Below are 57,671 nucleotides of genomic sequence, written 5' to 3' on the forward strand. Positions count from 1 at the left end.
CGGGTTTCCTATCCCGGCCTGGCCCAACTGCTCGGCGTCGTATTGGCGGATCCACCGTCGTACGGCCGTCTCACCGAGGTTCTGGTCCTGGCAAACCTGCGGAACGGTCAGCCCCTGATCCCTGACCATCTTTACAACTTCCAATTTGTAGCTGTCGTCAAACCTGTTGCGTTTTCTGGTCATGTAGAACTCCTCGATAAATGTATTTTCCACTTATCGAGGTGTCCGGGGAAATTAGACCACTGCAGTGTGGCAACTGACGCCTTCCCGGCTAAAGCCGGTCCTACGAAATGTCCGCGGTGCTGTTGTAGGACCGGCTTCAGCCGGGAAGGGGCTCGATCTGCAGTCATCGATTTCGGGTTTAACCCCGGCCGATCCCCAACAAAGTCCAATAGTTCGCCTTAAATGCCCTTCATCCGCAATCGCTGCTTACCGGCAGGCGAGTGCTCTGCTAAAATCCGCCGCCTTATCAGTCTGTAGGCTGCGACGTGTCATTTACTCCGGTTGACTGGGCGATCATTGCAATTGTCGCCATCTCCGCTTTGATCAGTCTCAAGCGCGGCTTCGTCAAAGAAGCATTGTCCTTGCTGACGTGGATCATCGCAGGTGCCGTCGCCTGGATGTTTGGCGGATCGCTGGCCCAGTATCTGGTCAACTACATCGAAGCACCTTCGGCGCGCGTGATTGCGGGCTGCACCATTCTTTTCGTCGCCACACTGCTGGTCGGCGCCATGGTCAACTTTCTGATTGGAGAACTGATTCGCGTCACCGGGCTGTCCGGGACCGATCGTTTTCTGGGCATGGTCTTCGGCGCGGCGCGCGGAGCCTTGCTGGTTGTCGTTGCGGTCGGGCTGTTGAGCCTGGGCCCGGTGCAACAGGATCAATGGTGGCAGCAGTCGAGGCTGCTCCCGCAATTTGTCATGGTCGCTGACTGGTCGAAAAACCTGATTCTCGGGATGTCCAGCAAGTGGCTAGCCAGCGGAGTCAGCGTACCTGTTGACATCCCGTTCAAGGATCACCTCCTGCCGCCTACAACGCCGCCGGAAGTGCTCGGTAAATCCAGTTCCACTAAGTAGGGGTTGTGTCGCATGTGTGGCATCGTCGGTATCGTCGGCAAGTCGAACGTCAATCAGGCGCTTTATGACGCGCTCACCGTCCTCCAGCACCGCGGCCAGGACGCTGCCGGTATCGTGACCAGCCATGACGGCCGGTTGTTTCTACGCAAGGACAACGGTCTGGTTCGTGACGTGTTCCACCAGCGCCATATGCAGCGCCTGGTCGGGCACATGGGCATTGGTCACGTACGTTACCCAACGGCGGGCAGCTCGACGTCGGCCGAAGCCCAGCCGTTCTACGTCAACTCGCCTTACGGCATCACCCTGGCGCATAACGGCAACCTGACCAACGTCGAGCAACTGGCCAAGGAGATTTACGAATCCGACCTGCGCCACGTCAACACCAATTCCGATTCCGAAGTGCTGCTCAACGTGTTCGCCCACGAGCTGGCCGTGCGCGGCAAGTTGCAGCCGACCGAAGAAGACATCTTCGCGGCCGTCACTGACGTGCATAAGCGTTGCCGTGGCGGTTACGCGGTCGTGGCGATGATCACCGGTTACGGCATTGTCGGCTTCCGCGACCCGGATGCCATCCGCCCGATCGTCTTCGGTCAGCGTCACACCGACGAAGGCGTCGAGTACATGATCGCGTCCGAAAGCGTTTCCCTGGACGTGCTCGGTTTCACCCTGATTCGTGACCTCGCCCCGGGCGAAGCGGTGTACATCACCGAAGACGGCAAGCTGCACACCCGCCAGTGCGCCACCAACCCGAAATACGCCCCGTGCATTTTCGAGCACGTCTACCTGGCGCGTCCTGATTCAATCATCGACGGCATCTCGGTCTACAAGGCGCGTCTGCGCATGGGCGAGAAGCTGGCCGACAAGATCCTGCGCGAGCGTCCTGATCACGACATCGATGTGGTCATCCCGATTCCGGACACCAGCCGTACGGCGGCGCTGGAACTGGCGAACCACCTGGGCGTGAAATTCCGCGAAGGCTTCGTCAAGAACCGCTACATCGGCCGCACGTTCATCATGCCGGGCCAGGCCGCGCGGAAGAAATCCGTGCGCCAGAAGCTCAACGCGATCGAGCTGGAATTCCGTGGCAAGAACGTGATGCTGGTGGATGACTCCATCGTTCGCGGCACCACGTGCAAGCAGATCATCCAGATGGCCCGCGAAGCCGGCGCCAAGAACGTGTATTTCTGTTCCGCGGCCCCGGCTGTGCGCTTCCCCAACGTCTACGGCATCGACATGCCGAGTGCCCACGAGCTGATCGCTCACAACCGTTCCACCCAGGACGTGGCCGACCTCATCGGTGCCGACTGGCTGGTCTATCAGGACCTGAATGACCTGATCGAGGCGGTGAGTGGCAGCAAAAAGATCAAGATCGACAACTTCGACTGTTCGGTCTTCGACGGCAAGTACGTGACCGGTGACATCGACGAGCACTACCTGAACAAGATCGAGCAGGCGCGCAACGACGCCTCCAAGGTCAAGACTCAGGCGGTGAGCGCGATCATCGATCTGTACAATAATTAATCCAGACAAGGAGCAGGCGGCATGACTCAGGAATGGGATGCCGGTCGACTGGACAGCGATCTCGAGGGCGTCGGTTTCGACACCCTCGCGGTACGTGCCGGTCAGCACCGCACGCCGGAACGCGAGCACAGCGATCCACTGTTTTTCACATCCAGCTACGTGTTCCGCACGGCAGCCGAGGCGGCCGCGACCTTCGCCGGTGAGATCCCCGGCAACGTCTATTCGCGCTACACCAACCCGACCGTGGCCTCGTTCGAAGAGCGCATGGCCGCGCTGGAAGGCGGCGAGCAGGCGGTGGCGACCTCCACGGGGATGTCCGCCATCCTCGCCACGGTGATGAGCTTCTGCAGCGCCGGCGACCACGTGCTGGTGTCGAAGAGCGTGTTCGGTTCGACCATCAGCCTGTTTGAAAAGTATTTCAAACGCTTCGGGGTGGAGGTCGATTACGTCCCCCTCGCCGAATTGTCCGGCTGGGACGCGGCGATCAAGCCGAACACCAAAATGCTGTTTGTCGAATCGCCTTCCAACCCGTTGGCGGAGCTGGTCGACATCAACGGGCTGGCGGAAATCGCCCACGCCAAGGGCACGCTGCTGGTGGTCGATAACTGCTTCTGCACTCCGGCCCTGCAGCAACCGCTGCGCATGGGGGCGGACGTGGTCGTGCACTCGGCGACCAAGTTCATCGACGGACAAGGCCGCGCCATGGGTGGCGTGGTGGTCGGTCGTAGCGAGCTGATGAAAGAAGTCGTCGGCTTCCTGCGCACTGCTGGCCCCAGCCTGAGCCCGTTCAACGCCTGGCTGTTCCTCAAGGGGCTCGAAACCCTGAAAATCCGCATGCGTGCCCATTGCCAGAGCGCTCTGGAACTGGCGCAGTGGCTCGAACAGCAGGAGGGCATCGAGAAGGTGCATTACTCCGGTCTCGAGAGTCACCCGCAACATGCATTGGCCAAGCGTCAACAGACGGCGTTCGGCGCGGTGGTGAGTTTTGAGGTGAAGGGTGGCAAGGACGGCGCATGGCGTTTCATTGATGCCACGCGATTGATCTCGATCACCGCGAACCTGGGCGATACCAAGACCACTATTACTCATCCGAGCACCACCTCCCACGGTCGGCTGTCTCCGCAAGAGCGTGAGGCGGCCGGCATTCGTGACAGTCTGATCCGCGTCGCGGTAGGGCTGGAGGACGTCGCAGACCTGCAAGCGGATCTCGCACGGGGTCTGGCTGCCTTGTAAGCAGGGTGTCCGAACACGAAAGCGAGCCCTGGGGCTCGCTTTTTTGTTTGCGATGTGCAGCTTCGTGCTTGCTGCGAAAAATGGCTCTTTTTAAAAAAACTTCAAGCAGGCTATTGACTTAGGTTCATCACCTGCGTAAATTTCGCGGCCTCAGCGAAGCAAGGGTGATTAGCTCAGCCGGGAGAGCATCTGCCTTACAAGCAGAGGGTCGGCGGTTCGATCCCGTCATCACCCACCATCGTTGAGTGTTTCACAGCAACACCAGACGCTGAAGGATACTGAGATTCAGCAGGACGTAAGTCCACGCAATGCGCAGCGGTAGTTCAGTCGGTTAGAATACCGGCCTGTCACGCCGGGGGTCGCGGGTTCGAGTCCCGTCCGCTGCGCCATATTTTCCGAATCGGGTCTTCCCGGTTCGAGATTGAAAGCCTAGGTTTTCATTCAGTGTTTTACGAAGCAGGCCCAAGGGTCGGTTTCAACAGCGTTAAGCAGATGAAAGTCTGTGCGACAAGCAGCGGTAGTTCAGTCGGTTAGAATACCGGCCTGTCACGCCGGGGGTCGCGGGTTCGAGTCCCGTCCGCTGCGCCATACATCGCTTCGAGGCCCTTGAACGCCTTGAAGCAACAGAAAAAGCGATCCCAGGATCGCTTTTTTTGTGCCTGCGATTTGGCGAACGCTTCGCCTGTCGCGCTGGATGCTGCAGAGCTCGGCGATAAATGCCATGATCGCCGGCTGTTAACGCGGCGCTGTGCGGTGCCTGATTTCGAATTTGGAGAGCTGGACCATGGGCATGAACCAAACCATCACTGTCATCCCGCCGGGCGTACCGCTGACGGGCCATGTGTCGCCGCCCGGCTCGAAGTCCATCACCAACCGCGCGCTGCTCCTGGCTGCACTCGCCAAGGGCACCAGCCACCTGCGTGGCGCGCTGAAAAGCGACGACACCCGCCATATGTCCAACGCCCTGCGGCAAATGGGCCTGACCATCGAAGAGCCGGACGACACCAGCTTCGTCGTCACCAGCAGTGGGCAACTTGAAGTCCCCCAGGACGCGCTGTTCCTCGGCAATGCCGGCACGGCGGTGCGGTTCCTGACAGCGGCGGTCGGCACGGTAAATGGCAGCGTCACGCTGGACGGCGATCACTACATGCAGAAGCGCCCGATCGGCCCGTTGCTGGAGGCGCTACGCAAAGGCGGCCTGATCGCGGAAAGCGCCACCGGTTGCCCTCCGGTCGTGGTGCGCGGGACGGGTTCGATTACCGCCACTCGCTTCGAAATCGACGGCGGCCTGTCCAGTCAGTACGTCTCCGCGCTGTTGATGGTGGCGGCCTGTGGCGATGCACCGATTGAAGTGGCGCTGACCGGCAAGGAAATCGGCGCGCGCGGTTACATCGACTTGACCATCGCCTGCATGCGCGCGTTCGGTGCCGAGGTCGAGGTGCTGGATGACGCGTTGTGGCGCGTTGCACCGACGGGTTACACCGCCTGCGATTATCAGATCGAGCCCGACGCCTCGGCCGCAACCTATTTGTGGGCTGCCGAGGCGCTGACCGGCGGCAAGATCGACCTGGGCGTGGCGGGGGAGGCGTTCACTCAGCCAGACGCCAAGGCCATGGAAGTGATCGCGCAGTTTCCGAAGATGCCTGCGGTCATAAACGGCTCACAGATGCAGGACGCGATTCCTACGCTGGCGGTGCTGGCGGCCTTCAACGAGACGCCTGTGCGCTTCGTTGACCTGGCCAACCTGCGGGTCAAGGAATGCGATCGCGTACAGGCGCTGCACGATGGTCTGAATCAGGTTCGGGCCGGGCTGGCCTCGGTAGAAGGCGACGATCTGTTGGTTGCCGCTGATCCGAGTCTGGCGGGCACCAGCAGTCACGCGCTGATCAATACCCATTCCGACCACCGCATTGCCATGTGTTTCGCGCTGGCCGGTTTGAAAGTGGCGGGCGTGCGAATTCAGGACCCGGAGTGCGTAGGCAAAACCTATCCTGGCTACTGGCGCGCGCTGGAATTCCTCGGCGTCAAACTGGTGCACGGCGAGGTCTGAGGCGCAGGGCATGCCGGGCCTGCAGCCGTCGGCTGATGGACGCCAGGCCCGGTGGGGCGACTTTTCCGACCCCGTTTCAGTCTGATCAGCGCAACCTGCGCTGCCCTGACAGGCCCACGCGTACAGGCCCCGTTCACGGTTGCCGTTTCGATGTATCCACACGGTTGCAAACTCTGCGTTGATCCCATGGCAGGCTTGTTGCAGACTTACCGGCGTTTTCTCCGGTCCACTTTCAGTCGACCAATTGCCCCAGGATGTTTGATGCCTAAATTACTGAGCTTTCGTACCGCATGCTGGGTCATCACCCTGCTGGCTGCCGCAGGCTGCTCGTCGAAGAAACCGACGGTCTATGAGCATGAGAATTTCGACGATGCCGGGACATTCTCCCGCAGCTACCCGGTCTCGGATACCGCCACCTGCGAAGCGGCCCGAAGGGCGCTGTTGAGTCAGGGCTACATCATTACCAGCAGCGATCCCAAAGTGATCAGCGGCCATAAGAGCTTTCAGCAAACCGGCGAAACCCACATGGAGATCAGCTTCAACGTGGTGTGTGCGCCGGACGGCAGTGCTGATAAACGGACCACGATGTTCGCCAATGCGCTGCAGGATCGCTATGCGTTGAAGAAGGTCAATAACTCCGCCAGCCTGGGGGTCGGCGTGCTGGGCTCGGTCTCGATGCCGATTGGTTCGACCGACGACTCGATGGTCAAGGTCGCCAGTGAAACCGTGGCGTCGCCCAAGTTCTATGATCGCTTCTTCGCGCTGGTGGAAAATTTCCTGCCGCCTGAACTGAAGAAGGCTGCACACATTGAAGAGAAGCCTAAAACCGATCTGGGCATGCCTGAGCCGGTGCCAGGCAAGCCGGCGGCGTTGACGGAGCAAAAGCCGGCCGCTGCACCTGCTGCAGCGGCGCCTGCCACGCCTGCACCCACTACGCCCGTCGCACCAGCGCCACTGGCGACCCCTGCGACCCCACCTGCGGCCGCTGCCGAGCAGAGCAGCGAGCCGATGCCTGCGCCTGCCGAGGCGGAACCGTTGAAAACCGAAACAGCGGCGCCTGCCGAGGCCGCGCCTGCCACAGCGCCTGCGCCGGCAACGACCACCGAGCCGAGCGCTGCGCCAGCGGTAGAATCAACGCCGGCGCAGTGAGTCATCTGCTAATTCCCAGCAGAGGTCCCGCGTGCTGACACCGCACGTGCAGCAAATGCAAAAGCTGTGGGAGTGACCGGGGTGGCGCTCCACCTTGCTCACGAAGAGGGCATTTCGGCCACTGGAGATTTAATGGCTGTACTGAACTCTTCGCGAGCAAGCTCGCTCCCACAAGGGTGCGCTGGGCCTGCAGATCTTCGGTGTCATCCGTAGCCGCATCACCCCAAAAACAGTTTGTACGCCGGATTCCTGGTTTCGTCCCAGTACGGATAACCAATCTCCCCCAGCGCCTGTGGCACCAGATGCCGTTCATCCTCCGGCACCACTAATCCCGCCACCACTCGGCCATCCGCCGCACCGTGGTTGCGGTAGTGGAACATCGAAATATTCCATTTGCCGCCGAGCTTGTTCAGGAAGTTGAACAGCGCACCCGGCCGCTCCGGGAATTCAAAGCGCAGTACCACTTCATCGCTGACCCGCTCCGAATGCCCGCCGACCATGTGCCGTAAATGCAGCTTGGCCAGTTCGTTGTCGGTCAGGTCCAGCACCGGAAAACCCTGTTCTGTCAGGCTCGCGATCAGCGCTTTGCGAGGGTCCGTGTCGGGGTGGGTCTGCACGCCGACGAAGATGTGCGCCTCGCGGTCGGTGTGGTAGCGGTAGTTGAATTCGGTGATTTGCCGCTTGCCGATGGCTTCGCAGAAGGCCTTGAAGCTGCCCGCCTGTTCCGGGATGGTCACGGCAATAATCGCCTCGCGGCCTTCGCCCAGTTCGGCGCGCTCGGCGACGTGACGCAGGCGGTCGAAGTTGACGTTGGCCCCAGAGTCGATGGCGACAAACGTCTGCCCGGTGACGTCGTACTGTTCGGCGTACTTCTTGATCCCGGCCACGCCCAGCGCGCCGGCGGGCTCGGTGATCGAGCGGGTGTCGTCGTAGATGTCCTTGATCGCCGCACAGATTTCATCGGTGCTGACGGTGATCACCTCGTCGACGTAGTCCTTGCAGATGTCAAAGGTGTACTGCCCGATCTGCGCCACCGCGACGCCATCGGCAAACAGGCCGACCTGTTGCAGCACCACCCGCTCGCCGTAAGCCATGGCCTGTTGCAGGCAGTTGGAATCGTCCGGCTCAACGCCGATCACCTTGATTTCCGGGCGCAGGTATTTGACGTAGGCCGCAATGCCGGCGATCAGCCCGCCGCCGCCGACCGGCACGAAGATCGCGTCCAGTGGCCCCTGATGCTGGCGCAGGATTTCCATCGCCACAGTGCCTTGCCCGGCAATGGTGTCAGGGTCGTCGTAGGGGTGGACGTAGACGTAGCCATGTTCCTCGACCAGCTTCAGCGAATACGCCAGCGCTTCGGGAAACGAGTCGCCGTGCAGTACGACCTTTCCACCCCGGGAGCGCACGCCCTCGACCTTGATCTCGGGGGTCGTCTTCGGCATCACGATGGTCGCCGAAACGCCCAGGGTCTTTGCTGCCAGCGCCAGGCCTTGGGCATGGTTGCCCGCCGACGCCGTCACCACGCCCCGCGCCAGTTCTTCCGGGCTCAGCTGCGCCAGCTTGTTGTAGGCGCCACGAATCTTGAAGGAGTACACCGGCTGGAGGTCCTCGCGCTTTAGGAGGACGTTGTTGCCAAGGCGCTCGGAGAGCTGGCGAGCGGCGTGCAGCGGGGTTTCCACGGCAACGTCGTACACGCGGGAGTTGAGGATCTTTTTGACGTAGTGATTGAGCAGGTCGCCCTGAACAAGCGGGTAGGCCGGTGGCTGACTCATCGTGAGGGCCTCGTCGGAAGGCTTGGGATGATCAGGCGGGCGGCGAAGCAGGCGAGGGAAGGGCGAATGATCATGTCTGGCTCCTGATGTGGTTTTTGGCCCGGGAGACAGAGAGAAAAAACCCGCCTCTAGGGCGGGTTGGGTGCAAACGTCGGCTAACCCGCCATGACTGGAATGGCGGTAATAATTATCGGGCCGAAGAAATGCTGGGATGCGTTCATGGCGTCGAGACTATGGCGAACACGGCGCAGTCGTCAAGTGGGCGACGCCGTCATCGCTCAAAAACTGACAGTCAGGAAAAAACAAATGCCAGACCCAGACAAGGCTAACAATCCCTTGGGCCGTCGCCGTTTATCCGCGCGCGTCTACTGTTCAACGGGCCTTCATTTTTTGTTCATGAGGGCACTTTAGGGTTGGGTTCGTAGTCAGTGAATCTGCAGCTGAATGACTCAGCGACACAAGAACACCACCGATCACAAGAACCCGCCACGAGGGCGCAAAAATGGACGAGTACCAAGAAGAACTGCTGGAATACCAGGCCTACGAGATGGACCCGCTGGAACCCGCAGAAGACGCCACCGAGTTGTAGGAAAACCCACGCCTGCCAGTCAGAGTGACTTGCGCTGGCTGCGACGAAACGCACCGGGCGTCTGTTCGGTCCAGCGTTTGAAGGCCCGCTGAAAGGCTTCTGCTGACGCAAATCCCAATAAGTAGGCGATTTCGCCAAAGGCCAGTTCGGTGTCCCGGATGTAGGTCATGGCGAGGTCGCGCCGGGTGTCATTGAGGATCGCACGGAACTGTGTGCCCTCGTCCGCCAGCTTGCGGCGCAGGGTCCAGGTCGGCAGCTTCAGTCGCGCGGCCACTTCTTCGAGATCCGGCTCCCGCCCCCCATTCAACAACGGCCCCAGCAATTGGGTGATGCGCTCGCGCAGGCTGCGGGTTCGGGTGAGTTGTTCGAGTTCCCGTTCACACACCTGCAGCAGATGCCGCCAGGTACTCGGCACGTGGTCGGGGTTGCGCAGGCCCAGCTGACGCTGGTTGAGGCGCAACTGATTGACGCCCGCCGCGAAACCGACCGGCTGCTCGCAGAGCGCGGCGTATTCAGCGGCGTAGGCGGGGGCGTCGAACTCGATCTCCAGACGTTCGGCTATCAGCGTCGTCCCGCTCAGCGTCGACAGCTGGTGCAGCCAGCCGCTGAGGATCGAATCCACCACGAAGCGGTTGTAGCCGTTGTACGGGCTGATGGAATAGAAGCGCAGCCAGGCGCCGTCGCTGTCTTCGTGCAGGCTCGACTGGCCGCGATAATTCGAGCCGTACAGCGGTTCAAAACGAATCAGCGTGCGCGCCGCTTCGCGCACGGTCGGCGCCTGCGCGGCCGTGATGCCCGCCAGACCGGCGTGGCTCAGACGGCTGGATTGGCCCATCCGCAGGCCCAAGGCAGGCACGCCGGTCAGCTCGATGGCCCCATGGCCCAGGCGCATGTAGCGCGGGATCGACAGCCGGGCGCCGGCCTCACCGAGTCGTGCGGCATCCAGGCCGTATTGCTGCAGCAGCGGTTGCGGGTCCTGGCCTTCGTTGCGAACAGCGTCGGCGAGGCTGTGGACGAACCCCACTGACAGATCGCCCAGACGCACGCGAGGAGAGGTCATCGATTACAACCACAGATTGATCAGGCGGGCGCCATGCCCGGGGCGAACGCCTTTCGGGGCAGCGCTGATGGACTGCTCGGCGACGCTTTGCCCGCCGCGACTGGCGAAACTGTGGCCGGCGCTGCCCTGGTCCCAGAACTGGCCGCGCATGAACACGCTGACGCCGGCCTTCGCCGTGCTGGCCGGTGTCAGGGCCAGTCGGCGCCAGGCTTCACCCTGGGTGATCGGTTTGGCCCCCAGATTCAAATGGGCCGCCAGCGCGTCATGCTTGTCGCTGCGCCAGGGTTGCGTCCAGCCGTACGTGCCGGCGACATAGGCCGGTACTGCAATCAGCTTGACGCCGCTCGCGTTGAGTCGCGCGTAATTGTCGGGGTACCAGCTGTCGCTGCCGATCAATGTCGCCAAACGGCCGGCCGGGGTGTCGATCACGTTGAGCGGCGCGTCCTTGCCAGGACGGATGTAACCCCGCTGGTTCCAGCCCGGGAACAACTGACGCTGGGGCTGTCCCAAGGGCAGGCCGTCGGGGCCGAACACCAGGCTGCTGTTATAGAGCGCGCCGCGGCCGATGTGCAGTTCGCCGTTTTCCACGTGCGGGCTGGGCAGCACGATCGAGCCGGCCACCAGCGTCACGCCGAACTCCTTCGCCAGCCCGCCGAACACGTTCTGATAATCCTGCGCCATGCTGTGCGCCTTCATGCGCAGGCGTGCGTCCTCGAAGCGGCTGCTGCCCCGCGCGTGAATCACTGCGTCGATGAACAGCAACGGATTACTGAACGCCAGCCAGTTCATCGCCTCGTCGAAGGTGGTGGCCTGGTAGAACTGGGCTTTTTCGTCCACCGCCAACAACCAGGTGCCGATGTGCTCGGGCAGCACCACAATGGTTTTATCGTTGAGCAGCCCATGGTCGCGGGCCTGGACCAGGTACGACGCCAGCTTGCGATGCAGGCGTTTGGCACTCGAATAATCGGAAGGGAACAACTCGGGCTGAATGCCCAGCAGGTTGCCGCGTTCGCCGGGTTGCCCGTCGTTGATCACCAGCTGAATGCGCAGGTCCGTCAGGTAATGCCCGACATGACGCTTGCCCGTCCACAGCCCGTAGCTGACGAGAAGAATCACCAGCACCGCAGCGGTAAGTGAGCCGAGAACTTTGCGCATGAAGAAAGGAGAGCTGCCTCTGGGAAGAAAGCGCGGAGGGCGCGATGACGTTGCCGGAAGGCTACGGCAAAACGCTGCTTTGGAGAAGGTTTGCCAACGGCCAGAGCGGCCATTCGGCGAATGGGTTCAAGCGAGGCGGCATCGGCGGCCGCCTGCGCTGTATGGATCAACCGCGATGCCTGCGATTTGCAGGCATCACGGGCGATGCGTTTTACAGGCGGAAGCGGCTGACCAGCGTGTTGAACGAAACGGCCAGGCGGGAAAGATCCTGGGTCGATGCGTTGGTCTGGTGCGCACCGGCCGCCGTCTGGGTAGACAGGTCCTGGATGTTCACCAGATTGCGGTCCACCTCACGCGCGACATTCGCCTGCTCTTCAGAGGCGGTGGCGATGACCATGTTGCGTTCGTTGATCTGGGCGATGCCGTCGGCGATCTGCTCCAGTGCGCGACCCGTTGCCTGGGCCAGCGCCTGGGTGTCGGTCACCAGCGCCTGACTTTTGCCCATCGCCCCCACCGCCTGATCGGCGCTGGCCTGGACGCTGTTGATCATGCCTTCGATTTCACCGGTTGAGGCCTGGGTGCGTGCAGCCAAGGCCCGGACTTCGTCGGCAACCACGGCAAAGCCTCGGCCCTGTTCACCGGCACGGGCGGCTTCGATGGCGGCGTTCAAGGCCAGCAGGTTGGTTTGTTCGGCAATGCCGCGAATCACGTCCAGGACTTTGCCGATGTCCCGCACCTGCACGGCGAGGTCGCGGACCATGTTGGTCGAGGTGGCGATTTCGGTGGTCGCGCTGTTAATGGCTTCGACCGCGCCACGGGCCTGGTCACGGCCGTCGCTGGCCTGTTTGCTGGTGGTTCGGGACGCGTCGGACGTGGAAACGGCGTTGCGGGCCACTTCTTCCACCGCGGAAGTCATTTCCGTCACAGCGGTCGCGGCCTGCTGGATTTCGTCGTTCTGGCGGACCAACCCTCTGCTGCCGTTATCGCTGACGGTGGTCAGCTCTTCTGCGGCGGAGGCCAGTTGATTGGACGCATCGGCAATCTGCTGAATGGTGCTTTTCAGGCTGCCCTGCATTTCGCCCAGCGCCGTCAGCAATTGCCCGGCTTCATCGCGGCCGGTGCTGACGACGGGTTGCGTCAGGTCACCGCCGGCGATGCTCCGCGCGCTAGCGACCGCATAAGCAATAGGACGGCTGATCAGACGACTGATGAACATGCCCAGCAGAATCGCCGCCAGAAAGGCAATGCCGATGCCGATGTACAGCGCGGTCTTGGCGGAGGACTCCATGCGGGCGGCATCCTCGGCGCCTTCGCCAATCTGCCGGTTATTGGAGTTAACTATGAGGGTCAGCTCATCGAGCACCACGTTGTAGGCCGTCTGAAGATCGCCGAACAACAACGCGCGGCCGCTATCAAGGTCGCCGGCCTTCATGAGGCCGAGGTATTTCTGGACCAGCGCCTGGTAGATCGGCCAGTCCTTTTCCATCTGATCGCCCGCCGCGCGCTCATCGTCGGCGAGCGGGGTCTTGCGGTATTCGGCGAACGCTTTTTCGCTCTGCTGCTGATTGGCGTTCATTGAGGCAATCACTTCGTCCCTCACGCCCTGGGGCATGCCGGCGGCAGTGGCCGTGTATAACCGATACAGATCGCGGCTTTGCCCTACGGCGTTGGTTCTGGCCTCGCCGGTTTTTGCGACGGACACCAGGTTATTGCTGAACACCAGTTTCAGGCTTTCCGACAGGTCGGACACGCCACGGCTTCCGAGCACGCCTACTCCCAAGGTGATGAATGCGCACAGCACGAAGCCTGTGATCAACTTGGTTGAAATTTTTGCATCATTGATCCAGCTCATTAGTTGCGTCCTGCCGAGGTGTTGAGAAGAAGGACATTGCTCAGACATCAGGGAAGTACGGCAAGGTCGTCATGGTGCTATCGGCGGCGACGTCCAAGTCTGGAGGGTGGCCCGACGAACGATGTGGTGCACTGCTTGATCATTGATTTGTCACTTCCAGTCATTGAGCATGGCCGGGCTGCTGTTTACTGTTTGCGTCATGTACCGGGTGCTCGTCCAAGGCCCTGACTGATTCGACGGGCGCCACAGAGCGCCCGCACCCCGTGACGATGCTCGATGGAGTTTTTATGGCCGCCCCCCACTACCCGCACTTGCTCGCTCCCCTGGACCTGGGTTTCACCACGCTGCGCAACCGCACACTGATGGGCTCCATGCATACCGGGCTTGAAGAGAAGCCGGGCGGATTCGAGCGCATGGCGGTGTATTTCGCCGAGCGCGCTCGGGGCGGGGTCGGCCTGATGGTCACCGGCGGTATCTCACCGAACGCTGAAGGCGGGGTGTATTCGGGGGCGGCCAAGCTGTCGACGCCGGAGGAGGCGGCCAATCATCAGGTTGTCACCAACGCCGTGCACGAAGCAGGCGGCAAGATCTGCATGCAGATCCTTCACGCCGGGCGTTACGCCTACAGCCCCAAGCAGGTGGCACCGAGCGCGATCCAGGCGCCGATCAACCCGTTCACACCCAAAGCGCTGGACGAAGAGGGCATCGAGAAGCAGATTCAGGATTTCGTCACTTGCGCGAGCCTCGCGCAGACCGCCGGGTACGACGGCGTCGAAATCATGGGCTCTGAAGGTTATTTCATTAACCAGTTTCTCGTCGCCCACACCAACCATCGCACCGACCGTTGGGGCGGCAGCTACGAAAACCGCATGCGCCTGCCGGTGGAGATCGTGCGCCGTGTGCGTGAAGCCGTCGGCCCGAATTTCATCATCATTTATCGCCTGTCGATGCTCGACCTGATCGAGGGTGGCAGCACTTGGGAAGAAGTGGTGCAACTGGCCCAGGCCATCGAGCGTTCGGGCGCCACGCTGATCAACACCGGCATAGGCTGGCACGAAGCGCGCATTCCGACCATCGCCACCAAGGTGCCGCGCGCGGCGTTCGCCAAAGTGACCGCGAAAATGCGCGGCTCGGTGTCGATCCCGCTGATCACCACCAACCGCATCAATACCCCCGAGGTCGCCGAGCAGGTGCTGGCCGAAGGCGACGCCGACATGGTCTCCATGGCGCGCCCGTTTCTCGCCGACCCGGAATTCGTCAACAAGGCCGCGGCCGGTCGCAGCGACGAGATCAACACCTGCATCGGCTGCAACCAGGCGTGCCTCGACCACACCTTCGGCGGCAAGCTCACCAGTTGCCTGGTCAACCCTCGCGCCTGTCATGAAACCGAGCTCAATTACCTGCCGGTCACCCAGGTCCGGAAAATCGCCGTCATCGGTGCCGGTCCTGCGGGCCTCGCTGCCGCGACTGTTGCGGCCCAGCGCGGGCATGAGGTGACGCTGTTCGACTCGGCCAGCGAAATCGGCGGGCAGTTCAACATCGCCAAGCGCATTCCGGGCAAGGAAGAGTTCTTCGAAACCCTGCGCTACTTCGGCCGCAAGCTGCAGACCACCGGCGTCGACCTGCGCCTGAACACCCGCGTCACTGTCGATGACCTGCTTGGCAAGGGCTTTGACGAAGTGATTCTGGCCACCGGGATCGCGCCCCGCACGCCCGCCATCCCCGGTGTCGACAACCCCAAAGTGTTGAGCTACCTCGACGTGATCCTCGGCCGCAAACCGGTTGGCAAGTCCGTCGCCGTGATCGGCGCGGGCGGCATTGGCTTTGACGTGTCGGAATACCTTGTGCACCAGGGCGTCTATACCAGCCTGGATCGCGACGCGTTCTGGGACGAGTGGGGCATCGACACCCAGCTGCAAGCGCGGGGCGGCGTGGCCGGGATCAAGCCTCATCCCCATGCGCCAGCGCGTCAGGTCTTCCTGCTGCAGCGCAAGGCCACCAAGGTCGGCGACGGTCTGGGCAAAACCACCGGCTGGATTCATCGCACGGGGCTCAAGAACAAACAGGTGCAGATGCTCAACAGCGTGGAATATTTGAAGATCGACGACGCCGGTTTGCACATTCGGATCGGCGCGGAAGGCGAGGAGAAACTGCTGCCGGTGGACAACGTGGTGATCTGCGCGGGGCAGGATCCGCTGCGTGAACTGTATGACGGGTTACAGGCAGCGGGGCAGAGTGTGCATTTGATTGGCGGGGCGGATGTGGCGACCGAACTGGATGCCAAACGGGCGATTGATCAGGGATCGCGGTTGGCGGCGGGGTTGTAGGGGATTGGGTTCTGGCGGGTGATGTGGCTGGTGGGCTTGACGGGGTTGGATCGCGTGCCGCCAGGGTCTGAGGGGACTCTGGCGGTTGAGGGGGATTACCAGCTGCCGTAGGGGATTCCGTGCTGGTCGATCCAGGCTTGGGCTGCTGGGTTTGGTGGTCGGTAAAACAGCCCTTTTCCGTCTTGGTTGGGGCCGAGGGGCTCGACTTTAGCTTGGTAGCGGCCGACCTCCTTGAAACCCAGACATGGCCCACCAGCCCAAACTTTCACGATACCTCCCGGAGCCATTCCCAGCGTAATCGCGAAACGGTAGTCGTCCATCCATTCTTTTGAACTGCGGCAATACACGCGCTGTGGCGTCACCATCTCATCGCGTACCCACTGCGGTATCCGGATGCTGATTTTGTAAGCCTGAGGCTCCACTAGTGACTGCCAGCGCAGAAGAAGTTGGTCTGGTAAGTCAACGTTGTTGATGGGTTTTCCGCCAGATGTGCCCTTGTGCCAGCCCTCGGGCTTTCGCGTGTAACCGGCGACTCCGGCATGTACGTTAAAAAAAACGTATCCCCGCTGATCGAGCACATCGACGCTTTCAACCCATACTTCCATGTGTTTGGGCGCGGCGAAGCCGATATACCACGCCGGATATGGCAGCTTGACGGGCGGGGGTACTGACCCTCCCGTTGCACAGGCACTCAAGCTGATCAGGTATCCGACCGCCAAGACCAGACGCCTCATTCGGGAACCCCAGTCTGCAAATGCAAGCCTTGAACAAAGCCGCAAATGTGCTAGCCGTCGCGTGCCGTGATGCCCCTTGTTAGCGCTCATGGCCGAGTTACCAACTGCCATAGGGAATGCCGTGCTGTTCTACGTGAGCTTTGTTCTCCGGTTCGAGCGGGATGTACTTCCCCTTGCTCGCGCCACGGTAGGGGCCGAGCGGCTCGACTTCGGCTTGGTAACGGCCGACTTCTGTGAAGCCTAAACATGGCCCGCCAACCCAGACTTTCACAATGCCTCCCGGAGCCATTCCCAGCGCAATCGAGAAACGGTAGCCATCTATCCATTCTTTTGAGCCGCGGCAGTAGACCCGTTCTGGCCTAACCATTTCAGCGCGTACCCACTGAGGGATGGGAATTCTGGCCTTGTAAGCTTGCGGCTCAATTAGTGACTGCCAGCGCAGAAAGATTTGGGCAGGCAGATCTACGTTATTTATAGGCTTCGACTTGCCCCCTCCTTGATGCCAGCCCTCGACCTTTCCGGTGTAGCTTGCGACCCCGCCATGGACTCGGAAAAATGCAAGGCCACGCTGATCTAAAACATCTACGGTCTCCACCCGCACTTCCATGTGCTCTGGCGCGGCCAACCCTATATACCACGCTGGATACGGCAGTTTAGGAAACGGGGGGAGTCTGGGCCCACTCGCGCACGCGGTAAGGCTCAGCAGCATGCCGGCTAAGCAAATTAGCCGTCTCATTCTGGGTAACCTTCTTGCGGTCGATTGAGGTGCATATTCCTACTATTCAGCGGCGCCGGTTTGCTCAATAGAAAGGGACCCTCAGGGGTCCAGTGAGCGGACATGTGGATGTAACGCGCTCGTAGCAACGCCTCTTGAGCAGGCTCCAGGCGTACGAGTCGGTCTGTCATGACCTGCTGCAAGATTCGCTTGGCGATAGGCATAAGCTCCTCTGGCACTGCGAGTTCAGGCCGCGCTTCCAGACCCTTGAAGGGAACGCCGTGACGTATCCCCAGCTCACGCATGACACGCAGTGCAATCAAGCTCAGTTCGCCATGCACGGGGCGTTCGAGCAGCACGGTTATCCAGTAGTCCTCCATGACCGACGCAGCTTTGCCGCGAGGGTTAGTTGCTGCAGGCCAGGCTTTCACCGCAATGTAGCCATCGCGGGCCACGCCTGATTCGCGCAAGACGTTGGCGTCCGCTTCTGCACGGGCCCAAGCGGCATGGGACTCAACCCTTTGGCCGGTCGGAACGCTGGCCTTGCAGGGCTGCGTCATCCACAACTTTTCTCGTGCTTGTGGGAGATAGCCCCCGCCGACATCAGAGTGAGCGCCGCACTGGATTCTGAGACGTTCATTTGTGCGGTGGCGCGATGGGTGCGAAGCCGCAGCAGCATTACCAACTGCCATACGGAATGCCATGCTGGTCTATCCAGGCTTGCGCCGCTGGATTGGGTGCTCGGTAAAACAACCCTTTTCCGTCTTGGTTGGGGCCCAGCGGCTCGATTTTCGCCTGGTAACGGCCGACTTCTTTAAAGCCCAAGCACGATCCGCCTAACCACACTTTTACAATTCCCCCTGGCGCCATTCCTAAGGTGATGGTGTCGCGAAAGTCTTCTTTCCACTCGCCAGCCCAGAGGCAAAATCCTTTCTCTGGTTTGATCATCTCATCACGGACCCACTGCGGTATCCGAATGCTGATTTTGTAAGCTTGAGGCTCCACTAGTGACTGCCAACGCAGAAGGAGTTGGTCTGGTAAGTCAACGTTGTTGATGGGTTTGCCGCCTGATGTGCCTTTATGCCAACCCTCGGGCTTACGCGTGTAACCGGCGACCCCTGCATGCACATTGAAGAAAACGTATCCTCGCTGATCGAGCACGTCGACGCTTTCCACCCACACCTCCATGTGCCTTGGCGCGGCGAAGCCTACATACCACGCCGGATAAGGCAGCTTGACGGGCGGGGGTACTGACCCTCCCGTTGCACAGGCACTTAAGCTGATCAGGAATCCGACCGCAAAGACCAGGTGCCTCATTCCGGATAACCCTCCTGCGGACGATTGAGATGCACATTCCGACGATTAGCCGGTGCCGGTTTGCTGAGCAAGAAGGGACCCTCAGGGGTCCAGTGCGCGGACATGTGGATGTAACGTGCGCGCAGTAACGCCTCCTGCGCAGGGTCAAGTCTTACGAGCCTATCCGTCATTACCTGCTGCAAAATTCGCTCGGCTATGGGCATGAGTTCACCCGGTAATTTGAAGCGTTTATCCGTATCGGTGATGACGTCGAATGGCACTCCATGGCGCACGCAGAGATCACGCATGACCCGCAATGCAATCAGGCTCAGTTCGCCATGCACGGGGCGTTCGAGCAGCACGGTTATCCAGTAGTGCTCCATGGCCGACGCAGCTTTGCCGCGAGGGTTAGTTGCTGCAGGCCAGGCTTTCACCGCAATGTAGCCATCGCGGGCCACGCCTGATTCGCGCAAGACGTTGGCGTCCGCTTCTGCACGGGCCCAAGCGGCATGGGACTCAACCCTTTGGCCGGTCGGAACGCTGGCCTTGCAGGGCTGCGTCATCCACAACTTTTCTCGTGCTCGTGGCAGGTAGCCGCCACCAACATCGGAGTGGGCTCCCGGCAGGCCTATCTGGAGGTGCGTGTGGTGCACGTTATTAAGAGAGAAGTCGGTTCGATACTCGTCGAGCGCCTTTAGCTGAATGACCTGCCGCGCGCAGTCGGGTGGCAGGTAGAGATTGACTCCACGATTAACATCATCCCCCGGACTGAAGTCCCCATGTAAAGGGTCTGAGATGGCCGCAACGGTATCGAACAGGCCGATAAGGTTAATGCCAACGTCGGCGACAGGATTAAAACTCTTTGATAATCCGGGCCCGCCGCTGTTGAGCAGGCCAGCAAATAATCCTCGTCTCGGCTTGAGCACCTCGTTGACACAATGCCGAGCTGCAGCACCGCCACGGCTGAAACCTAAGACGTCGAACTCGATTTTTCCTATAGACACGCCGGGATTTGCTTTGCGAAAACGATCCAACTGCTTCGCCAACAGGGCTGGCGCCTGCTTGACCCGAGCTACCACCCCAGTCTCGCCTTGCCCGAGAGCCTGCCCAACCAATGTGGCATCCTTGCCGCCGCTGCGGGTGCCGATACCTTCCACGTACGCCTTGATGTACCCGATTTTGGCTTCAACCGAAATACTATCTACCGCGCTATCCGGGTACAGCTGATACAAATACGCCACATTGCTCGGCGCATTCCCGTAACTGTTATTCGGCGCGCTGTTAAACGCACTACCGTCAAACTCTCCGAACCCGTACTGCTTGCACGTCGCCGCAATGCTCTCAAGCTCTTCACGACTGAAACTGTCCAAATCCGATTGTCGGCACTGTGCGGTCACCGCCGCATTGCTCTGGTTATTTCCCGTCCCGTCAAAGAACAGCCCGATGCGCAGGGTGATGCCTTCGGTGGTTTCCTCTTCCTCTTCTTCCTCCTCAAGCTCAGGCGTGGGACGCGGTGTCAGCCATTCTTCAGGCTGAGGAAAGTCGATCGCGATGTTTCCAGGCAAAATCGTGTGGACGGGCATGGTCTTGCCGTCCTTGTCGGTCACGCCGTTGAACACTTCGCCGTTCTGCGTGGTGATCCGGTACCGGACGAAGCGCGCAGCGGCCTGTTGCGCATCGACCAGGGTGTACCCCGCCCCATAGCCATAAGGTATTGGCGTCACCGGAGTCGTAAGCGTGGTGGCACCGGCCTTCAGCACGTAAGCGGCCCGGTGATAGATATTCCCCGGCGCGCCCAGCTCGATCTCGCCATCCTTGATACGGATGAATGCGCCACCGCAATTCAGGAGGAGCTCTTCCGGGGCGCTGATTTCGATCCGGCCGGCCAGGCTTTCGATCTTGATGTCGTTGTTGGCCAGTGCGTGCAGTTCGCCAGTTTGGGCATGCACTTGCAGGTCGCCCTGAACCGCTTTGAGTTGCAGACCCTTGGTGACGGCGCACAGGCTGATCGCACCTTCGGCGGTGCCGGTGATGTTGCGTCCGGCGCTGATATCGGTCGAGCGTGACGAGGTGATGGCGACGCTTTCGCGACCGGACGACAGGCAGATCGCTTCAGGGGTGACGATGCCAATGCCGGCCGGTGCGTGCAGCAGAAGCCCGGGCTCGGAGAGGTGAGTCAGCGCATCGTTCAGTTGCGTATGGCTGCGGGTGTCTGCGGCGATGGCGCCAGCACTTCTCGCGGCCTGGGCCATGGTGCGTGCCACGGACAACGCGCTTTCCAGTTCCTCGATCACGGCATCCATGTCGAGCTGCTGACCGTGCGCTTTGGTCTGTTCATCCGCACTGATCAACAGCCCATTCCCAGCCCGAATCGCGCCCCAGCCATCCGTGCGCAACTCAAACCCTTCGCCGCGCCTATCCTTTTCGTTGTCGACCAGATGCCCAAGGTTTAGCTGGCTCTTGCCGCTGTGCTCGGTGCTGAGTTTGATGTGTTCCTTGCCGCGATTGTCCTCCATGCGCAGCTTGTTATTCGCCGGCGTGCGGAGGACGTTGCGTTTGTAATCGCTGCGCGTGAGGGTGACGTGATCGGGGTGTCGGCTGTCGTGAAGGGCATGGGCGATGTAGGGCCGGTCCGGGTCGCCTTGCTCGAAGGCAATCGCCACTTCGGTGCCGCAGATCAGTGGCAGGTGCAGGCCGTGGGTGTCGCCCGCGTAGGGGCGGGCTAGCCTCAGCCACAGACTTTCCTCGCCCAGCTTCCAGCTGTCGCGATCAAACAGAAAGCTGACCTTGTAGCGGCCTTCGCGGTCGATGTGGCTGTATGGATCGTTGGCCAGCGAGCTGGTGACACGGGCCGGAACAGTGCCGGCTATCTTAGGTTTGGCCAGCAGCGGCGGCCGAAAGCACACGATCTCGGAATACGGAACCGCCTCAAAACTCAGCTCGAAACTGCGGTCCCGCGCAGCATGCAACCGCAATCGAGTGATCACCGCACCCGGTTCAAACGCCTGCGGCGCCCCACCGGAAATCGCCAGCACCTGAGCCAATCCCAACGTAGCACTGCTGCTAATCCCGGTCAGCCGAGTCTGGTTATTGAGATACCGCTCATGCCGCAACCGGGCGTAGAAAAACCCGCTTTCACCCTCTAAATCTTCATCCTGATCCAGCTTTTCGCCGAGCACCTTGTACGGCTCGGCATAGTGATACGCCTCGCCGTAAGTGGTGGAATCCCCGCGCGTCTGATCAACATCCGCATCCAGCCATGCGTTCGCATCCCGATGGTGATAGGCCCGAAAGTGAACGCTCTGCTCCACCACCTCATGACTGACCTGCAGCCCCCAACCCCCATCCTGGCCGCTGCTGCCCAACCCCGACTGCGGCCGAAACGGCAAGCTCACACGCGGCCGAACGTAATGCCGCTGATCATCGTGAAACTCGACGACCTCAATACCCAATCGCTCATTGTTGCTAAAGCGGTACCAGATCCCCACCTCGGCCAGCAGCCGCGAAATAAACGCCAGATCGCTCTCGCCGTACTGCATCACCTGCTCACGCTTCGGATACTCCCGCACCAGCGAAAACAGAAAATCCTGCCCCTCAAAATCATGCCGTGTGCGCAGAATGCTCTCGACAATCTGCGGCACCGACTGATGCTGATAAATCCGGAACTGCTTTCCACGCCCCAGCAATGCCAGTCGCGGTTCCAGCGTCACTTCATAACGCGCCTCATCAGCCGAACCGGAAAGCCGTTTAAAACCCGTCACCACACCATGCAGCGTCCGCAACGCTTCAACCCGAGGCACCCGCACCCCACCAATCGCCACCGGCAACGTATGCGTCGCCGCATGCAGACTGAACTGCGCTTCCCGCCCCAGCATCCGTTCAGCCCCGATGTCCTGTTCAACCGAGGTAAATTCCACCCGGTAACGAAACGGCTGACTCAGCTGTTCCTCGCCCTCGAAGGCAAGAACATCGAGCGCAATGGGCAGACGATGAATAACAAGTTTGTGGCGACTGTGATCGAAGAAAGGCGGTAATACGGTGAGCATGAATGAGCGTCCCTGGCAGGAGAATGCGCCCCCGACCGGTCCATAAAGAACCGATCAACTCATCCATGACAGGGGCTGAAGCGGGCGAAGATGAGGCATTTCAAAGCGTCATTCCATAGGCAAAACACGAACCGGACGCGTCCTAATGGAGATCAGGAAATGCCCTACACGGCCTCCTAAATCGAGACCCCGCCCGACGAGTGCTAGACTCTCGCACCGTCCATTGCCCGATCGATTTCATGTTCCCTCTCTCCTCACCACTGCCTCCCGCACCGCTGCAACCGCTCAATTTTGACTGGCTCCAGGCAGCGGGCGTGGAGGCGGCGATCCTGCGGCTGGACCTCGTCGATCCGCTGATCAGCGGCAATAAATGGTTCAAGCTCAAGCACCATCTGGCGGCGGCTGAGCGAGCCGGTGCACGGGGTGTTATCAGCCTGGGCGGCGCGCATTCCAATCACCTGCATGCGCTGGCGGCGGCGGGCAAGCGCTTTGGTTTTGCCACGGTCGGGTTGTTGCGGGGGCATGCGGTCGAGACGCCAACGGTGCTGGATGTACAGGCGTTCGGCATGGAGTTGCACTGGCTGGGTTACGCCGGGTATCGCGCGCGCCATGACGCGGATTTCTGGGTGCCGTGGCGCGAGCGTTATCCGCATCTGTTTCCGGTGCCCGAGGGCGGAGGCGGGCTAGACGGCGCGTTGGGCTGCGCTGAAATCGTCGAACAGGCGCGCAGCCAGCTCGGCGATTTGGGGTGGGAGGATTACGATTGCTGGTGGCTGGCGTGTGGCACCGGCACAACGCTGGCGGGATTGGCACTGGCGGAGGCGGGGCAGCATGAGGTGATAGGCGCGATGGCGGTGCCCGAAGGTCATGGGGTTGAGGGCAATGTGGAGGGGATTGTTGAAGCTTTCGCGAGCAAGCTCGCTCCCACAGGGACTGTGGCGCCCTCGGGCAGAATGAGTCCGCGACCGACAGGCTCGGACGTGGGGGTAGACCGCAAAAAGCCCCAGGGTTACCGCTTGCTCGACGCCAGTCGTGGCGGCTTTGCGAAGACCGATCCCGCGTTGCTGGATTTCATTGCGCGGCACGAAGCCGAAGCCGGTATCCCCCTCGAACCGCTGTACACCGGCAAGGCATTGCTGGCGCTGCACGAAGAAGTGATCTCGGGCCGGATCGCCAAGGGCACGCGGCTGATTTTCCTGCACACCGGCGGACTGCAGGGCAAGCGAACCTTCGATGCTGCGCACGCACATCCCTGACGCCGGAGCGCGCATCCGGGCACTGGCACGAATCCTGCGGCCCACACCCCCGACAGGTCGGTCCTGAGTACGTCGGCGGCATTTCTGGAGTCGGGCGGGCAGGGCGCTGTGCCGATAATCGGATCTTTCCCACGCGCGCCGAGGTTTCCATGACCACTCCCGTCCTTGAGCAGGTCGATCCTGCCACCCTGAGAAAAGTCATCGTGGCGGCCGCCATCGGCAATTTTGTCGAATGGTTCGACTTCGCGGTGTACGGCTTTCTGGCCACGACCATTGCCCAGCAGTTCTTCCCCAGCGGCGACGCCAGCGCCGCGCTCTTGAAAACCTTCGCGGTGTTCGCCGTGGCTTTCGCGTTTCGTCCCTTGGGCGGGGTGTTCTTCGGCATGCTGGGCGACCGCATCGGCCGCAAGCGCACGCTGGCGTTCACCATTCTGTTGATGGCCGGGGCGACGACCATCATCGGTCTGCTGCCGACCTACGCCGCAATCGGCGTGATGGCACCCGTTTTGCTCACCCTCATCCGTTGCGCTCAGGGCTTCTCCGCCGGGGGAGAATACGCGGGGGCGTGTGCCTACTTGATGGAGCACGCGCCACGCACGCAACGGGCGTGGTACGGCAGTTTCGTGCCGGTGTCGACCTTTTCGGCCTTCGCGGCGGCGGCGATCATTGCCTACGCGCTGGAGGCCTCTTTGAGCACCGAAGCCATGGGCAGTTGGGGCTGGCGGCTGCCGTTTCTGATCGCCGCGCCGTTGGGGCTGGTCGGGCTGTACCTGCGCTGGAAACTGGACGAAACACCGGCCTTTCAGGCGGTCAAGCAGGAACACGCGGTCGCCCATTCGCCGCTCAAGGACACCCTGCGCAATCACGGCGCGGCGATCTGCTGCCTTGGCGCGTTCGTGTCGCTGACGGCGCTGTCGTTCTACATGTTCACCACCTATTTCGCGACGTACTTGCAGGTGGCGGGCGGCCTTAACCGTGCGACCGCGCTGTTGGTGTCGTTGATTGCCTTGCTGTTCGCCGCCGCGATCTGTCCGGTGGCCGGGGCGTTTTCCGACAAGGTCGGGCGACGCAAGACGGTGCTCAGCACCTGCGTCCTGCTGATCGTGGTGGTGTATCCGTCGTTTTTGATGGCCAGTTCCGGTTCTTTTGTGGCCTCGATCGTCGGTGTGATGTTGCTGGCGATCGGCGCTGTCCTGTGCGGTGTGGTGACGGCGGCTTTGTTGTCGGAGACCTTTCCCACGCGTACCCGTTACACCGCTTCGGCGATCACCTACAACATGGCGTACACAATCTTCGGCGGAACGGCGCCGCTGATGGCGACCTGGCTGATCGGCGCGACGGGCAGCAACCTGGCGCCGGCGTTTTACCTGATCGTCATCGCGCTGCTGGCGCTGGCGGGAGGGCTGGCCTTGCCGGAGACGTCCAAAGTGTCGCTGCATGAGGTGGAAGGTTCGTTGACGGCGCGGGGGAGATTGCAGACGGCGATTTGACTGGGGGCTCCACCTTGCTTACTAAGGAGGCGGTGTGCCTGCTGGATGTTGGGCGGATTGCAGGCCGTCTTCGTGAGCAAGCTCACTCCCACAGGATTTGCGTTTGCTTGACAGGAGAGTGGTGTCAAAAAGCTTCAGGTGTCCTGACACCACGCCACCCATCAGACAAATCAGCAACAAAATATGGCAGCGGCGCCCCAAAAAATGGCACATTGGCGGCCCCTTGTGCCGCTGACATGTTCTGTAACGAGTCCCACGGCGCATCAACGTTCGATGGATGAACCCGATGGCCGTTACCAGTCCTGCAACCGTGCCCGCGACCGATACCCAGCCCGTTCCCGCCCCGCAATCTACGCAATCAAGCCCCTTGGTCATGCGCATCATTGGTGCGGTGGCCCTGGCGCACCTGCTCAATGACCTGATCCAGTCGATCCTGCCTTCGATCTACCCGATGCTGAAGGCCTCGTACGGCCTGAGCTTTACCCAGGTCGGCTTGATCACGCTGACGTTTCAGGTCACGGCGTCCCTGCTGCAGCCCTGGGTCGGTTATTACACCGATCGCCATCCCAATCCGTTGGTGCTGCCGGTCGGTTCGTTGTGCATTTTGGGCGGCGTCATGATGCTCGCGACCGTAGGCAGCTTCCCGTTGATCCTGCTCGCCGCAGGGTTGATCGGCATTGGCTCGTCGACCTTTCACCCTGAAGCCTCGCGCATCGCCCGGCTGGCCTCCGGCGGGCGCTTTGGTCTGGCGCAGTCGAGCTTCCAGGTGGGCGGCAACAGCGGGTCGGCCATCGGACCGCTGCTGGCGGCGGCGATCATCATTCCGTTCGGTCAGGGGCATATCGCCTGGTTCGGGGTGGTGGCGCTGTTTTCCGTAGGGCTGCTGTACGCCATCAGCCGCTGGTACAAGGCGCACCTGGCGCTGTTCAAGATCAAGGCCGGGCAAGCAGCGACCCACGGGCTGTCGAAACGTCGGGTGACCAGCGCGCTGGTGGTGCTGGCGCTGCTGGTGTTCTCCAAATATTTCTACATGGCCAGCTTCACCAGCTACTTCACCTTTTACCTCATCGACAAATTCCAGCTGTCCGTGGCCAGCTCCCAGCTGCACTTGTTCATGTTCCTGGCGGCGGTGGCGGCGGGCACATTCTTCGGCGGGCCGATTGGCGATCGCATTGGCCGTAAAGCGGTAATCTGGTTCTCTATTCTGGGCGTGGCGCCGTTCACCATCGCGCTGCCTTACGCTGACTTGTTTTGGACCAGCGTGCTCAGCGTGATCATCGGTTTCATTCTGGCCTCGGCGTTCTCCGCCATCGTCGTCTACGCCCAGGAACTGGTGCCGGGCAACGTCGGCATGATCGCCGGCATCTTCTTCGGCCTGATGTTCGGCTTTGGCGGCATCGGCGCCGCATTATTGGGTCACCTCGCGGACCTTCACGGCATCGTCTATGTCTACACGCTGTGTTCCTACCTGCCGCTGTTAGGCATCCTCGCCATCCTGCTTCCGAGAACTTCAAAAAGGTGTTGATAGCCGTCGCGATTTTTCTGGTCACCATCACCCTGGTGATATGGCAACCCAAGGGCCTTGGTGTCGGCTGGAGTGCAACGTTTGGCGCCGTGCTCGCGCTGCTTTTCGGGGTGGTGCACCTGAGTGACATCCCTCAGGTCTGGCACATTATCTGGAACGCAACCGGGACATTCATTGCGCTGATCATCATCAGCCTGCTGCTCGACGAGGCCGGGTTTTTCAACTGGGCCGCGCTGCACGTGGCGCGTTGGGGCAACGGCAAGGGCCGGCGGCTGTTCGCGTTTATCGTGCTGCTCGGCGCGTTGGTGTCGGCGTTGTTCGCCAATGACGGCGCCGCGCTGATCCTCACCCCGATCGTGATGTCGATGCTGCTGGCCCTGCGTTTTTCGCCGGCGACCACCCTGGCTTTCGTGATGGCGGCTGGGTTCATCGCCGACACCGCGAGCCTGCCGCTGGTGGTCTCCAACCTGGTCAACATCGTCTCTGCCGACTATTTCGGCATCGGCTTCAACCGCTACGCGTCGGTGATGGTGCCGGTGAATCTGGTCAGCGTTGCCGCCACCCTGGCGGTGCTGATGCTGTTCTTTCGCCGCGACATCCCGAAGACCTTCGACGCCTCGCAACTGGACGAGCCGTCTTCGGCGATCAAGGACCGCGCGACCTTCATGACCGGTTGGTGGGTGCTGGGGATCTTGCTGGTGGGCTGCTTCGCCCTGGAGCCGCTGGGAATTCCCATCAGTGCGATCTCCGCTGTGTGCGCCGTGATCCTGTTGGGCATTGCCGCCAAAGGCCACCGCATTTCCACGCGGAAGGTGCTGAAAGACGCGCCGTGGCAGATCGTGATTTTCTCCCTGGGCATGTACTTGGTGGTGTATGGCCTGCGCAATCAGGGCCTGACCGACTACCTCGCGACCTGGCTGGATCGTTTCGCCGAACATGGTTTGTGGGGCGCGGCCATGGGCACGGGCGTGCTGACGGCGCTGCTGTCGTCGGTAATGAACAACCTGCCGACGGTGCTGATCGGCCTGTTGTCCATCGAGGCCAGTCAGGCACATGGCCTGCTGCAGGAAGCGATGATTTACGCCAACGTGATCGGCAGCGACCTGGGCCCGAAAATCACCCCGATCGGCAGCCTCGCGACGTTGTTGTGGCTGCACGTGCTGGCGAAGAAGGGCGTGACCATCGGCTGGGGCTATTACTTCCGCGTCGGCATCGTGCTGACCGTGCCGGTGCTGTTGGTCACCCTCGCGGCGCTGGTGCTGCGACTGAGCCTGTAACGCGGCGAGAGTCCGGCAGGTTCGGCCACAGGTCGGGCACCAGAAATAGCCGCTCGGCCTCTTCCCAGTGGCCGTCGGCATGGCGGGTCAGGCGCACCAGCAGTTGCGCCGGCCCGAGCGGGTCCAGGGCCTCCAGCCAGTCCTTAAACTGGCGAGGGGTCCATGCCTTGTCGCAGCGCGCCGGTGCCAGCCAGGCCGGACGCGGCAGCCATTGCCAGCGACCGTCCAGGCTGTTTTCTGCGTAGCCCGGCCAGTCCTTTTGATGCAGCCACTTTCCCCGCAGATGCTCAGGGTGTGCCCCTTGTGGCGACGCGCCCGCACCGGGCCATGGATAAAACAGATAACCCCCCAGCCAGAGCGAAGCGCTAAAGGTGTCCACGCCCCGCGCAGCAAGAACGGCGCTGCTCTCGGGGCGCGCTGACATGGGCAGTTGATGCTGATTCAGGTGCGCGAGCTTCAAATCCAGCCGGTCGAGGGCGCCGGGGCCGAGCCAGTGGGCCGGGTTTTCGCCGTCCTGATCCTGCTGCCCCAGGTACAGCTTGATCGCCAATTCAATATGGTGAACGCCACCCTTATCCCTCAGCAGCATGTCCAGCTCGCCCAGCGTGCGGCCTTCGCCCTGAATGGGCAGGTTAGCCGCGAGCAGTTCCACGCCGGGCGCGTGCTGGATTGCGAATTGCCAGAGCCGCTCGTAATACAGCCCCAGCCGCCGCGTCGAGCTTCTCGCCAGCCAGTCGTTGAGTGCGCTGTCGTCCTGGTCCAGCTGCGTTAAAAAAGCTTCAAGCGCTTCGGGCTGCTGCACCCAGTCGCTGCCGCTGAGGGGGTGTCGCTGGGGCCACTGGGTTTCCGTCAGCAGGGGCGGCGACAGGATTACCAACGCCAGATCACGTACGGTGTGCGTATGCAGCTGACGGGGCAGGGCGGTCAGGGTCGGGAAAGAGTTATTCATCAAGGCAGGATAGCGGGTGATGGGCGCTCTCGGCCACCGCTTCATCGTCGCCGTCGGATGCGACAGGTCAGCTCAGGCATGCCTGAAAGGCGCTGCTTGAAGGGTGCGCTTAAAGAGCCCATTTGCCGCCCCCGACCCCTTCGCCCATAATCGCGTTCTTTACACGCATCAAGCCTGCGGGAGCCCCATGGAGCAATTTCGAAATATCGGCATCATTGGTCGCCTGGGCAGTACCCAGGTGGTGGAGACCGTTCGCCGACTCAAGAAATTCCTGATATCGCGGCACCTGCATGTGATCCTCGAAGACGCCATCGCCGAGGTCTTGCCGGGGCATGGTTTGCAGACCTCTTCGCGCAAGATGCTCGGTGAAGTCTGCGACATGGTCATCGTCGTCGGCGGCGACGGCAGCCTGCTCGGCGCCGCCCGTGCGCTGGCCAAGCACAACGTGCCGGTGCTGGGCATCAACCGCGGCAGCCTGGGCTTCCTGACCGACATCCGCCCCGACGAGCTGGAAGTCAAAGTCGCGGAAGTGCTCGACGGCCACTATCTGGTGGAAAACCGCTTCCTGTTACAGGCCGAAGTGCGCCGTCACGGCGAAGCGATCGGACAGGGCGACGCCCTCAACGACGTCGTGCTGCACCCCGGCAAATCCACGCGGATGATCGAATTCGAAATCTACATCGACGGCCAGTTCGTCTGCAGCCAGAAGGCCGACGGTCTGATCGTCGCCACGCCCACCGGCTCCACAGCCTACGCGCTGTCGGCGGGCGGGCCGATCATGCACCCCAAACTCGACGCCATCGTCATCGTGCCGATGTACCCGCACACGCTGTCCGGCCGGCCGATTGTCGTCGACGGAAACAGTGAGCTGAAAATCGTTGTCTCAAAGGACATGACGATCTACCCACAGGTTTCCTGCGATGGCCAGAACCACTTCACCTGCGCGCCGGGTGACACCGTGACCGTGAAAAAGAAGCCGCAGAAGCTGCGACTCATTCACCCCCTCGACCACAACTACTACGAAGTCTGCCGGACCAAACTCGGTTGGGGCAGTCGGCTTGGCGGCGGGAGCGACTGATGCTCGATCCCGCGCGTGGCTACGATCTGATCGGTGACGTGCATGGTTGTGCCCAGACCCTTGAGCACTTGCTCGACACCCTTGGTTACCGCTTCCAGGCCGGCGTGTGGCGCCACCCTGAGCGCATCGCCGTGTTCCTCGGCGACATCATCGACCGCGGCCCGCGCATTCGCGAGGCGTTGCACATCGTCCGTGACATGGTCGAAGCCGGCCAGGCGTTCTGCATCATGGGCAACCATGAATTCAACGCGCTGGGCTGGAGCACCCCGGCACCGCCTGAGAGCGGCCATGAATGGGTGCGCGAGCACACGCCGCGCCATGCCCGTCTGCTGGGCGAAACCCTGGCGCAGTTTGAGCAGCATCCCGGTGACTGGAACGACTTCCTCAAATGGTTTTACCAATTGCCGCTGTTCATCGACGCCGAGCGCTTCCGCGTGGTCCACGCTTGCTGGGATGCCAGCCTGATCGAGCCGTTGCGCAGCGTTCACGGCGACGGTCGCATCGACCAGGCCTTCGTGCAGGCGTCGGCGGAGCCCGGTAGTTTTGCCTGCGCCGTGTTTGATCGCCTGCTGCGCGGCACCGACATGCGCCTGCCCCACGGCATGACCCTGACCGGGGGCGACGGCCTGACCCGCGGCTCGTTCCGCACCAAGTTCTGGGAAGACGACCCGCAGACCTACGGCGACGTGGTGTTTCAGCCTGACGCGCTGCCCGAGCCGGTGGCGCGGCGGCCGCTGTCCCCCAGCGAGAAAAACGCGCTGCTGCGGTACGGCGCCGATGAACCGCTGTTGTTCGTCGGCCACTACTGGCGCAGCGGCATTCCCGCCCCGATCCGCCCCAATCTGGCCTGCCTCGACTACAGCGCCGTGCTCTACGGCAAGCTGGTCGCCTACCGGCTGGATCAGGAAACACAGATTGACCCGGACAAGTTCGTCTGGGTCGACGTCACCCGACCGGAGATGGGTCAATGAGTCCGGTTGCTGTATTGCGTTTGCCCCTCCAAACCGACCTGAGTGGTTTCGTCGAGTTGCTGCGACGCCTCAACGTGCCCCATCGGGTCAGCGAGGAGGCCGGTGAGCAAGTGCTGTGGGTGCCCGATGCGCCGCAACTGGCCGATGACGTCCGCCAGTTGTATCAGCAATACCCCGAAGGCGACCCGACCGCGCAGTTGCCGCCGGGACGCGAGGTGGTGGCCGTGAGCCGGCTGAGTCCGCTGGTCCAGGTGCGCAACAGCCCGGTCACCAGCGTGATCTTGCTGCTGTGCCTGATCGTCGCCGGCGTGACCTTGCTCGGCGACAATTTTGAAGCCTTGAGCTGGTTGACCTTCAACGACTTCCGCGTCAACGGCGAGTACATCAGCTTTCTGCCGGTGGAAACATCGCTGGGGGCGGGGCAGTGGTGGCGGGTGGTCACGCCGATGCTGATTCATTTCGGCCTGCTGCACCTGGTGATGAACGCGCTGTGGTTCTGGGAGCTGGGCCGACGCATCGAAATGCGCCAGGGCAGTTGGCAGTTGCTCGGACTGACCCTGGCGTTCAGCGCGTTTTCCAATTACGTCCAGTATTTCTGGAGCGGCCCGAGTCTGTTCGGCGGTCTGTCCGGCGTGCTGTATGGCCTGCTCGGTCACTGCTGGATCTTTCAATTGCTCGCCCCCAACCCCATGTATCGTTTACCACGCGGTGTTCTGGGGATGATGCTGATCTGGCTGGTGGTGTGCCTGTCTGGCGTCGTCGGTGTGCTCGGGTTTGGCGAAATCGCCAACGGCGCCCACGTCGGCGGCCTGATCATCGGTTGTGCTACAGGTCTTGTGGGCGGTGCACTGGCCCGCCGCAAACATTAAAATCGCCCGCTTAATTCTGGGAGAACCCAATGTCCTCTTTTGTCGAAATGATCGAAAACATCACCCCGGACGTCTACGAAAGCCTGAAGCTGGCGGTGGAAATCGGCAAATGGTCCGACGGCCGCAAGCTGACCCAGGAACAACGTGAGCTGTCGCTGCAGGCGTTGATTGCCTGGGAAGTGCGCAACGTGCCCGAGGACCAGCGCATCGGCTACATGGGCCCGCAAGAGTGCGCGTCGAAGTCGGCGCCGGTACCCAATATCCTGTTCAAATCGGACTCCATTCATTGATTGAAATCGGCAGAGGCTCCGTCAACAAAATGTCCGCGCGGCTTGAGGCTTCGCGGGTGGAATATGCGTTCCGGCTGGGTGATTCACAGATCCCGGTCAACCCGCTGATCGGCAAGACCGTGCGCCTGGAGTTTCTGGGTGCGATTCATTGCAGCCATTGCGGCAAGCGCACCAAAACCAGCTACAGCCAGGGTTATTGCTACCCGTGCATGCTCAAGCTGGCGCAGTGCGACCTGTGCATCATGAGCCCGGAGCGCTGCCATCACGAGCATGGCACCTGCCGCGATCCGGCCTGGGGCGAGCAGTTCTGCATGACCGATCACGTGGTCTATCTGGCCAACTCGTCGGGGGTCAAAGTCGGCATCACCCGCGCCACCCAGCTGCCAACGCGCTGGCTGGACCAGGGCGCCAGTCAGGCGTTGCCGATCGTGCGCTGCGCCACCCGGCAGCAGTCCGGCTTTGTGGAAGATCTGTTCCGCAGCCAGGTGGCCGACCGCACCAACTGGCGCGCGCTGCTCAAGGGCGACGCACCGGCGGTTGATCTGGCGGCGATTCGTCAGCAACTGTTCGAGTCCTGCGCCGAAGGCCTGGTCGCGCTGCAAATGCGCTTTGGCTTGCAGGCCATTCAGGTGATGAACGATGTCGAGCCTATCGAGATCCGATACCCGGTAGAGGCCTACCCGACCAAGATCGTCAGCTTCAACCTAGACAAGAATCCGGTCGCCGAAGGCACCCTGTTGGGCGTCAAAGGGCAGTACCTGATCTTCGACACCGGCGTGATCAATATTCGCAAATACACGGCGTATCAACTCGCCGTGCATCAGTAGCCCGTATTAGCAGAAGAAGGGACAACAGCATGCGCACAGACCAGCCGAAAATGATTTACCTGAAGGATTATCAGGCGCCTGAGTACCTCATTGACGAGACCCACCTGACGTTCGAATTGTTCGACGACCACTCGCTGGTCCACGCGCAGTTGGTGATGCGCCGCAACCCGGACCGCGCCGCGCTCGCTCAAGGCGCGGCCTTGCCACCGCTGGAACTCGACGGCCAGCAGCTTGAGCTGCTGTCGGTGAAGCTGGCGGATGTCGACCTGTCCGAGGGCGACCTTGCACAGAACGGCTACCAGCTGACCCCCGACAGCCTCACCGTGCAGCCGACGTCCGAGACCTTCACCCTCGACACCACCGTGAAGATCCACCCGGAAACCAACACCGCGCTGGAAGGCCTGTACAAATCCAGCGGCATGTTCTGCACCCAGTGCGAGGCCGAGGGCTTCCGCAAGATCACCTATTACCTCGACCGCCCGGACGTGATGAGCACGTTCACCACGACCGTCAGCGCCAACAAGCAGGCCTTCCCGATCCTGCTGTCCAACGGCAACCTGATCGCCGCCGGCCCCTCCGATGACACCCAGCGTCACTGGGCAACGTGGGAAGACCCGTTCAAGAAGCCGGCCTACCTGTTCGCGCTGGTGGCCGGTGACTTGTGGTGCATCGAAGACACCTTCATCACCATGAGCCAGCGCAAGGTCACGCTGCGCATCTTCGTCGAGCCGGAAAACGTCGACAAATGCCAGCACGCCATGGACAGCCTGAAGAAGTCCATGCGCTGGGACGAAGAGGTCTACGGCCGCGAATACGATCTGGACATCTTCATGATCGTCGCCGTCAACGACTTCAACATGGGCGCCATGGAGAACAAGGGCCTCAACATCTTCAATTCCAGCGCCGTGCTGGCCCGCGCCGAAACCGCGACCGATGCCGCCCACCAGCGCGTCGAAGCGATCGTCGCCCACGAATACTTCCACAACTGGACCGGCAACCGCGTCACCTGCCGCGACTGGTTCCAGCTGTCGCTGAAGGAAGGCTTCACGGTGTTCCGTGATTCCGGCTTCTCTGCGGACATGAACTCGGCCACGGTCAAGCGCATTCAGGACGTGGCTTACCTGCGCACCCACCAGTTCGCCGAAGACGCCGGCCCCATGGCCCACGCCGTGCGCCCTGACAGCTTCATCGAGATTTCCAACTTCTACACCCTGACCGTGTACGAGAAGGGCGCGGAAGTGGTCGGCATGATCCACACGCTGTTGGGCGTGGAAGGATTCCGCAAGGGCAGCGACCTGTTCTTCGAGCGCCATGACGGCCAGGCCGTGACCTGCGACGACTTCGTCAAGGCCATGGAAGACGCCAACGGTGTCGACTTCACGCAGTTCAAGCGCTGGTACTCCCAGGCCGGCACGCCGCGTCTGGCGGTCAGCGAGTCCTACGACGCTGCCGCGAAAACCTACAGCCTGACCTTCCGTCAGAGCACGCCAACCACGCCGGGCCAGCCGGGCGATCAGAAGCTGCCGTTCGTGATCCCGGTTGCCATGGGTCTGCTGGACGCCCAGGGTCAGGAACTCCCTCTGCGCCTGCACGGCGAGGCACCGGCGGTGAACACCTCCCGCGTGCTCTCGGTGACTGAAGCCGAGCAGACCTTCACCTTCATCGACATCGACGAACAGCCGCTGCCGTCGCTGCTGCGCGGGTTCTCGGCGCCGGTGAAACTGAGCTTCCCGTACAACCGCGATCAGTTGATGTTCCTGATGCAGCACGACAGCGATGGCTTCAACCGCTGGGATGCCGGTCAGCAACTGTCCGTGCAAGTGCTGCAGGACCTGATCGCCCAGCACCAGAAGGGCGAATCGCTGGTCATGGATCAGCGTCTGATCACCGCGCTGCACACGGTGCTCACCGACGAAAGCCTGGATCAGGCCATGGTCGCGGAAATGCTCTCGCTGCCGGGCGAGGCGTATCTGATCGAGATCAGCGAAGTGGCTGACGTCGATGCCATCCACGCCGCGCGGGAGTTTGCCCGCCAGCAATTGGCCGACAGCCTGAGTGACGCGCTGTGGCAGCGTTACCAGACCAATCGCGAGCTGTCGAAGCAGACGCCGTACGTGGCAGCGTCCGAGCACTTCGCTCGCCGTGCGCTGCAGAACATCGCCCTGTCTTACCTGATGCAGACCGGCAAGCCGGAAGTCCTGGCCGCCGCCATCGACCAGTTCGACACCGCCGACAACATGACCGAGCGCCTGACCGCGCTGGCCGTGCTGGTGAACTCGCCGTTCGAGGCCGAGAAGGCCAAGGCGCTGGAAGTGTTTGCCGAGAACTTCAAGGACAACGCGCTGGTCATGGATCAGTGGTTCAGCGTGCAGGCCGGCAGCACCTTGCCGGGCGGGCTGGAGCGTGTGAAAGCGCTGATGCAGCACCCGGCGTTCACCATGAAGAACCCGAACAAGGTGCGTGCCCTGATCGGCGCCTTTGCCGGGCAGAACCTGATCAACTTCCATGCGGCGGACGGTTCGGGCTATCGCTTCCTGGCCGATCTGGTCATCGAGCTGAACGGCTTCAACCCGCAGATCGCCTCCCGCCAGCTGGCGCCGCTGACCCGCTGGCGCAAATACGACAGCGCGCGCCAAGCGCTGATGAAAGCGGAACTGGAGCGCATCCTCGCCTCCGGTCCGCTGTCGCCTGACGTGTATGAAGTGGTGAGCAAAAGCCTGGCGTAAATCGGGCGGATGTTGAAAAGGGCTGTCCGTTTGCGCGGACAGCCCTTTTTTTGTGGATGCTGATTTATGGTTTCAGCGGCTGCGGAGCTGTCTTGTACGCGACACCTTGGTAGGACTGGCTTTAGCCGGGAAGAAGCCGGTTTGTGCGCCATCCATTTTGCGGTGTGACGAATGACGCCTTCCCGGCTGAAGCCGGTCCCACAATGCGAGTTGTCCAATGATTCCGGCGAGCGGGCGATCAGGCGTTGAAACCGATAATCGCCTTGGTCTCCAGATACTCCTCAAACCCCATCACGCCGTATTCCCGGCCATTGCCCGAGCGCTTGTAGCCGCCGAAGGGCGCCATGGGATCCCACGCCGGGTGGTTCAGGTGGACTTGCCCGGCGCGAATGCGCGAGGCCACGGCGCGGCCCAGTTCCAGGTCCTGCGCCTGCACGTGGGCGCCCAGGCCATAGACCGTGTCGTTGGCGATGGCCACGGCTTCGTCGATGGAGTCATAGGCGAGGATGCACAGCACCGGGCCGAAGATTTCCTCCTGGGCGATGCGCATCGCTGAGTCGACTTCGGAGAACACCGTTGGCTTGGTGTAATAACCTTTTTCAAACCCCGGCACACGGCCCGGGCCGCCGCACAGCAATTTCGCGCCTTCGCGGATGCCCGCTTCGATCATGGCTTGAACGCGGCTGAATTGGGCTTCGTTGGCAATGGGGCCGAGCTGGGTGTCGGGGGATTGCGGGTCACCGACGATCAAGGCGTCGGCGGTGGCGGCGGCCAGTGCTTCGACTTCAGCGAGGCGGGCGCGGGGCACGATCATTCGGGTCGGCGCGCTGCACGACTGGCCGACGTTGCGCAAGGCCGACAGCACCCCCAGCGGCACGGCTTTGGCGAAGTCGGCGTCGGGCAGCATGACGTTGGGCGATTTGCCGCCCAGTTCCTGGGTCACGCGTTTCACCGTCACCGCCGCCGCTTGCGCCACAAGCGCGCCGGCCCGATTTGAGCCGGTGATGGAAATCATGTCGATGTCGGGGTGGGCGGCGATGGCGGCGCCGACGTCAGGACCACTGCCGTTGACCAGATTGAACACCCCGGGCGGCAGGCCGGCGTCGTGGACCAGTTGGGCGAACAGCAGGGCGCTTAACGGCGACAGCTCGCTGGGTTTCAACACCACGGTGCAGCCGGCGGCGAGGGCCGGCGCGACTTTGGCAGTGATCTGGTAAAGCGGCCAGTTCCAAGGGGTGATCAGACCGCAGACGCCGATAGCTTCCCGCTCGATGGCGGTGGTGCCTTCGACGGTCTGGAAGCGGTAGGTTGATAGCAGATCCCGGGCAACCCGCACATGTTCGGCGGCCAGCGGCACCTGCATGGCGCGGGAGAAACTGATGGCGGCGCCCATCTCCAGTGAGAGGACTTGGGCGAGGGGCTCTTTGCGCTCAAGGATCAATGCGTGGATTTTGCTCAGGATCGCTGCGCGTTCTTTGACCGGTGTTGCTGACCAGTCAGGGAAGGCGGCACGCGCTGCTGCGACGGCCCGATCAACGTCCTCCGCCGACCCCCGCGCGACCTCGGCGACCACCTCTTCAGTGGCGGGATTGACCACCGGCAGAAGGGCCGGAATCGCGGGGGAGATCCACTCGCCGTTGATATAGAAGTGCCCGGCGTTTTGCAGCTCGATGCCGTGGGTGTTTGAAGGGTGTGAGGTCATCCAACTAGCTCCCTGGAGCGGTGATAAGGGCTGCGAACAGCGAGTCCTGACGTCTCGATACGCTAACAAACCGGCCCAGGCAAAAGATGCCGTAGTTGCGATCTGCAAGGGAGAATCTGCTGAATCCGCCGGGGTCCACGCCATCCGTTTTGCGGTGTGACACCTGACGTCTTCCCGGCTAAAGCCAGTCCTACAGTCGAGGTCATGCCGGATACCCTGAATGCACGCGATATGTTTTTGTAGGACCGGCTTCAGCCGGGAAGACGCCCGCATGAGCACCCACAATTTCGCGGCGTGACGCTTGACGTTTTCCCGGCTGAAGCCGGTCCTACAGGGGATTGCGTGCGCTGCCTGATTGGCGGGATGCATGCGGTCTGTTTTTGTAGGACCGGCTTCAGCCGGGAAGACGCCCGCATGAGCACCCACAATTTCGCGGTGTGGCGCCTGACGCTTTCCCGGCTAAAGCCAGTCCTACAGGGGATTGCGTACGCTGCCTGATTGGCGGGATGCATGCGGTCTGTTTTTGTAGGACTGGCTTTAGCCGGGAAGAGGCCTGTGTGAACGCCATCAAATTTGCGGCGTGACGCCCGACGCTTTCCCGGCTGAAGCCGGTCCTACAGGCCGACCGCGTTCAACTAGTGGGACCGGCTTTAGCCGGGAAGAGGCCTGTCTGAACGCCATCAAATTTGCGGTGTTGCGCCTGACGCTTTCCCGGCTGAAGCCGGTCCTACAGGGGATTGGCGTGCGCTGCTTGATTGGCGGCATGAACGCGGTCTGTTTTTGTAGGACCGGCTTTAGCCGGGACGAGGCCTGTGTGAACGCCATCAATTTTGCGGTGTGACGCCCGACGCTTTCCCGGCTGAAGCCGGTCCTACAGGGGATTGGCGTGCGCTGCTTGATTGGCGGCATGAACGCGGTCTGTTTTTGTAGGACTGGCTTTAGCCGGGAAGAGGCCTGTGTGAACGCCATCAATTTTGCGGTGTGACGCCCGACGTTTTCCCGGCTGAAGCCGGTCCTACACATCGCGGCATGCCTGGCAACGTTCACCCAATCGCCTGGGTCACCATCGCGAACTGGGCAATGCCATCCCGTGAGCGCGGCGGTTCGCCCAGCACCATCCGAGGCGCGCGATCAACGCACGGCAGCCCCAGACGCTCCAGCCAATCCACCAGCCCGCAATCAGCCAGAATATCGAAGCGCACAAACGCGCCGGGGATCAGGCCCAGCAGGTGCGTGATCATCTGCTTTGCCTGCGCCAGATCCTGCGCAACCACCGGCCCAATGAGATGCCCGCGACCAAACCGGCGGAGCAGGGCGCATCCCGTCAATTGTCCGCGCACCTCAACGCCCACCACGCACTCTGCCGTCGGCAGCAAATCGGCGAGCACCGCCGTGCGGTCCAGCCCGCTGCCGACATTGGCCAGTTCAATCACCTGCGGGTATTCGGCCTGCGTCACCTCACGACACAGCGCGTCTCCCGTCGCAGCCAGAACCGGCGGCATGTGCGGCACGCCTTGATGCTGCTGAATCCGAGCGTATTCGACGAAACCCATGCTCACATACAGCGGCGCCCCCGATTCAGTGGCGTTGAGGATCGGCGTGCGTGGCGCGGCGGCGTCCAGGCACAGGTGCATCAACTGCCGGCCAATGCCTTTGCTCTGGTGCTGATCACTGACGATCACCAACCCGATGGAAGAATAAGCCCCCTGATGGCAAGCAAATGCCACGCCCACCAACTGACCCTCGTGCTCAGCGACAAAACCCTCGGACGTGCGCTGCACCATCGCCCAGTCTTCCTCGCGATGGGGCCACTTCAAATGCACGGAAAGCGCGTGGGCAGCCGGCATGTCGGCCGCCGTGGCCGTGCGATAAACGTAAGGGTGGCTCATATGAGTTTTCCTGTACTGAGAAGGCTTGTTGCCAGTTGCGGCACCAGCGAGGGCTGAGTAAACCGGCGGATATCGAAGGGGCTGATGGACGTGCTGGTGCTGCCGGTGCTGATCAGTTCTGCCATCACGTCGCCGACCCCGGGGCCGAGCTGAAAGCCATGGCCGCAGAAGCCGAAGGCGTAAAACAGCCCGTCCACCATGCCGCTGGGGCCCATCACCGGCAGCGAGTCCGGCGTGTAGCTTTCGATGCCGCTCCAGGTGCGGATGATGTTGAGTTTCTCGGCGCCGGGCACCAGCCGCTTCATCTGGCGCATCTGATTGATCAGGCTTTCAGGCTTGAAAAATGCCCGATGGTTGACCATGTCCGGCGCGCAGCGGGCGCCGCCACCGATGATGATGTTGCCGCGGGGAATCTGCCGGAAGTAGATCACCTCTTCCTTGATCTTGGTGAACACGCCGATCACCGTCGGCAACGCGTAGGGCACAGGCTCCGTCACCGACATCTGCGGGCCGTTCGGCTCCAGGGGCACGGGTTCGTCGAACTGTTGAGACAGCTTGGTCGCCCACGCGCCGGCGGTGATCAACAGCTGCTCGGCGACGAACAATTGCCCATCGGTGGTGGTGACGTGGAACTGTCCGGCGACTTTTTGCACGTCGGCGACTTCGGTGCGTTCTTCGATTCGCGCGCCGAGGCGTCGGGCCGCGCGGGCAAAGGCCGGTGCCGCCAGACGCGGATTGGCGTGACCGTCGTGGGGCGCGTAGGAACCGCCCTTGACCTCTGCGCCAAGAAAAGGAAATCGCGTGTGCAACTCGGCGCCGCGATAGATTTTCAGGTCCAGATGCTCGGCTTCCGGGGCCGCGGCGTAAGCCTCCAGCTCGGCGATTTCGTCCTCGCGGTAACACACACGCATGTGCCCACTGGGGATGAACTCCAGGTCATCGTCGATCAGCTCCGGCAAGCGTTTCCACAAACCCCACGACCGGTTCGCCAGTTCGAGCTGGCCCAGATAGCGCCCTTGCCGCCGCACATTGCCGAAGTTCACGCCGCTGGCGTACTGACCGATTTGGTCGCGCTCCAGCAGCGTCACCGAGCGGCCGCGCCGCTGCAGGAAAAACGTCGACGAGGCGCCCATGACGCCGCCGCCGATCACCAGCACATCGCTTTTTTGCGGGTTCATTAAGGGTCCTCTCGCAGGTTATGGGGTTGCAGGCCACGGGGTTGCAGGTTGCGCGCCACGGCGTCGATTTCGATCAGGTAACCGTGATGCAAGACCGGGACCGGCACCACGGCGCGGGCGGGCCGATGCTCACCCAGGTACCGCGCATAGAGTCGGTCAAACGCCGGCCAGTGTTCAATGCCCACCACGTAGACCGTGACTTTCAGCAAATCGCCTGGGCCCAAGCCCGCTTCCCGGAGGATCGCGATCAGGTTGTCGAGGGCAATGGAGGCCTGCACCTCGAACGGTTGGTCGGCGCTGTGCTCGCCATTGGCCCGTACCGGCAATTGCCCGGACACGTAGACCACGCCTCCGTAGGCCACGGCCTGGGAATAGTGCCCGCCCGGCGCTGCTGCGTCGGCCGTGTGAATAATGTCGAGATCACCAGCCATGCAGACGACCCCAGGTGTGCACCGCGCCGTCCGCGTCGAGGGCGTGATAGTCCGGAAACTGCGCACCGGTGGCGCAGGCGTGGTTGGGCAGAATGCGCAGCCGGCTGCCGATAGGGAAGCGCGCGGCGAGGTCGGCACTGTCGTCGCCACCCAGGGTAATGATCCCGTGCTCCTGATTGGCGCCGGTAACCAACGCCCCTTCGATCCATTCCCCCGCTTCGCTGCACACCTGGCCGTAACCGAAGTCGTGGCGCTGACGCTGGGTGCCGCGATCACGACTCATGGCCATCCAGCCGGCGTCGGTGATGATCCAGCCCTTGTCCTGCTGATGGCCGATCACCGTGGTCAGCACGCTCAGGGCCAACTCGTCGGCCTGGCAGACGCCGATGTTGTGCATGACCAGATCGAAGAACACATACACGCCGGCACGCACCTCGGTCACGCCGTCCAAGCGCAGAGCTGATAGCGCGGTGGGCGTGGAGCCGATGCTGACGTCCGGGCAGTCGATCCCGGCTTCACGGATGCGTTGAGCGGCGCGGACGCAGAGGGCGCGCTCCTGCTCGGCGAGGGCCTGCAGGGCTTCGGGGTTGTCGAGGTCGTAGCTGGAACCGGCGTGGGTCATCACGCCGCGCAGTTGCACGCCACCCTCGCTGAGGATGCGCGCGACTTCGATGAGTGCCGGGTCTTCAGCGGCGAGGCCCGAGCGATGGCCGTCACAGTCGACCTCGATCCAGACGGGCCAGACGGGGTTGGATTCGTCGTGCTCACGCGCAAAGGCGACGATAGCCTGTGCGCCCTGAACGCTGTCGGTGAGCACGCTCAGGTTGCAACCGGCGCGCCGCAACGCCAGCGCCTGGAACAATTTGCCCGGAGCGATGGCGACCGCATACAGCACATCGCCAATGCCCTGGTTAAAACAGTGTTCGGCTTCCTTCAGGGTGGACACCGTCACGCCGCTGGCACCCGCAGCGATCTGCGCCTGAATCACCGGCAGGCATTTACTGGTCTTGACGTGGGGACGCAAGCGCACGCCGAGGCTGTCCATGCGTTGCTGCATGCGCTGGATATTGCGCTGCATGCGCGGAACATCGACCAGCGCGGCGGGGGTGTCGAGAGAGGCAATCGGCGTAGACATGACGGAACTCGGGTGGCGAGGGACAGGGTGGACTCTACTCAGCTGTCGTTAAGGTGTGGTTCAATCCAGTCTCATCAATCATTAAGTATAAGTGAATGATCTCCATCGAAGACTTGCGCCTGGCGGTCGCATTGAGCCGCGCCGAATCCCTGAGTGCGGCAGCCAGAGCGCTCAATGTTTCGCCGCCGGCGCTGTCCATGCGCCTGCGGAAACTGGAGACCCTGCTGGGCCTGACCCTGGCCAACCGCGACGCCCGCCGCCTGAGCCTGACCGCCGATGGCGAACGCTTCTCCCGGGAAAGCGCGCTGTTGCTGGAGCAGCTCGAAGCGCTGCCCGAGTCCTTCCGGCAAAAGGACGAGAGACTGGTGGGCACGCTGCGGCTGGCGGCGCCCTTCGGTTTCGGACGACAGCGACTGGCACCGCTGCTGGCGCGCTTCATCCGGCTGCATCCGCGGCTGTGCCTGCACCTCGACCTGCGCGAAACCCCTTGGCCGGATCGGCACGACAGCGACGCCGTGATCCACATCGGCCACCTCAACGACAGCCTCTGGACCGCACGGCCACTCTCACCGAACGAGCGCTGGCTGTGCGCAAGCCCGGCCTACCTGCACGAACACGGCGAGCCGACAGCGCCGGACCAGCTCAGCGCCCATCGCTGCATCTGCATCCGTGAAAACGACGAAGACGTCACCCTCTGGCACCTGCGCAAAGGCCCCGCCCGAAAAACCCTGCGCGTCGAACCGGCCCTGCTCACCAACGACGGCAGCGTCGCCCGCCGCTGGGCCGAACAAGGCCTGGGCCTGGTGCTGCGCTCGCAATGGGACGTCAGCGACGCCATCGCCAGCGGCAACCTCGTCCGCGTCCTCGCCGACTGGAACTTCGACAGCGCCCCCGTCAACCTCCTCGTACCCTCCCGCAAACTCCGCAGCCCCAGGGTGCAAGCGTTGGTGGCGTTTCTGGAAGATGCGTTGAAGGTGTGAGCGTCGGTTTGATCGGGGATCAGGCGTCATGCCGCAACATCCTCGGCGCTGGGACTGGCCTCTTCCCGGCTAAAGCCGGTCCCACACAAAACACACTGCGCGCGCAGTAGGACCGGCTTCAGCCGGGAAGGCGTCAGGCGTTACACCGCACAATTGATGGCGTCCAGACTGGCCTCTTCCCGGCTGAAGCCGGTCCTACACAAAACACTGCGCGCGCCCAGTAGGACCGGCTTCAGCCGGGAAGGCGTCAGGCGTTACACCACAAAATCGCCGGCGTCCCAAATGACCTGTTCCCGGCTAAAGCCGGTCCTACACAAAACACTGCGCGCGCCCAGTAGGACCGGCTTCAGCCGGGAAGGCGTCAGGCGTTACACCGCACAATTGACGGTGTCCACACTGGCCTCTTCCCGGCTAAAGCCGGTCCTACAAAAAACACTGCGGGCGCCCAGTAGGACCGGCTTCAGCCGGGAAGGCGTCGGGCGTTACACCACAAAATCGCCGGCGTCCCAAATGACCTGTTCCCGGCTAAAGCCAGTCCTACACAAAACACACTGCGCGCGCAGTAGGACCGGCTTCAGCCGGGAAGGCGTCAGGCGTTACACCGCACAATTGATGGCGTCCACCCTGGCGTAAGCACGCTTTTGATCTTCATACGCAAAAAGCCCAGACGACACCAATCGCGACTTGGGTGCAGGCTGAACGCAGACGACGCGCAGTGGGCCGAGCCGCATGGATGCGGCGAGAGCGCCGTCGGGACATGGATGTCCGTTCGGCGCGGGCCCACGGAGCGTCGTCGGAGTGAGGGTACTCCGACGCAGGAGGAGCCAAACCAGGAGCAAGCACCCTTGGTTACTTGGGGTGCTTTTCCAAGTAACTCGCCGAAGGCGAAACAGTCTGCCCCTAGGCAGACGCCCTTGATCTTGATCTTGATCTTGCTCCAAAGACCGCCGAGGTCACTTCACCGCATAGACCTTGCGAACGTAAACCGTACTCGTCCACGCACAAAACGCCCCCTTCACCACGAACACCGTATCCCCCGGATGAATCGTCACCTCACCCCCCTGATCATCGGCCAGCGTCACGCTCCCCTCCAACAGATGCATCAATTCATGCAACCGATGCGCACGACCATGGCGCTGATAAGGCGTCGAATCCCAAATCCCCACCTTCAGCGCCGTCACCTCATCCTCGAACAGACTCAACGCCCGACACTGCGGCGCAGGCCCGATCAAAATCGGCGGTTCCAGCGTCGCAGACGGCTCCAGCCACAAATGCGCCGGCAACAGCGTCAAACCGGGCCGCGCAGGGGCGTTCTCCACATCCACCGCACAAAACGCCCACTCACTGCCACTGCTCGCATGCACCGCCACCCGACTGCCACGGCCAATCACCGCACTCGCGCCGACGCTCAACTCCAGCGTCTGCTCCGCGCTGCTCAACACCACATGCCCGGCGTGCACCACCAGCGTCTCGCTGTAGGGAAAGTCCTCGATCAACGCGTCGCCGGTGAACCGCACCAGCCCGGCCGACACCCCGTCATCACCGCGCCACGCCACCTGTCGTGCCTCGGCAAAGGGATCAAGCGCGCCCAACGGCGCCGTGTTGAAAGACGTCGCAATGCCGCTGCCATCAGCGCGCGCCAACAGCAAAATACCGGGAGATGACATGGTTAACGCTCCGCAGCAAAGTCAGCCGATCGCCTGGGTGATCAGCGCAAAAGGTTGGACGCCCTGGCTGGCCTCGGGTGGGGTGCCCAGCGCCATCTGCACCACGGTGTCGACGTTCTTCAGGCCCGCGGCTTCGAGCCAGTCGCTCAGGCCGCAGGACACGGGGATGTCGATGCGCACAAAGGTGTCAGGCACCTGTGCCAGCAAGACGGCGATCAGGTGTTTGGCCTGCTGGATGTTTTCCGCCACCACCGGCCCAATGCAGCGCCCACGCCCGAAGGGACGCAGCAGGGCGAAACCGCGCAGCTGACCGTCACGTTCGATGCCCACGGCGTGCTCGACTTGCAGGTCACGCAACACATCGCGGCGGTCGAGGCCGCTGGCGCTCCTGGCGAGGTTGAGCAGGGCGGTCTGATCGTCAGCGCCAAGGGCTCGGCAGATTTCGCCGTCGGCGAGCTCATCAAGCGCCGGCACCTGCGCTTGGCCCTGATGCTGCTGCACCCGACCAAACTCAACAAAACCCTGGCTGGCATACAACGGCTTGCCGGCGACGGTGGCATTGAGGATCGGCGTGCGCGGCTCGCACGCGGCGAGGGCCCTCTCCATCAAGCGGCGACCAATGCCCTGGCCCTGATAATCGTTGCTGACGATCACCAGGCCGATGGTGGCGAAATCACCTTGAGGGCAGACAAAGGCGCTGCCAATCAGACGTTTGCCATCCATGACCACGAAACCGTCGCTGACCCGGTGCAACATCGCCCAGTCGTCCAGGCGATGGGGCCATTTCAGTTGCACCGACAGGTCATGGGCGGCGGTCAGGTCGGCCACGGTCATTGGGCGGTAGGTATAAGAAGGGTGTGGCAGGGCGGACATGGCGAGGCTCCGTTATGCAGTATTCAAGTGGCACTGGCGCCCTGTATCCCACCTGATTAAAGGGCTGACAAGAGGGCTCGGGATATTCGGCAGATTCGTCCCGCGCCGAGGGACGCGACCCTACTTCGTACTTAAATCCGGGGCGAGGGCGGCAGCAAATGCCAAGGGTGGATTTTATCGTTTCAGCCCCGATGATCGTTCCCACGCGGAGCGAGGGAACGATCAGTGCACTCAAGATCCCCACGCCATACTTTCTGCCGCTTCAACCCCGCATCCTTGAGCCTCCTCATCACAAAAGCCCCCTAAAAGCGCACAAACACTGGTCCTGCCCAAGGCTGGCGCGCACCGCAAACTCTGCTGAGGCCAGCCACCAAAACGGTGGTTTGTATTGAGCACGGGGCGTTTTAGACGGCATATGCTGATTTCACAGTGATGTAATGAAGCTGTGCTGCAACGAGGCCGCCGCGCCGTCAGGGCCGCGAACGCTTGCCACACTCAACTGACTTCAGGACCGCACTCCATGAGCTTTCTTCGTCCCAAATTCATCACGTTCGACTGCTACGGCACGCTCACCAACTTTCACATGGGCACCATGACCCGCGAGCTCTTCGCCGACCGCGTCAAGCCTGAACAGATGGACCAGTTCGTCAAAGACTTTTCGGCCTATCGCCTCGACCAAGTCATGGGCGACTGGCAGCCGTATGACGTCATCCTCAAGACTGCCCTGGCCCGAACCTGCAAACGTTGGGGCGTCGAGTACCGCGATGAAGGCCAGCTGTATTACGACGCGGTGCCGACCTGGGGCCCCCATGCCGACGTGCCGGCGGGTTTGTCGAAGATCGCCGACAAGATTCCCCTGGTGATCTTCTCCAACGCCAGCGACAGCCAGATCATGTCCAACGTCGACAAGCTCGGCGCGCCGTTCCACAAGGTCTTCACCGCCGAACAGGCCCAGGCCTACAAGCCGCGTCTGGCCGCGTTCGAGTTCATGCTTGACAACCTCGGCTGCGGCCCGGAAGACATCTTGCATGTGTCTTCGAGCTTCCGTTACGACCTGATGTCGGCCCACGACATGAAGATCAAGCACAAGGCGTTCGTGGCCCGTGGTCATGAAGTGCCGGCGAACGCGTTCTTCGAGTACCAGCAGATCACCGACATCGGCGGGCTGCCGGCGCTGGTGGGCCTGTAAGTCAAACGCTGCGGCATGCCGGTTAAGACATAAGGGGTTAAAGATGGGCAGTGAATCCTATTGGCTCGACACCGCACCGGCCTTCACCGGTGCCCAACTCGGCGGCTTGCCCGGTCAGGTCGACGTGGCGGTGATCGGCGGCGGGTTCACCGGCCTGTCCGCAGCGCGAGCGTTGGCGCTCAAGGGTGCCAGCGTGGTCGTGCTGGACGCCGGTCGCGTGATCGGCGAAGCCTCGGGGCGCAACGGCGGGCAGTGCAACACCGGCGTGGCGCAGGACTACGCCGGTCTGCACGCCAGTCTCGGTACGGCCAAGGCGCGTGCCTATTACCAGGCCTATGAACGCGCGGTGCAAACAGTGGTGTCGCTGGTCGAGCAGGAAAAGATTGCCTGCGACCTGGTGCGCAACGGCAAGCTCAAGCTGGCGGCCAAACCCCTGCATTACGAAGGCCTGGCACGCACCTGCGAGCTCATCCGCCGGGAGGTGGACGCCGATGTCGAGCTGCTGAATGCCGAGCAAACCCGTGCCGAGGTCAACTCGACGCAATTCCATGGTGCGTTGTTGCAGCGCAATGGCGTGCAGATGCACGTCGGCCGCTTTGGTGTCGGCCTGGCGGAAGCGGCTGCCCGGAGCGGCGCAATGGTCTACGAACACACCCCGGTCAAGGACTGGAAGCCCCAGGCCGGCGGTTATCAGGTCAACACCGCCAAGGGCTCGCTGCACGCCGGGCAAGTGTTGCTGGCGACCGGCGCTTGCCAGCACGGTGACCTCGGCTGGTATCGCCGGCGAATCGTGCCGGTGGGCAGTTTTGTCATCGCCACGGAAGTCTTGCCCCAAGCGCTGATCGACGAGTTATTGCCGCAGCATCGGGCGTACGTGACCAGCCGCATGATCGGCAATTACTTCCGCCTGACCCCGGACAACCGCCTGCTGTTTGGCGGCCGTGCACGGTTTGCCATGTCCGACGGCGTGTCCGACGCCAAGAGCGGCAAGGTGCTGCGGGCGGCGATGCTGAACATGTTCCCGGCGTTGGCCAACGTGAAAATCGATTACTGCTGGGGCGGCCTGGTGGACATGACGTCCGACCGTCTGCCCCGCGCCGGCCAGCACGGCGGCGTGTTCCATTCCATGGGCTACAGCGGCCATGGCGTGCAGATGTCCGTGCACATGGGCCAGGTCATGGCCGAGGTCATGGCCGGCAACGCGGCGGCCAATCCGTGGCGTGAACTGGAATGGCCGGCGATCCCCGGGCACTTCGGCAAGCCCTGGTTTTTGCCGTTCGTGGGCGCGTACTACCGCTTGCAGGACTATCTGCACTGAAGCCGCACTAAGTCGCCGCTGTAGCGTCACCGTCGTCTGCGTTTCCAGGACGCTCCGGACATCCGTGAGCACTCGAATATCCCGATCATCGACAGGTAGCCTTGATATGACTGACCACAAAGACACCCCCGAGCTTATCTCCGGCCCAGACAGCCTGCGGGTATTCGAAGGCCTCAATCGCGGCATGTCGCGGCGCAACGCCTTGCAGATGCTCGGCCTGGCCGGCGTCGCCGCAGCGGGGGCGGGCAGCCTGTTTGGCAGCGCCGGCAAACTGTTCGCCGAAGAAGCCACCGCCGGCGGCAAAGGCAAGCCGGGCGGCAAGATTCGTGTGGCCGGCATGTCGAGTTCCACCGCCGACACCCTCGACCCGGCCAAGGGCGCGCTGTCCACCGACTATGCCCGTCACTACATGTTCTACAACGGCCTGACCCGTTTTGATAAGCACTTGGTGCCGCAGCTGGAACTGGCCGAGCGCATCGACAACGTTGACGCCACGCTGTGGACCATTACGCTGCGCAAGGACGTGACCTTCCACAACCGCAAAAGCCTCAGCGCCGCCGACGTGGTGTTCTCCCTCAGCCGCCACAAGGACCCGCTCACCGGTTCCAAAGTCATGCCGCTGATGGAACAGTTCGCCGAAATCAAGGCCTCCGGCCCGAACGAAGTGCAGATTCGCCTCAGCGCCGCGAACGCCGAACTGCCGTCCATTCTCGCCGTGTCGCACCTGCTAATCGTTCCGGAGGGCACCACCGACTTCAACAAAGGCATCGGCACCGGTCCGTTCACCGTCGGCGAGTTCAAGCCGGGTGTGCGTTCGGTGGCGGTGCGCAACAAGAACTACTGGAAGCCGGGCCTGCCGTACCTCGACGAGATCGAATTCATCGCCATCGCCGACGAACCGTCGCGGGTCAACGCGCTGTTGTCGGGCGACGTGCACATGATCAACGAGGTCAACCCGCGCTCCACCACGCGCATTGCCGCCAGCCCGAAACACCGCGTCGTCGACGCACCGTCGGGTAACTACACCGACTTGATCATTCGCCAGGACCAGCTCCCCGGCAAAAGCCCGGAATTCACCCAGGCGATGAAACTGCTGCTGGACCGCGAACAGGTCAAGTCCGCCGTCTTCCGTGGCTTCGCCGTGGTCGGCAACGATCACCCTATTGCGCCGGGTTCGCGGTACTTCAACACCGAGCTGCCGCAGACAGTCTACGACCCGGAAAAAGCCAAGTTCCTGCTGAAGAAAGCCGGCATGGAAAGCATCACCATGCCCGTCATGGCGTCGCCTGCCGCGACCGGTTCCGTGGACATCGCCGTTCTGCTGCAGCAATCGGCGAAACAGGCCGGCCTCAAGCTGGACGTCAACCGCCTGCCCAGCGACGGCTACTGGTCCAACCACTGGATGAAGCACCCGTTGAGCTTCGGCAACATCAACCCGCGACCGAACGCCGACGTGATGTTCTCGCAGTTCTTCCAGTCCAAGGCGCCGTGGAACGAGTCCGGCTGGCAGAACGATCAGTTCGACCAGTTGCTGATGCTGGCCCGGGGCGAAACCGACGACGCCAAGCGCGCCAAGATGTACGGCGACATGCAGACCCTGGTGCACGATCACTGCGGCATCGGCGTGCCGGTGTTCATCAGCAACATCGACGGCGTCGACCAGCGCATCAAGGGCTACGACTCCAACCCGTTGGGCGGCTTCATGGGCTACATGTTCGCCGAGCAGGTGTGGCTGGACGCTTGAGGAGGCAGTGCAATGAATAGCCATACGCTGTGGTTGATCTGCCGGCGCCTCGGTGCCGGGGTCGTGACCCTGTTGATCGTGTCCATGGTCGTGTTCGCGATCACGGCCGTGCTGCCGGGCGACGCGGCGCAGCAATCCCTCGGCCAGTTCGCCACCCCTGAACAGGTGGCGGCGCTTCGCCTGAAACTGGGGCTGGATCAACCCGGCGTGTTGCGCTATCTGCACTGGTTGATGAACCTGCTGACCGGCGACATGGGCCAGTCGGTGTCCAACGCCATGCCGGTGGGCGAGCTGATGGCCGGCCGGGTGCCGAACACGCTGATGCTGGCGGCCGCCACGGCGCTGGTGTCGGTGCCGCTGGCGCTGATCCTCGGCATCGGTTCGGCCATGGGCAGGGGCGGGCGCATCGACAGCTGCCTGAGCTTCATCACCCTGGCCATGGTCGCGGTGCCGGAGTTTCTGGTGGCGACCCTGGCGGTGCTGATTTTTGCGGTCAACCTCGGTTGGCTGTCGGCGCTGTCCTACGCCACCGACATCACTTCGCCGCTGCAGTTTTTGCGCACCTACGCGTTACCGGTGATGACCCTGTGCTGCGTGATCGTCGCGCAGATGGCGCGCATGACCCGCGCCGCCGTCATTGACCAACTCGACAGCCCGTACGTGGAAATGGCCCGCCTTAAAGGCGTCAGCCCGATCCGCATCGTGCTGCGCCACGCCTTGCCCAACGCGATCGGGCCGATTGCCAACGCCATCGCCCTGAGCCTGTCGTACCTGCTCGGCGGGGTGGTGATCGTCGAAACCATCTTCAACTACCCCGGCATTGCCAGCCTGATGGTCGATGCCGTGACCAACCGCGACATGGCCCTGGTGCAAGCCTGCACCATGCTGTTCTGCGCGGCCTATTTGGCGTTGGTGTTGCTCGCCGACCTCTGCGCCATCCTCTCCAACCCGAGGCTGAGAAACCAATGAACCCGCTCATTGCGAAATCCAGGCCTGCGTCTTCGGCCCTGGCACTGGCCAAGGTCTCCGGCAACCCGTCCTGGCTGGGACTGGTCGGCGCTGCCGTCTGTGTGATCTGGCTGCTGGTGGCGCTGTTCGGCCCGTGGCTGGCGCCGCACCCGGTCGGCGAAGTGATCTCCGACAACATCTTCGAAGGCTTCAGCCTGGCGCATCCGTTCGGCACCGATTACCTGGGCCGCGACATGCTCAGCCGGGTGCTGGTGGGCGCGCGCTTCACCGTCGGGCTGTCGCTGGTGGCGGCGCTGTTGGCCAGCTTCTTCGGCACCGGCTGCGCGCTGCTGTCGGTGGTCTCGCCAAAATGGCTGGACGAAATCATCAGCCGCATCATGGACGCGTTCATCTCGATCCCCAGCAAAATGCTCGCGCTGATCATGGTCTCGGCCTTTGGCTCGTCGGTCACGCTGCTGATCTGCACGGCGGTGATCAGCTACATCCCCGGTTCGTTCCGTGTGGCCCGCAGCATGGCGGTCAATATCGAGGCGCTGGAATACGTGCAAGTGGCGCGCACCCGGGGCGAAGGCAAGCTGTACGTCGCGTGCCGGGAAATCCTGCCGAACATGCTTAACCCGGTGCTGACCGACCTCGGCCTGCGTTTCGGCTACATCGTGCTGTTGCTCAGCGGCATTAGTTTTCTGGGCCTCGGCGTGCAGCCGCCGGACGCCGACCTTGGCTCGCTGGTGCGGGAAAACATCGGCGGCCTCAATCAGGGCGCGATGGCGATCATCATTCCGGCGCTGGCCATCGGCACGCTGACCATCGGCGTCAATTTGCTGATCGACTACCTGTCATCGCGACGCGGTCGACGCGCAGGAGGCCATTGATATGACCCAGTTGATTCGCGTCGAAGACTTGCGCGTGGTGGCCGGTGATCCGGGCAGCGAAGTGGAGATCGTCAAGGGCGTGAGTTTTGCCCTGGAGAAGGGCGAAGTGCTGGCTCTGATCGGCGAGTCCGGCTCCGGCAAGACCACGATCGCCCTGGCCTTGCTCGGGTATGCGCGACGGGGCTGCCGCTTGTCCGGCGGCGTGGTGCAGGTCGGCGAACACGACATGCTCGCCCTTGACGAAACACAGCTTCAGGGTTTGCGCGGCAATCGCGTTTCGTACGTTGCCCAGAGCGCGGCGGCCGCCTTTAATCCGGCGAAAAAACTTCTCGACCAAGTGGTCGAAGGGCCGCTGATCCATGGCCTCGGCACCCGCGCCGAACTGGAAGCCAAGGCCATCGGCCTGTTCCGCGACCTGGCCCTGCCGAACCCGGAACGCATTGGCCGTCGCTACCCGCACCAAGTCTCCGGCGGGCAACTGCAACGGGTGATGGCTGCGATGGCGCTGATCAGCGACCCGCTGCTGGTGGTGCTCGACGAACCGACCACCGCCCTGGACGTCACCACCCAGATCGACGTGCTGCGGGCGTTCAAGCGTGTGGTGCGTGAGCGCGGCGCCACGGCGGTCTACGTGTCCCACGACCTCGCCGTGGTGGCGCAGATGGCCGACCAGATTGTCGTGCTCAACGGCGGGCAAATTCTCGAAAGAAGCGCCACCGCGCCGCTGCTCAAGGCACCGGCCCACGAATACACCCGCAGCCTGCTCGCCGCCGCGCGTCCTGACACGCGGATTCGCCCGCCCTGTGGCGTTGCTGAAGAGGCGCCGCTGCTGACCATCACCGGCTTGACCGCCGGCTACGGCAACAAAAACCTGCACGGCATGCCGGCGATTCGCGTGCTGGAAGACATCGACCTCACCGTGCGGCGGGGCCAGGCGATTGGCGTGATCGGTGAGTCCGGCTCGGGAAAATCCACCCTGGCGCGGGTGGTGGCGGGGCTGCTGACCCCGGCCCTTGGCGGCCTGACCTTCGACGGCCAGCCCTTGGGCGGGAGCCTGTCCGAGCGCACGCCGGAGCAGTTTCGCCGGATTCAGATGGTCTTCCAGAACGCCGACACCGCGCTCAATCCGATGCACAGCGTGGCGACCATCCTCAGCCGTCCGCTGAAGATGTACTTCGGCCTCAAGGGCGCAGCGTTGCAGGCGCGCATCGGTGAGCTGCTCGACCTGGTGCGCCTGCCGCGAGACATGGCTGATCGCCGACCCAATGAACTGTCGGGCGGGCAGAAGCAGCGGGTCAATCTGGCCCGTGCGCTGGCAGCCAAGCCGGACCTGATTCTCTGCGATGAAGTGACCTCGGCCCTCGACACCGTGGTCGGCGCGGCGATCCTCGAACTGCTCCGCGACCTGCGCCAGCAACTGGGCGTGTCCTACCTGTTCATCAGCCACGACATCTCCACCGTGCGCGCGCTGTGCGATGACATCGTGGTGATGTACAGCGGCCACAAAGTCCACGCCGGCCGCCGCGAATCCTTTGCTGAAGCGCCGTACCATCCCTACACCGACCTGTTGATCCACTCGGTGCCGGAACTGCGTCAGGGCTGGCTGGAAACCTGCGGCGCCACCCATGGCGAGCTGCCGCCGATAGGCGAGCGGGCCAACCTGCCGGAGCTGTGCACCTTTCTCAACCGTTGTCCGATGCGCATCGACGGCCTGTGCAACCGCACCGCGCCGAACCGTCGCACCCTGGACAACGGCAGCGAAATCCTTTGCCACCGCGACGCCGCCGACCTGCTGGCGACCCAGCGCGGCGTTACCCCCACAAGCTTTGGAGCGTATGCATGAAAGGGCGTTTTTTGAGGCTGGCCGAACAAGGCCGGCCGACGGTCAACCTGACCGTGGATGGCGCGCCGGTCGAAGCGTTGCAGGGCGACACGCTGATGGTGGCGTTGCTGACCCAGGGCACCGCGCTGCGCCAGTCGGAATTCGACAGCGGCCGCCGCGCCGGTTTCTGTCTGATGGGCGCGTGCCAGGACTGCTGGGTCTGGACCCGCAGCGGTGAACGCCTGCGCGCCTGCTCCAACGAAGTCCGCGACGGCCTGGACATCGTCACCACACAACCGGAGGCGACATGGCCACTGCACAGCTGAGCACCCATCGCGTCGTCATCGTCGGTGCGGGCCCGGCCGGCGTGCGCTGCGCCGACACCTTGCTGGCGGCCGGCATCAAACCGATTCTGGTGGACGAAAACCGCCGCGACGGCGGGCAGATCTACCGCCGCCAGCCGGACGGTTTCACCCGCGATTACAGCACCTTGTATGGCAGCGAAGCCGACAAGGCCAAAGACCTTCACCAGACCTTCGATCGTCTGCGCGGCGCCATCGATTACCGGCCCGACACCCTGGTCTGGAACCTCACGCCGGGGCAATTGTGCTGCGCCAATCAGGGCCGCCACAGCACGCTGGACTACGACGCGCTGATCCTCTGCACCGGCGCCACCGACCGCCTGATGCCCATCGAAGGCTGGCAACTGGCAGGCACCTACAGCCTGGGAGGGGCGCAGATCGCGTTAAAGAATCAGGCCGTGTCCATCGGCCATCGCGTGGTGTTCATGGGCAGCGGGCCCTTGCTGTACCTGGTCGCCAGCCAGTACGTCAAAGCCGGCGCGACTGTGGCGGCGGTTCTTGATACCTCGCCCTTCAGCCTGCGCCTCAAAGCCCTGCCCAAACTGTTGGCGCGACCGGGTTTGCTGTGGACTGGCATGAAATTTCTGGCGCAGCTGTACCGGGCGAAAGTGCCCGCGCATTTCGGCGTCAAGCCGTTAGAGGTACTGGGCGATGCCGCCAATGGCGTGGCAGGCGTGCGCTTCACCACCGGTAGTGGCAAGGCCGTGACCGTGCAGGCCGACGCCGTCGCGCTGGGTTATCACTTGCGCCCGGAAACCCAGCTCGGTGATCTGGCCGGTTGCGCCATGGCCTTCGATGAAGCCTCCAGCCAATGGTGGCTGGCGACGGACGAGGCCGGTCGGACCTCGGTGAACGGCGTCTATGCCGCCGGCGACGGGGCGAAGATTCGCGGCGCCGATGCCGCCGAGCACGCCGGGCGCCGAGTGGCACTGGCACTGCTCGAAGACCTCAAGCAACCCTTCAATGCCGGACTGCGCGATGAACAGCAGCAGACGCTGGCGGTGATGGACCAGTTTCGTCTGGGCCTGGCCGAAGCGTTTCCGTGGCCCGCTGAGCAGGCCAAGGCGTTGCCCGACAGCGCCATCGTGTGCCGCTGCGAGATGATCACGGCGGGCGAATTGCGCCGTACGGTCAACGAGAAGGGCGCCTGTGAAGTCAACCGCGCCAAGGCTTTCAGCCGGGTCGGCATGGGCCGCTGCCAGGGGCGTTATTGCTCGCAGGCGGGGGCTGAAGTGATCGCCGCAGAAGCCGGCGTGCAGGTGCAGGAAGTCGGTCGCCAGCGCGGGCAGGCGCCGGTCAAACCGTTGTCGATGCTCATCGAGGAGGTGTCGCCATGAGCGTGCAAAAAGCAGATGTGGTGATTGTCGGTGGCGGCTTGATGGGCTCAGCCACGGCGTTTTTTCTGCGTCGGCGCGGGCAGTCGGTGATCCTGCTGGAGCGCGACCAAATCGGCCAGTACGCCAGCGGCGTCAACTTTGGCAACGTGCGCCGGCAAGGGCGTTTTCTCGGCCAACTGGCCCTGGCCAACCGCTCGTGGGCGCTGTGGAAACGCCTGCCGGAACTGATCGACGACGACCTCGAATTCATCCCCAGCGGGCACATGCGCGTGTGTTACCGCGAAGACGAAATCGCCGAGCTGGAGGCCTACGCCGCTGCGCCGGAAGCCGAACAACTGGGCCTGAAAATCTACCGTGGCGCCGAGCTGCACGAGCGCTTTGGTTTTCTCGGCGCTGATGTCAAAGGCGGCTCTTACGCCCCCCACGACGGCCACGCCAACCCACGCCTCGCTGCGCCAGCCTTTGCCCGCGCGGCCCGACGTCTGGGCGCGCAGATCGAAGAGCGTACGGAAGTGGCCGAGGTCGAGAAGGTCGGCGGAGACTTTCACGTCACCACCACCGACGGCCGTCAGTTCCACGCCGCGCAGCTGCTGATTACCGCCGGCGCCTGGGGCCAGAAGCTCTCGGCGCAGTTTGGCGAGCCGGTGCCGCTGGACACCCACGGCCCGCAGATGGCGGTTACGGAGCCGGTGCCCTACGCCTTGCCGACGGTGATCGGCGTGTACACCAAGATCGCCGAAGAGGTGATCTACTTCCGCCAGATTCCCCGTGGCAACATCGTCATCGGCGGCGGCTTTCGCAGCAAGCCCGACATGCTCAACCGTCGTGCCGCTGTCGAGCCGCGCAGCATCCTCAATCAGGCCGAACAGATGCGCCGGCTGCTGCCGGGCGTTGGAAACCTGAACATCATCCGCGTGTGGAGCGGCATCGAAGGCTACCTGCCGGATTCGCTGCCGATCATGGGCCCCAGCGGCACCGTCGACGGCTTGTTCTACGCCTTCGGCTTCTGCGGCCACGGCTTTCAGCTCGGCCCCGGCGTCGGTGACGTGATGGCCGAACTGCTCGACACCGGTCGCACCACGACCCCGATCGAGGCATTCTCCATCAGACGTTTTGCCTTTCCTGCTGCGCAACGGAGCCACGCCTCATGAAACCCCGCGTTCTCGATATTCTGAAACGGCTGATGGCCTTCGAAACGGTGTCGTCGGAGTCCAACATGGCCCTGATCGACTACGTTCGCGACCTGCTGCTGAGCAAGGGCATCGAGTCGCTGATCGTCAAGGACGAGAGTGGCAAGAAGGCCAACCTGTTTGCCAGCACCGGGCCGAAAGACCAGCCCGGCGTGTTGCTGTCCGGGCACACCGACGTGGTGCCGGCGGCGGGGCAGGCGTGGACCTTTCCGGCCTTCGCCGCCACTGTGCAGGACGGGCGCATCTATGGCCGTGGCAGCTGCGACATGAAGGGCTTCATCGCGCTGGCCATCGACGCCATGCTCGACGCGGCAGAGCACTCACTCACACGCCCACTCAACCGCCCGCTGCAACTGGCCCTGTCCCATGACGAGGAGATCGGATGCGTCGGCGTGCGGCGTTTGCTCGACGTGCTGCACCTGGCGCCGGTGCGGCCGTTTCTCTGCGTGATCGGCGAGCCGACCAACATGCAATTCGTACTGGGCCACAAGGGCAAGGGCTCCTACCGGACCTATTGCCGGGGCCAGGAGGCGCATTCGTCCCTGGCGCCGCGCTCGGTCAACGCCATTCACGTGGCCTGCGACTTCATTGCCTCCCTGCGTGAAAGCCAGCAACACCTGCAACAACACGGCGCCCAGGACACCGACTACGACGTGCCCTACAGCACCGTGCATGTCGGGCAGATCAGCGGCGGCAAGGCGCTGAACATCGTGCCAAACCTGTGCACCCTGGATTTCGAGGTGCGCAACCTGCCCGCCGACAACCTCGAGCAGTTCATCGAGCAGATGCGCGAGCGCGCCGAAGTGATCGTGCGTGAGGCGCAGAAGCTTTCCAGCGTCGCGGCCATCGAGATCGAAACCATCAACGTCTACCCCGGCCTAGACACCCACCCGACCGTCGAAGCGGTGAGCTTCCTCAAGCAATTCGCTGCGGCGGACACCGGCATGACCAAGGTCTCCTTCGGCACCGAAGGCGGTCTGTTCAAGCAGCGCCTCGACGTGCCGGTGGTGGTGTGCGGCCCGGGTTCCATCGAGCAGGCGCACAAGCCGGACGAGTTTATCGAGGTCAGCCAGATGGACGCCGGCGAGCGCTTTCTGCAAGGGCTGCTGAGCTCGCTGAAGGCGTAGCAGAGCCTGCCGTCCTGACGTGAATTTCAGCACGGCACGCTGGTTTGAAGGCG

The 57,671-nt window shown here is 62.6% G+C and carries 45 protein-coding genes, 3 tRNA genes and 1 pseudogene; 30 read left to right on the plus strand and 19 right to left on the minus strand.

The features are described from left to right. Positions 1-183 (minus strand): transposase (locus IFT99_RS24510; protein WP_192135743.1); only part of this gene is annotated, 183 nt, incomplete at its 3' end. A gap of 305 nt (positions 184-488) precedes the next feature. On the opposite strand from IFT99_RS24510, the gene IFT99_RS24515 reads away from it, so the two are divergent. From IFT99_RS24515 to IFT99_RS24550, 8 genes are all read left to right on the plus strand, one after another. After that, complete coding sequence (locus IFT99_RS24515; protein ID WP_065986402.1) at positions 489-1,076, plus strand: CvpA family protein; 588 nt, start codon at positions 489-491, stop codon at positions 1,074-1,076. A 12-nt stretch (positions 1,077-1,088) separates the two neighbouring features. Continuing rightward, complete coding sequence (gene purF, locus IFT99_RS24520; RefSeq protein ID WP_065986403.1) at positions 1,089-2,597, plus strand: amidophosphoribosyltransferase; 1,509 nt, start codon at positions 1,089-1,091, stop codon at positions 2,595-2,597. A gap of 21 nt (positions 2,598-2,618) precedes the next feature. Then, entirely contained in the window at positions 2,619-3,830 is a 1,212-nt protein-coding gene (locus tag IFT99_RS24525) for an O-succinylhomoserine sulfhydrylase (RefSeq protein WP_065986404.1), read from the plus strand. Between the two features lie 162 nt (positions 3,831-3,992). After that, a tRNA-Val gene (locus IFT99_RS24530) sits at positions 3,993-4,068 on the plus strand. A 74-nt stretch (positions 4,069-4,142) separates the two neighbouring features. Further along, positions 4,143-4,219: transfer RNA gene (locus IFT99_RS24535), tRNA-Asp, on the plus strand. Between the two features lie 122 nt (positions 4,220-4,341). Beyond that, a tRNA-Asp gene (locus tag IFT99_RS24540) sits at positions 4,342-4,418 on the plus strand. Between the two features lie 196 nt (positions 4,419-4,614). After that, on the plus strand, positions 4,615-5,880 hold the full coding sequence (locus IFT99_RS24545; protein WP_192135746.1) for a 3-phosphoshikimate 1-carboxyvinyltransferase: 1,266 nt from the start codon (positions 4,615-4,617) through the stop codon (positions 5,878-5,880). 261 nt (positions 5,881-6,141) lie between these two features. Beyond that, a complete protein-coding gene (locus IFT99_RS24550; protein WP_192135748.1) occupies positions 6,142-7,029 on the plus strand; it encodes a DUF2242 domain-containing protein in 888 nt (295 codons plus the stop codon). 218 nt (positions 7,030-7,247) lie between these two features. Here IFT99_RS24550 and ilvA read toward each other — a convergent pair whose 3' ends face one another. The 4 genes from ilvA to IFT99_RS24570 all read right to left on the minus strand — a co-directional run bounded on the left by ilvA (position 7,248) and on the right by IFT99_RS24570 (position 13,457). Beyond that, positions 7,248-8,801, minus strand: a complete 1,554-nt coding sequence (gene ilvA, locus IFT99_RS24555; RefSeq protein WP_274605162.1) for a threonine ammonia-lyase, biosynthetic — start codon at positions 8,799-8,801, stop codon at positions 7,248-7,250. A gap of 608 nt (positions 8,802-9,409) precedes the next feature. Further along, positions 9,410-10,450 (minus strand): AraC family transcriptional regulator, encoded by a 1,041-nt coding sequence (locus IFT99_RS24560; protein WP_192135749.1) that lies wholly within the window; start codon positions 10,448-10,450, stop codon positions 9,410-9,412. Between the two features lie 3 nt (positions 10,451-10,453). Continuing rightward, positions 10,454-11,605, minus strand: a complete 1,152-nt coding sequence (locus tag IFT99_RS24565) for a carbon-nitrogen hydrolase family protein (RefSeq protein WP_192135751.1) — start codon at positions 11,603-11,605, stop codon at positions 10,454-10,456. Positions 11,606-11,816: 211 nt separating this feature from the next. Next, positions 11,817-13,457: a methyl-accepting chemotaxis protein gene (locus tag IFT99_RS24570; protein WP_192135752.1), complete on the minus strand. Its 1,641-nt coding sequence runs from the start codon at positions 13,455-13,457 to the stop codon at positions 11,817-11,819. A 287-nt stretch (positions 13,458-13,744) separates the two neighbouring features. On the opposite strand from IFT99_RS24570, the gene IFT99_RS24575 reads away from it, so the two are divergent. Further along, on the plus strand, positions 13,745-15,784 hold the full coding sequence (locus tag IFT99_RS24575) for an NADPH-dependent 2,4-dienoyl-CoA reductase (protein WP_192135753.1): 2,040 nt from the start codon (positions 13,745-13,747) through the stop codon (positions 15,782-15,784). Between the two features lie 95 nt (positions 15,785-15,879). Here IFT99_RS24575 and IFT99_RS24580 read toward each other — a convergent pair whose 3' ends face one another. From IFT99_RS24580 to IFT99_RS26425, 6 genes and pseudogenes are all read right to left on the minus strand, one after another. After that, on the minus strand, positions 15,880-16,518 hold the full coding sequence (locus IFT99_RS24580) for a DUF2931 family protein (protein ID WP_192135754.1): 639 nt from the start codon (positions 16,516-16,518) through the stop codon (positions 15,880-15,882). Between the two features lie 97 nt (positions 16,519-16,615). After that, a complete protein-coding gene (locus tag IFT99_RS24585; RefSeq protein WP_192135756.1) occupies positions 16,616-17,254 on the minus strand; it encodes a DUF2931 family protein in 639 nt (212 codons plus the stop codon). Beyond that, positions 17,251-17,793, minus strand: coding sequence for a hypothetical protein (locus IFT99_RS24590; RefSeq protein WP_192135758.1), 543 nt, complete (start codon positions 17,791-17,793; stop codon positions 17,251-17,253). The genes IFT99_RS24585 and IFT99_RS24590 overlap by 4 nt, the downstream gene beginning before the upstream one ends. Positions 17,794-17,911: 118 nt before the next feature. After that, positions 17,912-18,550 (minus strand): DUF2931 family protein, encoded by a 639-nt coding sequence (locus tag IFT99_RS24595; protein WP_192135760.1) that lies wholly within the window; start codon positions 18,548-18,550, stop codon positions 17,912-17,914. After that, positions 18,547-20,112 (minus strand): phospholipase effector Tle1 domain-containing protein, encoded by a 1,566-nt coding sequence (locus tag IFT99_RS26420; RefSeq protein WP_244657070.1) that lies wholly within the window; start codon positions 20,110-20,112, stop codon positions 18,547-18,549. The genes IFT99_RS24595 and IFT99_RS26420 overlap by 4 nt, the downstream gene beginning before the upstream one ends. Before the next feature lie 126 nt (positions 20,113-20,238). Then, a pseudogene (locus tag IFT99_RS26425) lies at positions 20,239-22,575 on the minus strand (type VI secretion system Vgr family protein); the annotation flags it as partial. A 239-nt stretch (positions 22,576-22,814) separates the two neighbouring features. Between IFT99_RS26425 and IFT99_RS24605 the strand changes: the two are divergent. From IFT99_RS24605 to IFT99_RS24620, 4 genes are all read left to right on the plus strand, one after another. Further along, positions 22,815-23,831: a 1-aminocyclopropane-1-carboxylate deaminase/D-cysteine desulfhydrase gene (locus IFT99_RS24605; protein WP_192135764.1), complete on the plus strand. Its 1,017-nt coding sequence runs from the start codon at positions 22,815-22,817 to the stop codon at positions 23,829-23,831. Between the two features lie 149 nt (positions 23,832-23,980). Then, the gene (locus IFT99_RS24610) at positions 23,981-25,321 is read left to right on the plus strand and encodes an MFS transporter (RefSeq protein ID WP_192135766.1); all 1,341 of its coding nucleotides are present in this window, start codon (positions 23,981-23,983) and stop codon (positions 25,319-25,321) included. A gap of 286 nt (positions 25,322-25,607) precedes the next feature. Then, entirely contained in the window at positions 25,608-26,846 is a 1,239-nt protein-coding gene (locus IFT99_RS24615) for an MFS transporter (protein WP_192135768.1), read from the plus strand. Further along, positions 26,840-28,123, plus strand: coding sequence for an arsenical efflux pump membrane protein ArsB (locus IFT99_RS24620; protein WP_192135770.1), 1,284 nt, complete (start codon positions 26,840-26,842; stop codon positions 28,121-28,123). The genes IFT99_RS24615 and IFT99_RS24620 overlap by 7 nt, the downstream gene beginning before the upstream one ends. Here IFT99_RS24620 and IFT99_RS24625 read toward each other — a convergent pair. After that, positions 28,086-29,072 (minus strand): DUF1853 family protein, encoded by a 987-nt coding sequence (locus IFT99_RS24625; RefSeq protein WP_192135772.1) that lies wholly within the window; start codon positions 29,070-29,072, stop codon positions 28,086-28,088. The genes IFT99_RS24620 and IFT99_RS24625 overlap by 38 nt on opposite strands. Before the next feature lie 187 nt (positions 29,073-29,259). Here IFT99_RS24625 and IFT99_RS24630 point away from each other — a divergent pair, with 187 nt between their 5' ends. The 6 genes from IFT99_RS24630 to pepN are packed head-to-tail and all read left to right on the plus strand — an operon-like array spanning position 29,260 to position 35,833. Further along, complete coding sequence (locus IFT99_RS24630) at positions 29,260-30,150, plus strand: NAD(+) kinase (RefSeq protein ID WP_037011709.1); 891 nt, start codon at positions 29,260-29,262, stop codon at positions 30,148-30,150. Continuing rightward, positions 30,150-31,121, plus strand: a complete 972-nt coding sequence (locus IFT99_RS24635) for a metallophosphoesterase (RefSeq protein ID WP_192135774.1) — start codon at positions 30,150-30,152, stop codon at positions 31,119-31,121. Before IFT99_RS24630 ends, IFT99_RS24635 begins: the two co-directional genes overlap by 1 nt. Then, the gene (locus tag IFT99_RS24640; RefSeq protein ID WP_192135782.1) at positions 31,118-31,990 is read left to right on the plus strand and encodes a rhomboid family intramembrane serine protease; all 873 of its coding nucleotides are present in this window, start codon (positions 31,118-31,120) and stop codon (positions 31,988-31,990) included. The genes IFT99_RS24635 and IFT99_RS24640 overlap by 4 nt, the downstream gene beginning before the upstream one ends. Positions 31,991-32,019: 29 nt before the next feature. Further along, positions 32,020-32,280, plus strand: coding sequence for a YeaC family protein (locus tag IFT99_RS24645; protein ID WP_074888021.1), 261 nt, complete (start codon positions 32,020-32,022; stop codon positions 32,278-32,280). After that, positions 32,277-33,107: a DUF2797 domain-containing protein gene (locus tag IFT99_RS24650; protein ID WP_192135784.1), complete on the plus strand. Its 831-nt coding sequence runs from the start codon at positions 32,277-32,279 to the stop codon at positions 33,105-33,107. The genes IFT99_RS24645 and IFT99_RS24650 overlap by 4 nt, the downstream gene beginning before the upstream one ends. A gap of 29 nt (positions 33,108-33,136) precedes the next feature. Then, positions 33,137-35,833, plus strand: coding sequence for an aminopeptidase N (pepN, locus tag IFT99_RS24655; protein WP_192135786.1), 2,697 nt, complete (start codon positions 33,137-33,139; stop codon positions 35,831-35,833). A gap of 238 nt (positions 35,834-36,071) precedes the next feature. Here pepN and IFT99_RS24660 read toward each other — a convergent pair whose 3' ends face one another. The 5 genes from IFT99_RS24660 to IFT99_RS24680 all read right to left on the minus strand — a co-directional run bounded on the left by IFT99_RS24660 (position 36,072) and on the right by IFT99_RS24680 (position 42,168). Beyond that, on the minus strand, positions 36,072-37,535 hold the full coding sequence (locus IFT99_RS24660; protein ID WP_192135788.1) for an aldehyde dehydrogenase family protein: 1,464 nt from the start codon (positions 37,533-37,535) through the stop codon (positions 36,072-36,074). Between the two features lie 1,043 nt (positions 37,536-38,578). Further along, on the minus strand, positions 38,579-39,424 hold the full coding sequence (locus tag IFT99_RS24665; protein WP_192135790.1) for a GNAT family N-acetyltransferase: 846 nt from the start codon (positions 39,422-39,424) through the stop codon (positions 38,579-38,581). Beyond that, positions 39,421-40,602: an NAD(P)/FAD-dependent oxidoreductase gene (locus IFT99_RS24670; RefSeq protein WP_192135792.1), complete on the minus strand. Its 1,182-nt coding sequence runs from the start codon at positions 40,600-40,602 to the stop codon at positions 39,421-39,423. The genes IFT99_RS24665 and IFT99_RS24670 overlap by 4 nt, the downstream gene beginning before the upstream one ends. Further along, on the minus strand, positions 40,602-41,033 hold the full coding sequence (locus IFT99_RS24675) for a RidA family protein (RefSeq protein WP_192135794.1): 432 nt from the start codon (positions 41,031-41,033) through the stop codon (positions 40,602-40,604). The genes IFT99_RS24670 and IFT99_RS24675 overlap by 1 nt, the downstream gene beginning before the upstream one ends. Then, complete coding sequence (locus tag IFT99_RS24680; protein WP_192135796.1) at positions 41,023-42,168, minus strand: DSD1 family PLP-dependent enzyme; 1,146 nt, start codon at positions 42,166-42,168, stop codon at positions 41,023-41,025. The genes IFT99_RS24675 and IFT99_RS24680 overlap by 11 nt, the downstream gene beginning before the upstream one ends. Before the next feature lie 95 nt (positions 42,169-42,263). Here IFT99_RS24680 and IFT99_RS24685 point away from each other — a divergent pair, with 95 nt between their 5' ends. Beyond that, positions 42,264-43,148, plus strand: a complete 885-nt coding sequence (locus IFT99_RS24685; RefSeq protein ID WP_192135798.1) for a LysR family transcriptional regulator — start codon at positions 42,264-42,266, stop codon at positions 43,146-43,148. A 953-nt stretch (positions 43,149-44,101) separates the two neighbouring features. On the opposite strand, the gene IFT99_RS24690 is transcribed toward IFT99_RS24685, so the two are convergent. Continuing rightward, positions 44,102-44,815, minus strand: coding sequence for a cupin domain-containing protein (locus IFT99_RS24690; protein ID WP_192135800.1), 714 nt, complete (start codon positions 44,813-44,815; stop codon positions 44,102-44,104). Between the two features lie 21 nt (positions 44,816-44,836). Continuing rightward, positions 44,837-45,688 carry a GNAT family N-acetyltransferase gene (locus IFT99_RS24695; RefSeq protein WP_192135802.1) on the minus strand — a complete coding sequence of 284 codons (852 nt, stop codon included), beginning with the start codon at positions 45,686-45,688 and terminating at the stop codon, positions 44,837-44,839. Positions 45,689-46,208: 520 nt separating this feature from the next. Here IFT99_RS24695 and IFT99_RS24700 point away from each other — a divergent pair. From IFT99_RS24700 to argE, 10 genes are all read left to right on the plus strand, one after another. Then, on the plus strand, positions 46,209-46,877 hold the full coding sequence (locus IFT99_RS24700; RefSeq protein WP_037011693.1) for a haloacid dehalogenase type II: 669 nt from the start codon (positions 46,209-46,211) through the stop codon (positions 46,875-46,877). 43 nt (positions 46,878-46,920) lie between these two features. Further along, a complete protein-coding gene (locus IFT99_RS24705; protein WP_192135804.1) occupies positions 46,921-48,195 on the plus strand; it encodes an NAD(P)/FAD-dependent oxidoreductase in 1,275 nt (424 codons plus the stop codon). Between the two features lie 106 nt (positions 48,196-48,301). After that, a complete protein-coding gene (locus IFT99_RS24710) occupies positions 48,302-49,939 on the plus strand; it encodes an ABC transporter substrate-binding protein (protein ID WP_192135806.1) in 1,638 nt (545 codons plus the stop codon). A 12-nt stretch (positions 49,940-49,951) separates the two neighbouring features. Further along, positions 49,952-50,908, plus strand: coding sequence for an ABC transporter permease (locus tag IFT99_RS24715; protein WP_065987220.1), 957 nt, complete (start codon positions 49,952-49,954; stop codon positions 50,906-50,908). Further along, positions 50,905-51,780, plus strand: coding sequence for an ABC transporter permease (locus IFT99_RS24720; RefSeq protein WP_192135808.1), 876 nt, complete (start codon positions 50,905-50,907; stop codon positions 51,778-51,780). Before IFT99_RS24715 ends, IFT99_RS24720 begins: the two co-directional genes overlap by 4 nt. A gap of 1 nt (position 51,781) precedes the next feature. Then, on the plus strand, positions 51,782-53,623 hold the full coding sequence (locus tag IFT99_RS24725) for an ABC transporter ATP-binding protein (protein ID WP_192135810.1): 1,842 nt from the start codon (positions 51,782-51,784) through the stop codon (positions 53,621-53,623). Beyond that, entirely contained in the window at positions 53,620-53,928 is a 309-nt protein-coding gene (locus tag IFT99_RS24730) for a (2Fe-2S)-binding protein (RefSeq protein ID WP_065987223.1), read from the plus strand. Before IFT99_RS24725 ends, IFT99_RS24730 begins: the two co-directional genes overlap by 4 nt. Further along, positions 53,910-55,301 (plus strand): FAD/NAD(P)-dependent oxidoreductase, encoded by a 1,392-nt coding sequence (locus IFT99_RS24735; protein ID WP_192135812.1) that lies wholly within the window; start codon positions 53,910-53,912, stop codon positions 55,299-55,301. The genes IFT99_RS24730 and IFT99_RS24735 overlap by 19 nt, the downstream gene beginning before the upstream one ends. Beyond that, a complete protein-coding gene (locus tag IFT99_RS24740; protein ID WP_192135814.1) occupies positions 55,298-56,452 on the plus strand; it encodes an NAD(P)/FAD-dependent oxidoreductase in 1,155 nt (384 codons plus the stop codon). Before IFT99_RS24735 ends, IFT99_RS24740 begins: the two co-directional genes overlap by 4 nt. Beyond that, positions 56,449-57,618, plus strand: a complete 1,170-nt coding sequence (argE, locus tag IFT99_RS24745; RefSeq protein WP_192135816.1) for an acetylornithine deacetylase — start codon at positions 56,449-56,451, stop codon at positions 57,616-57,618. The genes IFT99_RS24740 and argE overlap by 4 nt, the downstream gene beginning before the upstream one ends. Positions 57,619-57,671 lie beyond the last annotated feature (53 nt).

It is taken from the genome of Pseudomonas sp. CFBP 8772 (assembly GCF_014841665.1).
GTDB classification, from domain to species: domain Bacteria; phylum Pseudomonadota; class Gammaproteobacteria; order Pseudomonadales; family Pseudomonadaceae; genus Aquipseudomonas; species Aquipseudomonas graminis_B.

Excerpts from the sequence above, each read along its gene's own strand:
- IFT99_RS24680 (WP_192135796.1), bottom strand. The coding sequence starts at position 42,168 with ATGTCTACGCCGATTGCCTCTCTCGACACCCCCGCCGCGCTGGTCGAT.
- IFT99_RS24615 (WP_192135768.1), top strand. The coding sequence starts at position 25,608 with ATGGCCGTTACCAGTCCTGCAACCGTGCCCGCGACCGATACCCAGCCC.
- IFT99_RS24610 (WP_192135766.1), top strand. The coding sequence starts at position 23,981 with ATGACCACTCCCGTCCTTGAGCAGGTCGATCCTGCCACCCTGAGAAAA.
- IFT99_RS24575 (WP_192135753.1), top strand. The coding sequence starts at position 13,745 with ATGGCCGCCCCCCACTACCCGCACTTGCTCGCTCCCCTGGACCTGGGT.
- IFT99_RS24725 (WP_192135810.1), top strand. The coding sequence starts at position 51,782 with ATGACCCAGTTGATTCGCGTCGAAGACTTGCGCGTGGTGGCCGGTGAT.
- IFT99_RS24585 (WP_192135756.1), bottom strand. The coding sequence starts at position 17,254 with ATGAGACGGCTAATTTGCTTAGCCGGCATGCTGCTGAGCCTTACCGCG.
- IFT99_RS24675 (WP_192135794.1), bottom strand. The coding sequence starts at position 41,033 with ATGGCTGGTGATCTCGACATTATTCACACGGCCGACGCAGCAGCGCCG.
- IFT99_RS24700 (WP_037011693.1), top strand. The coding sequence starts at position 46,209 with ATGAGCTTTCTTCGTCCCAAATTCATCACGTTCGACTGCTACGGCACG.
- IFT99_RS24595 (WP_192135760.1), bottom strand. The coding sequence starts at position 18,550 with ATGAGGCACCTGGTCTTTGCGGTCGGATTCCTGATCAGCTTAAGTGCC.
- ilvA (WP_274605162.1), bottom strand. The coding sequence starts at position 8,801 with ATGAGTCAGCCACCGGCCTACCCGCTTGTTCAGGGCGACCTGCTCAAT.
- purF (WP_065986403.1), top strand. The coding sequence starts at position 1,089 with ATGTGTGGCATCGTCGGTATCGTCGGCAAGTCGAACGTCAATCAGGCG.
- IFT99_RS24695 (WP_192135802.1), bottom strand. The coding sequence starts at position 45,688 with ATGTCCGCCCTGCCACACCCTTCTTATACCTACCGCCCAATGACCGTG.
- IFT99_RS24565 (WP_192135751.1), bottom strand. The coding sequence starts at position 11,605 with ATGCGCAAAGTTCTCGGCTCACTTACCGCTGCGGTGCTGGTGATTCTT.
- IFT99_RS26420 (WP_244657070.1), bottom strand. The coding sequence starts at position 20,112 with ATGCCCGTCCACACGATTTTGCCTGGAAACATCGCGATCGACTTTCCT.
- IFT99_RS24560 (WP_192135749.1), bottom strand. The coding sequence starts at position 10,450 with ATGACCTCTCCTCGCGTGCGTCTGGGCGATCTGTCAGTGGGGTTCGTC.
- IFT99_RS24605 (WP_192135764.1), top strand. The coding sequence starts at position 22,815 with ATGTTCCCTCTCTCCTCACCACTGCCTCCCGCACCGCTGCAACCGCTC.
- IFT99_RS24715 (WP_065987220.1), top strand. The coding sequence starts at position 49,952 with ATGAATAGCCATACGCTGTGGTTGATCTGCCGGCGCCTCGGTGCCGGG.
- IFT99_RS24740 (WP_192135814.1), top strand. The coding sequence starts at position 55,298 with ATGAGCGTGCAAAAAGCAGATGTGGTGATTGTCGGTGGCGGCTTGATG.
- IFT99_RS24550 (WP_192135748.1), top strand. The coding sequence starts at position 6,142 with ATGCCTAAATTACTGAGCTTTCGTACCGCATGCTGGGTCATCACCCTG.
- IFT99_RS24730 (WP_065987223.1), top strand. The coding sequence starts at position 53,620 with ATGAAAGGGCGTTTTTTGAGGCTGGCCGAACAAGGCCGGCCGACGGTC.
- IFT99_RS24545 (WP_192135746.1), top strand. The coding sequence starts at position 4,615 with ATGGGCATGAACCAAACCATCACTGTCATCCCGCCGGGCGTACCGCTG.
- IFT99_RS24630 (WP_037011709.1), top strand. The coding sequence starts at position 29,260 with ATGGAGCAATTTCGAAATATCGGCATCATTGGTCGCCTGGGCAGTACC.
- IFT99_RS24635 (WP_192135774.1), top strand. The coding sequence starts at position 30,150 with ATGCTCGATCCCGCGCGTGGCTACGATCTGATCGGTGACGTGCATGGT.
- IFT99_RS24665 (WP_192135790.1), bottom strand. The coding sequence starts at position 39,424 with ATGAGCCACCCTTACGTTTATCGCACGGCCACGGCGGCCGACATGCCG.
- IFT99_RS24660 (WP_192135788.1), bottom strand. The coding sequence starts at position 37,535 with ATGACCTCACACCCTTCAAACACCCACGGCATCGAGCTGCAAAACGCC.
- IFT99_RS24590 (WP_192135758.1), bottom strand. The coding sequence starts at position 17,793 with ATGACGCAGCCCTGCAAGGCCAGCGTTCCGACCGGCCAAAGGGTTGAG.
- IFT99_RS24580 (WP_192135754.1), bottom strand. The coding sequence starts at position 16,518 with ATGAGGCGTCTGGTCTTGGCGGTCGGATACCTGATCAGCTTGAGTGCC.
- IFT99_RS24735 (WP_192135812.1), top strand. The coding sequence starts at position 53,910 with ATGGCCACTGCACAGCTGAGCACCCATCGCGTCGTCATCGTCGGTGCG.
- IFT99_RS24570 (WP_192135752.1), bottom strand. The coding sequence starts at position 13,457 with ATGAGCTGGATCAATGATGCAAAAATTTCAACCAAGTTGATCACAGGC.
- IFT99_RS24670 (WP_192135792.1), bottom strand. The coding sequence starts at position 40,602 with ATGAACCCGCAAAAAAGCGATGTGCTGGTGATCGGCGGCGGCGTCATG.
- IFT99_RS24525 (WP_065986404.1), top strand. The coding sequence starts at position 2,619 with ATGACTCAGGAATGGGATGCCGGTCGACTGGACAGCGATCTCGAGGGC.
- argE (WP_192135816.1), top strand. The coding sequence starts at position 56,449 with ATGAAACCCCGCGTTCTCGATATTCTGAAACGGCTGATGGCCTTCGAA.
- IFT99_RS24690 (WP_192135800.1), bottom strand. The coding sequence starts at position 44,815 with ATGTCATCTCCCGGTATTTTGCTGTTGGCGCGCGCTGATGGCAGCGGC.
- IFT99_RS24625 (WP_192135772.1), bottom strand. The coding sequence starts at position 29,072 with ATGAATAACTCTTTCCCGACCCTGACCGCCCTGCCCCGTCAGCTGCAT.
- pepN (WP_192135786.1), top strand. The coding sequence starts at position 33,137 with ATGCGCACAGACCAGCCGAAAATGATTTACCTGAAGGATTATCAGGCG.
- IFT99_RS24705 (WP_192135804.1), top strand. The coding sequence starts at position 46,921 with ATGGGCAGTGAATCCTATTGGCTCGACACCGCACCGGCCTTCACCGGT.
- IFT99_RS24710 (WP_192135806.1), top strand. The coding sequence starts at position 48,302 with ATGACTGACCACAAAGACACCCCCGAGCTTATCTCCGGCCCAGACAGC.
- IFT99_RS24645 (WP_074888021.1), top strand. The coding sequence starts at position 32,020 with ATGTCCTCTTTTGTCGAAATGATCGAAAACATCACCCCGGACGTCTAC.
- IFT99_RS24640 (WP_192135782.1), top strand. The coding sequence starts at position 31,118 with ATGAGTCCGGTTGCTGTATTGCGTTTGCCCCTCCAAACCGACCTGAGT.
- IFT99_RS24720 (WP_192135808.1), top strand. The coding sequence starts at position 50,905 with ATGAACCCGCTCATTGCGAAATCCAGGCCTGCGTCTTCGGCCCTGGCA.
- IFT99_RS24685 (WP_192135798.1), top strand. The coding sequence starts at position 42,264 with ATGATCTCCATCGAAGACTTGCGCCTGGCGGTCGCATTGAGCCGCGCC.